Below are 53,325 nucleotides of genomic sequence, written 5' to 3' on the forward strand. Positions count from 1 at the left end.
TCTGCAGAGCCAGTCACGCTCTCCGGCGACATCTACGCGAGCCACCCAGACATAAGCGCCACTATCAGACTATGATCAAACTATTTTAGCGCCTATGGGCGAAAGCCAGGATCCATAACCACCGCACTTGATGATGAGCGGGATCGTGGCCCCAGCATCGCGCAACAACTCTCATTTGGGGTAATGGGTTCTGGCTTTCGCCAGGACGACATGGAATGTGTTGCGCGATCTGTGAGTCAAACTTCCGCATTCTCGCGACATGATTTGCCCGAGCTTTGCTCTTCGTTCCGCCCTGAGTTGCCCGACGGGCCGATCGGTGCCACCGGATAACCTGCGGGTTATGAAAGGCGCGGGCGGTCTTGGTGTGCCATCGCGCCGGAAAGCCTCAGGTGGCGCGGCCGCTGTCGAGCCGCCGAAGTTTGCGATTGACTCATCCATAGCTGGTTGGTTATACGTCAATCCATAACCAATGGGTTATTGATCGCAAATGCCTGACGCTCACGACATCCTGTTTCGAACCCTTGCAGACCCGACCCGCCGGGCCATCTTCGAGCGCCTGTGCCGCGAGGGCGAGCAGACCGTCGGCGCGCTGACGGCCCGCGCCAGGATCTCGCAGCCGGCGGTGTCGAAGCATCTCGGCGTGCTGAAGCAGGCCGGGCTGGTGCGCGACCGCCATGAAGGCAGGCAGACCCATTACAGCGCGCAACTCGGCGCGCTGGCGCCGCTGATCGACTGGACCAGCCAGATGGCGGGCTTCTGGCAGAACCGGTTCGACCACCTCGAAGATCTCCTCAAAAGGATGGACCAATGAACAAGACCACCGCTGAAACGCGTTCCGCGATCGTCGAGCGTGAATTTCCTCATCCGCCGGAAAAGCTCTGGCGCGCGCTGACCCAACCGCATCTGATGGAGGAGTGGCTGATGAAGAACGACTTCAAGCCCGAGGTCGGGCACAGCTTCAACCTGCGCGGCGAGTGGGGCGGCGTGCTGGACTGCAAGGTGCTCGCTGTGGAGCCGCACAGGACGCTGTCCTACACCTGGAATTTCGTGCATGCGGATGCCGCCTACAATCTCGAGAGCGTTGTGGTCTTCACGCTGACGCCGACGGCGACCGGCACCCATCTGCGCGTCGAGCAGTCCGGCTTCCAGCCGCATCAGAAGCAGGCCTATGGCGGCGCTCATGCCGGATGGAAGCAGTTCCTCGAGAATCTCGATCAGCTGATGGCGCGGCAAGGTTGACGGTCTCTCTCTCTCGTCATTGCGAGCCAACGGGTCGGCGCATAGCGCCGCCCGATGACAGGCTCCGCGAAGCAATCCATCGTGCCGCATACACGGATAGATGGATTGCTTCGTCGCTTCAGCGCAAAATTGCTCTGCAATTTGTCGCGAGCTCCCCGCAATGCCGCTGGATCATTCACTCACCAACAGGAGGTCACATTGAACTGGAACAACTGGATCCGGCAATCGCACCGCTGGCTCTCGATCGCCTTCACGGTCGCCGTCATCATCAACATCGTCGCCATGGTCCTGCAGCAGCAGGCGGTCTGGATCGGCTTGCTAGCGCTGTTCCCGCTGATCTTCATGCTGCTCAGCGGCCTTTATCTGTTCGCGTTGCCATATCTGTCGCCGCGGCGTCAGCATGGGGGATCGACGTCCGCGTCCCAAGTGTGATTGCATGACGTGACGACTTGACGTGACGACTTGGGGCGGATGAGGCGCGAGAGACAGCAATGACGGCATCGGAACGTATCGACCGGATGATCGAGGACCTCACCGACTGGCGCGGCAAGACGCTCGCCAGCCTGCGCAAGAGCATCCTCGCCGCCGATCCTGAGATCATCGAGGAGTGGAAGTGGATGGGCAGCCCGGTGTGGTCGCGCGACGGCATCATTGCGGTCGGCAACGCCCACAAGGGCAAGGTCAAGCTGACCTTCATGTATGGCGCGCAGCTGCCCGACCCCGACAAGCTGTTCAACACCGGCTTCGAGGGCAATGCGCGGCGCGCGATCGATCTGTTCGAGGGCGACAAGATCAACGCCCCTGCGCTGAAGACGCTCATTCGTGCTGCGATCGAACTCAACCAGGCCAAATCCAGGAAATCTGCGAAGAAGCCGGCAAAGAAGGCCGCAGGTACCCGCGCGACCGCAAAGAAGAAGGCGTGAGCTGCGCCGCCATGGTGCTCGCGATCCATCCGCGATGATCAAGACCAGGCTCGCCACATTGTCCGATGCGGACGCCATCTCCGCGCTGTTGACGGCCAACAACGGGGAGCACGGTGGCATGCTGCTCGGGCAATGGCCGCGCGACGTGATCGAGACGCGCATTGCAAGCGGGCAATCGATCGTCGTCGCGACCGACGATGAGGGCAGACTGCTCGGCGCGCTCCTGACGTCGGAGAAGGGATATGGCGAGGCGCCGCCGGTGCAGGCCATGCTGAAGGCCTGGCCGGGGCGGGCAGATGCGTATGTTTATGGTCCGGTGTGCGTCTCGCGGGACGCGCGCGGCCTTGGCGTGCTGGATGCGTTGTACGCGAAGCTTCAGGCGACGTTCCCCGGCCGCGAGGCAATCCTGTTCATCAGGGAAGACAACCCGCGTTCGCTCAAGGCGCATCTGCGGCTCGGCATGCGCGAGGTCGCGCGATACGACTTCGGCGGCAAGGTCTTCATTGTCCTGAGCGACAGGCCCGACGCGTGAATGCGGCCGTCGCGCTCCCGCGCAGGCAAGCTAGGCCGAGATGTCGACCGCCTGGCCGGCCTTGCCGGCGTTCTTCTGGAACGCCTGCTCGATCAGCTCCTTGATCTTCTGCTCGACCGCGGCGCGCTGATCCGGCGTCATGTTCTTGAGATCTTCTTCCGACATGCCCATGCTTTTGAGGATGTTCGCGCGCATCCGGTCCATCGGGCTCATCTGCGCATATTTGAGAAACTTCTGCTCGACGGTGTCGCCGAGCGAGCTGCCGCCGGTGGCGTCGGCGGTCAGCGGTTTCTTCAATGTGCCAGTCGTCATGCTGGCGGTGACCGATCCAAGGGCCGAGATCGACGTCATCTGCGCGCGCAGTCCCCATTGCAATGCTGCAATCGTGGAGCAAATGGCGTGCCATCCGTTGCAGCCGTGATTTCAACGGGATCGCGACGCCGCCACGCGCGCACGACGCGCAGCCGGCAGCTTTTGCCGGGCGAAGTTTGCCGGTTGCGGCCTTCAGGCTATGGTATGCACGATCACTGGACCCGCAACCCGGTTGCGGCCGTTATGCCTTGGTATGCACGATCACCGGACCCGCAACCCGGTTGCGGCCGTTATGCCTTGGTATGCACGATCACTGGACCCGCAACCGCGGTGGCCTGGCCGACCAGCAATGGGCCGAGATTGTCATCGATCCAGGCCAGCGCGCGGCGGTTGGCCTCTTCGGCGCCGGCATGGTTGTTGAAGACGCTGATCGCGGTGACGGTATCGTCGCCGGCATAGACCACGTAATAGGCCATGAAGCCTTCAACGTCGCTGATGATCGGGATTGCGCCTTCCTTGATCCGGCGCGCGAGTTCCTCGGCGCTACCAGTCTTCGCCTTGGCGTGACGGATGGCGGCATACATGCGTTCCTCCTTCCGGCTGCATCGATCGGGCTGCGCTTCGCGCATGCGCGATCGTACGCCGGACCGGGTGGCGACGCCATCGGGATTGCGGACGGATTAGCTGAAACGCCTGCTCACGACCGTCGTGCGCCGGCCGGGGAGCTTCGGCAGCCTCGCCACACCCGCGCGTGTTGTCGTGGTCCTTGGGCCGGGGGCGGGCTCCGGCTCCTGTTGCTGCAGAAACAGGGTGGCTTCGAACAGCACGCCGGGGGCCTGCTTGGCCGTGCCCGAGCACACCGCCCGGTTGCCGTTGAACGAGCCGGTCAGCTGCGCCTCGACCTCGTCGCATCCGAACACGGTGGTGAACGGGCCGTCGGCATAGCGGTGCGTCGTCAGCGTCGCCGTGAAGCGGTCCTGATCGAGTTGATAGGTGCCGCCATAAATGAACATGGCGTCGCCGCCCGAGATCCTGCCATTTGCAAGCTGGACTATTCCGGTGCCTTCGCCCCGCGGCGTCCGGAACCACGCCGCATATCGTCCGTCTCTTTGCATGACCGTCATACAAACAGAAAACCCTGCGTTGTCGTCTCCCTACGTTGCAAGCGCCGGGACTTCTACTGCGCGCTGCTGCGAGGGTTAACGAACCGACAAGGCGATGGCGGGACTTTCGTAAAGCGGTATCGGACTGGTGCACGGCGATCGCGCCGGCGCACGCCACCGGTCACAAAAAGCCACGACCCTCGCCAGGGGAGCTAGCGAGGGCCGTGTTGGTACACCGCGCCGCGCCTAGGTTCGCGACGAGATGTGGGAGCTCGTAAAAGTCCTACTCAGGCATGGTCCGTTTCCGAAAACCGGTTTCCACTCTTGGATCATGCCGTTAGAAGGGCAGCAGCACGTCGAGAACCTGCTGTCCGTAGCGCGGCTGTTGCACGTCGGTGATCTGGCCGCGGCCGCCATAGGCGATGCGGGCCTGGGCGATCTTCGAGGAATCGATGGTGTTGTCGCTCTGGATGTCCTCCGGGCGCACGATGCCGGCCACGATCAGCTCGCGGATTTCGAAGTTGACGCGGATCTCCTGCTTGCCTTCGACCACGAGATTGCCGTTCGGCAGCACCTGGGTGACGACCGCGGCGACGTTGGTCTGCAACGCTTCCTGGCGGTTCACCGAGCCCTTGCCGTCGCTGGAGGCGGTGGAGTCGGCGGTCAGGATGCGGCCGGGCAGGATCTTGTTCGGCTGCGTGATGGTCTGCGAGCCCAGGAAGTTGGTGACGCCCGAATCCTCGGAGTTGGTGCGGCTGCGCTGGGTCTCGTTGGCGATCGCGGCCTTGTCGGTGAAGTTCACCGTGATGGTCAGGATGTCGCCGACGCGCGCGGCGCGCTGGTCCTTGAAGAAGGCGCGGGAGCCGCTGCGCCACAGCGAGTTCGGGCTGTAGGAGGCGACCTCGGGCTTCGGCATCGGCATCTGCACCGGCTTGTAGCCGGGCTGGGTGGTCGGATTGTCGATCGACGACAGCTTCGGCTGCTCGCCGATCTGGGAGAGACGGTCGATCGACGAGCAACCGCTGGCGATCGTTCCGAGCGCGAGCAGTGCACCGGTCAGGACGAGGCGGTTGATGCGGTACTGGGACATGAACTTTACTCGGCGTTTGGTGCGACTGAACTCAGCTTGACGGAAGCGGAATTGGATTCGGTGGCGTCGGCGGTCGGCGCCGGGCGCGGGGTCGCGACCGAGATTGAGACCTCGCCGCGGCCGGTGACGACGCCGGAAACGGCGCGCTTCGACTGCATATTCATCACGCTGACGGTGTCGCCCTCGGCGCCGCCATCCATCGCCTTGCCGCGGATCGTCAGGTAGAGGCCGGCGGTGCGATAGATCAGCGTGACGTTCTGGTCGCGGGTGACGAGATCGGGCTTCGCGAGGTCGGCAACGCGCAGCGCCTGGCCGGGGCGGAGCTGGCGGCGGACCTGCATGCCGACGGCGCTGTCGCGCACCGCCGCGTCGTTGCCGATCTCGGCTTTCGGACGGCGCTCGACGATCACGTCGGAGGCCTTCAGCACGTCGCCGCGCTCCACATTGCGCGTCAGCACGGCGGCCTCGATGGTTTCGATCGCGGTTCCGGTGAAGCGCAGCTTCGACGGCGCGGCGCCGGCGTCGTTGCCGATCTCGAAGGTCAGGTCGAAACGCGTCGAGCGCGGGTCGTAGCGCACGGCGATCGGCTGCATCGCGCCGGTATTGGTGGCCTCGAGGCGGATGTCGCCGGGATCGCGGTCGAAGGTCAGCGCGATGTTGCCGGCCCTGCCGAGCCCGTGGCGGCCCTCCAGCGCGCGCGACACCTGCTGCTCGATCTCCTTGCTGTCGATGGTGCGCGCCAGCCGGGTGACGGTGATCTCCTTCAGCTCGCGGGTATCGACGCCGATCACCTGGTGCGAGCGCAACACGTTGAGCACTTGCGCGACCGGCAGCGTGCCTGTCGTGCCGAGGTCCGGCGCGCGGTAGACCGCGACGCTGCCGGCGCTGCCGGCGTTGTCGATGAGGTCGCCGACCCGCACGATGTCGTCGGCGACCGTGATGCTGGCGCGCAGCGTCGGCACCGCGATGGTCTCGCGGCGGCTTTGCGCGGCCGACGGCGCCACGGTGACCGCGAGGAGCGCGGCTGCGATCAGGAGGGAGCGGGCGATCATCGACATCATCCTCAGCGGAACAGGTTGGAGGTCGACTGCATCATCTGATCGGCGGCGGAGACCACCTTCGAGTTCATCTCATAGGCGCGCTGCGCGGCGATCAGGTCGGAGATTTCCGAGACCACCTCGACATTGGCCTGTTCGAGGTTGCTCTGCTGCATGTCGCCATAGCCGTCGGTGTTGGCGGTGCCGTCCTGCGGCTGGCCGGAGGCCGGCGTTTCCTGGAACAGATTGTCGCCGATCGGCATCAGGCCGGCCTTGTTGATGAATCGGGTCAGGCCGATCTGGCCGATGTTGGTCGATGCGGTCTGGCCCGGCAGGGTCACCGAGACCTGGCCTTGCGCATTGATGGTGAGGCCGGACGCGTTCTGCGGGATCGTGATCGTCGGCTGCAGCAAATTGCCCTGCGCATTGACGATGCGGCCCTGATTGTCCATCTGGAACGAGCCGTCGCGGGTGTAGGTGAAGGTGCCGTCCGGCATCAGGATCTTGAAGAAGCCTTCGCCGCGGATCGCGATGTCGAGATCGTTGCCGGTCGGCGACAGCGTGCCCTGGGTCATCATGCGCGGCGTGCCGACGGTCTTGACGCCGCCGCCGAGGTCGATGCCCATCGGCATGATGGTGTTCTGGTCGGAGGCCTGCGCGCCGACCCGGCGCACATGGTCGTAGATCAGGTCCTGGAACGCGGCGCGCTGCTTCTTGTAGCCGGTGGTGCGCAGGTTCGCGATGTTGTTGGAGATCACCTGAACGCTGAGTTCCTGTGCCGCCATTCCGGTCGCAGCTGTATAAAGTGCGCGCATCGGTCAATCCCCTGGATCAGTTCGGCACGTCGGCGAGTTTCTCGATCGCCGATTTGTGCAGGTCGCTCTGCTGCTGCAGCAGCGAGGCGATTTGGGTGTAGGTCCGCGTGATCTCGATCATGCGGCTCATCTCGACGACGGAATTGACGTTCGACTTCTCGATGAAGCCCTGGCGGATCTGGGCCTTGGTGTCCGGCAGCGCCTGCGTGCCTTCGCCCGGCGCGTAGAGGTTGGAGCCTTCCTTCAGCAGGCGCTGGGCCTGCGCGAACGAGACGAGGCGCAGCTTGCCGCGGATCGAGTCGAGACGGGAGGTGCCCTCGAGCACGGTGATGTTGCCGTCGGCGGCGATCGAGACGTCGTGGTCGGTCTGCTGGAAGGTGATCGGGCCGGCGGTGCCGAGCACCTGGTAGCCCGAAGCGGTGACCAACTGGCCGCGATTGTTGATCTGCAGGCTGCCTTCGCGGGTGTAGCGCTCGCCGCCCGGCGTCTGCACCACCAGGAAGGCATTGCCGTCAATCGCGACGTCGAGCGGGTTCTTGGTCTCTTCGGTCGGACCCTGCGCGAAATCGTGGAAGGTCGCGCGGTCCTGCACGAAGGAGACGCGGCGGTCGGAGGAGGCGAAATTGTCCTCATGCGCGTTCGAGGACAGATATTCCTGGAACAGCGACCGGTCGGCCTTGTAGCCGTTGGTGTTCATGTTCGCGATGTTGTTGGAGACGACATCCATCTGCCGTTCCAGCACCATCTGCTTCGATAGGCCGACCAGAAGCGTATTCTGCATCGGTGGTTCTCCCCTGTGAGGCGATCCGAATGCAGGTTCTCCCAAACCTTCACGCCGGACCCGTCGGTAACCATTGGGTTCTCCCAAACCCTCAGGTTACGCCGTCCTCTCAGCGAAAGCCGTGCCAACTTGGAATGGCGTGTTATTTGAACGGCTTAGATGTTTGGCCGTGGCGCGCAAGGGGCGGCAGAAAGGTCTTGTTGACCATGTTTGCCCGGCAGTTTTTTCCTAGTGGATGGTAAATCCTAAGCTTCCGTTAACCATTATGACCCCAGTGTTGCCGGCATTGGGGCGCGTGTGCGCCGGCGGCATTTGTATCGCGTCTTCAGGCCAAGGCTGGGGCAAATCGCGTTCGCATCCTTCAGAGTGAAGCGAGCGGACGATGGCGGACGAGGAAAAGACGGACAGCGGCGAGGGCGCGGCCGCACCGAAGGAGGGCAAGCTCAAGCTGATCATTGCCGTCGTTGGCTTCCTCGTCGTGCTCGGCGCGGGCGCCGGCGGCTGGTTCTTCTTCATGCGCGGCCACGGCGAGGAGCAGCACGCCGAAGCGCCGCCGCCGAAGCCGCCGAGCTTCGTCGACGTGCCGGACATGCTGGTCAACCTGGTCGGCGCGCCCGGCGAGCGCGTGCAATATCTCAAGCTGAAGCTCGTGCTCGAGGTCAAGGAAGAGAAGCAGGTCGAGGCGATCAAGCCGGCGCTGCCGCGCGTCACCGACCTGTTCCAGACCTACATGCGCGAGCTGCGCCCGAGCGACCTCAACGGCTCGGCCGGCCTGTTCCGCCTCAAGGAAGAACTGACCAAGCGCGTCAACCTTGCGCTGGCACCCAACCAGGTCAACGCGGTGCTGTTCAAGGAAGTCGTGATCCAGTGACGGGGTGGATGTAAAGCCATGGCCGGCAACGACCAGATGGACCAGGACGCCATTGCGGCCCAGTGGGAAGCCTCGCTCGATTCCGAGGATCCCGCGGCGGCCACGGCGGAAGCCGCCAAGAACGAGCTCACCGAGAACATGGCGCTGCAATGGGCCGCCATGGTCGAGGACGGCAGCCGCGACTTCGGCAGCAAGAGCACCAATGGCGAGCGCGTGCTGTCGCAGGAGGAGATCGACAATCTCCTCGGCTTCACGGTCGGCGACGTTAGCCTCGACGACCATTCCGGCATCCGCGCCATCATCGATTCCGCGATGGTGTCCTACGAGCGTCTGCCGATGCTCGAAATCGTGTTCGACCGCCTGGTGCGGTTGATGACGACCAGTTTGCGCAATTTCACCTCCGACAACGTCGAGGTCTCGCTCGACCGCATCACCTCGGTGCGCTTCGGCGACTACATGAATTCGATCCCGTTGCCGGCGGTGCTCTCGGTGTTCAAGGCGGAGGAGTGGGAGAACTTCGGGCTCGCTACCGTCGATTCCAGCCTGATCTATTCGATGATCGACGTGCTGCTCGGCGGCCGCCGCGGCCAGACCCAGCTGCGCATCGAGGGCCGGCCCTACACCACGATCGAGACCAACCTCGTCAAGCGCCTGGTCGAGGTGGTGCTGTCGGATGCCGAGCAGGCGTTCCGGCCGCTGTCGCCGGTGACCTTCACGATCGACCGGCTCGAGACCAACCCGCGCTTTGCCGCGATCAGCCGTCCGGCCAATGCCGCGATCCTGGTGCGTCTGCGCATCGACATGGAAGACCGCGGCGGCAATGTCGAATTGCTGCTGCCCTACGCCACCATCGAACCGATCCGCAACGTGCTGTTGCAGATGTTCATGGGCGAAAAATTCGGTCGCGACCCGATCTGGGAAGGCCATTTCGCCACCGAAGTGGCGCAGGCCGAGATCTCGGTCGACGCGGTGCTCTATGAAGCGGACATTCCGCTGAAGGAGCTGATGAAGCTCAAGGTCGGAGACACCCTGCCGCTGGATATCCGCTCCGACGCGCTGGTCTCGGTGCGCTGCGGCAACGTCACCCTGACGGAAGGGCGCATGGGCCGGGTCGGCGACCGTGTCGCGATCCGCGTCACCAAGAATTTGCGTAAACCCCAAACCACCTTCGCGATGTTCGAGAAGGCGGACGAGCGGACCAAGATGATGGAGGCACCATGAGTCATGTGCTTGGACTAGCAATCGAGAGTCTGGTAGCCGTGCTGCTGATGCTGACGATCGGCTATTGCTGGCTGCTCAACAGGCGGCTGCAGCGGCTGAAGGCCGACGAACATTCGCTGAAGGCGACGATCGCCGAACTGATCACCGCGACCGAGATCGCCGAGCGGGCGATCGGCGGGTTGAAGCACGCGGTGCGCGACGTCAACGAGAACCTCGGCAATCAGCTCGATGCGGCGACGCAGATGTCGGCGCTGCTGAAGAATCAGCTGGCGGAGGGTGACCACGTGGTGCGCCGCCTGTCCAAGATCGCGATGGCCGCGCGGCCGTCCGAGCCCGCGCAGGCACCGGTGCAAGCAGCCGCGCCGGTGGCGCCGGCGCCCAGGGTCTCGGCCGCGCACGCGGTTGCCGCGGCGGCTGAAGCCTTCACCGAGCGCAGGAGGGCCGGCGGTCTCGCTGCATGAAGTTGCTTCGTGACATCAGAGTGATGCCCGTGGTGCTGGTCGCGATCTTCGGCCTGATGGTGCTGAAGGTCGCCGGCCTCGTGCTCGATGGCGGTTACGTGTTCGCCGACGATACGCCGCCGGCCGGCCCGGCTGGCCCATCTTGGGCGCAACAGAATTTCAACTTCCCCGGCGCCGGCAAGGCGGTGGTGGACAGCAAGATCAAGGCCGATCCCGGCGACATCACGGGATCGGTCGAGCACAAGGACGCCAAGAAGGACGAGGCGCCGAAGCCGGCCGCACCGGCCGCGGAGCCGTCCAAGCCCGATGGCGTTGTCGTCAACCTGGATGCCCCGGCGCCAGTGTCGGCGTCGGAGCGCGCGATCCTGGAGCGGCTGCAGTCGCGCCGCCAGGAGCTCGAGACGCGCGCGCGCGAGGTCGAGATCCGCGAAAGCCTGCTGAAGGCAGCCGAGAAGCGCATCGAGGCCAAGGTCGAGGAGGCCAAGGCCAATGACGCCAAGACGAATGCCGATGCCGCGGCAAAGGCGGAAGCCGATGCCGCGCGCTTCAAGGGCATCGTCACCATGTACGAGAACATGAAGCCGAAGGACGCCGCGAAGGTGTTCGATCGTCTGGAAATGAACGTGCTCTACCAGATCGCCTCGCAGATCCAGCCGCGCAAGATGTCCGATATCCTCGGCCTGATGCAGCCGGAAGCCGCCGAACGGCTCACGGTCGAACTCGCCCGCCGTGCCGGCGGCGACAAGTCGGCCTCGACCGACGATCTTCCCAAGATCGAAGGCAAGATGCTCACGCCGAAGACGAATTGATGGGAGCTATCTGAGAGTCCGTCAATTGGCGGTGGCCCCTCAGCCGTAAGCCAGATCCGACTTAACACCGGGTTGCCTGCATCGCATCCATATCATCGCGATGAGGGTCGCGCACATGAACGGACCGACGGGCACGAGCGCGACCGGGTAGGTAAACCCCGCCAGGACAAGCACGCCGAACCCGATCCGTAGTTCGGAGCGATTCGAGAGAAGCGCGCCATGTTCGGCCATGGGCGCGTTCATGAGAAAGATGAGCGCGAGAGCCAGTAGCGCCGTATCGTAGATCGCGAAGTAGGGAGAGACGAGCAGGGTCGCGACGAGCAGGCACGCGGCCTTGACGGCGAAGCTGACGTTGCGGCGCCATATGATCAGCGTCCACGTCGCGGCTGCCGCAGCGACCGCGACGTGCAGTGCCATGGCCGATCCATAGCCAAAACCGGCAAACCGAAGCACGCCGTAGACGCTCTGCAGTTTGTACCAAGCCAGCGTGCCGGTGAGATGGAACTGCGTCGTTGCGAAGACGGCGGCCTCACGGAACCCCTCAAAAGTGTCCCAGCCGAAGGTAAGCCCGGTAAGCAGCAAGAGCACCGGTGTCACCAAACTGGCTGTGATGAAGACGGTCCAGCGTCCAGTAGCTATCAAAACGAGCGGAAGCAGGACGCCATATTGCGGCTTGAAGATCAGCAGCGCGATCAGGAAGCCGCTGACGATCGGACGCCGGTCCAGCGTCAGCAGAATCGCGCCGAGCAGCGATGCCGCCAGCAAGGAGCTTTGGCCGACGATGAAATCGTACAGGACGGCCGGCACGGCGAATGCCAGCAGCAGTACGGCGAAGCGCGGCCGGATGGCGGAAACAACGAGCGCCCAGCACAGCAGCTTTGCGGTGCTCCAGATCCAGAACGCGGTCGGAAACGGCAATAGTGCCAGCAGTGCCGCCGCAAAGAGAAAAAACGGCGGGTAGAAAAACGGTATCGGCACCTCGTAAACGGGGAACGGAGCGTCGTTCAAGCTGGGATGTATTTGAATGATCGCTTGCCGCAACCGCGGCCAATCGTAGGCGGTGGCGGCATGGCCATCGAGGGCCATTCTCCCCGCGCTCCAAAAGCACGAAAAGTCGAGCCCGGTCGCGCCGGTACCGTCAACGACTTTCGGTAACACGCAGTACAGGGTAAAGCCCAACACGATGAGGCAGGCGATGGCCAATGCACGGTCGTATCCGCTGCGCTCCGCACGGGCGCGCACCATTCCAAATCCGTTCATGAAACTGCCAGAAACTAAGAATTGCTTGAAATGTAAGCGGTTGTATACCGCAACTGGCGGTGGCGCAAGCGAGTGGCCGATCTCCCTGCGGCGTTGGGTTAATCGCTGGAAGTTCCGCGGATGCCCGGTGGATCGAGGTTAATCCTCTCGTGCAAAGGCCGAAGCCGGCGCCGTCCGGTAGGCGCTGCAGCGCCATGTGCCGGCTGGCAGACGCGGATGTTCGCCGCCTCCGGTGGTGTGGGCTCGACGAGGTCTCCGCGAAGCCAAACGCCTATCGACGCCGAGAAGTGTACGCCGGTTATGGTAGCCTTAAACGGTAGCGTTAAGTTGCAACCGATTTGTCATTCTGGAATTGAAGTCGCTATGTCTCAAGGTGGTGTTTCAGGAATTGCCAATGCTGAAAGACATGCCATGGCTCACCGCGCCGCGCGCCCGATTATACGTGAGTGGCATCGCAATTGTGCTGGTGCTGACCCTTGCGAGGTCGCTTTTGCTGTTTTACCGCGATGGCGGCTATGGCGCGAATAACTTTCTGCTCGGCTCGGACTTTTTGACCTTCTGGGCCGCGTCGCTCCAGGTGTTGGCCGGGCATCCCGCCGAGGTTTATGTGCCCGAATTGCATCTGCTCGCGGAAGCTCCATACCTGCGAGAGGGCTACGAGGCGTTCTTCTATCCGCCGACGATGCTGCTTTTGTGCGTGCCGCTCGCGCTCGCGCCGTATTTCGCCTCGCTGTTCGTGTTCATTGGTATGACGGCGGCGTCGTTCGCCGCGGTGATCTGGCGTATCTTGCGAACGCCTTGGTGCCTGGTCGCGATCCTTGCCTATGCGCCGGTCTATCTTAATGCCGTGGCGGGGCAGAACGCCTTTCTGACGGCATCGATCCTTGGGTGCGGTCTCAACATCATGGACCGGAGGCCGAAGCTCGCGGGCGCGATCCTCGGGCTGATGGTGATCAAGCCGCATTTGGCGCTGGCCGTGCCGATCGCCCTGATCGTCACAGGTCGCTGGCGCACGCTGATCTGGGCAGGCCTGTCGTCGATTTCGCTCGTCGTGCTGTCCGCGCTGCTGTTCGGCCTCGATACATGGCTCAACTTCCTCGACGTCTCTCACTCGGCCCGTCAGGCTCTGGAGAACGGCGACGTCGAGTTTTCATTGCTGCAGAGCGTGTACGCGACAGCGCGCCTGCTCGGCGCCGGCGTCAACACGGCCTTTATCATTCACGGCCTCGTGGCGCTGGGCATGACGTGTGTGCTGGTCTGGATGTTGCGTCAGAAGATCAGTGCTGCGACTGAACGCTCGATCATCGTGCTCACCTGCCTCCCGATTACGCCGTTCTGCCTGTTCTACGACATGCTCATCATGGCGCTGCCGCTGGCCTGGATGCTCAGCGAATGGTTGAGGGTCGGCTTTCCGGCCTGGTCGAAAATGGTCCTTGGCGTGACGTTTCTCGCGCCGATGGTCTTCTACCTACCTGTCCTCTATCAGCTGTCGGTCGTGAAGCCGCTGCCTTTTGGTTCTCCGGTGATCATCTTGTTCTGCTGGTTGCTGGTCCGGGAGAGCATGCAGACGCGGCAAGCGGCGCATGGCGAACGAGAGGTCGCGACGGTCTGAGCTCGGAGTACCTCACTCGGACCTCCGTAACATCGCGGGGAGTGTCCAGCGCTGGGCTGCTGGGCTTTGATCCGGCGGAGCATCCACCGCCGCGATAAATCAGTCGCGTTGCCATTGGCGCGGGAGCAAGGGCGAAGAACAAAGCTGGCGGCGCCAAGGCCATTGCAACCGGGCCATCGCGGACATTGCCAAAGTGCTTGATGCGGGTCTAGCATTGGCGTGAGGAAGGTCAGCGTGACTTCGCTGTTTTGGAGCCTTCCGCGATTGCGATCGCATGGACCGCCGCTTGAGTTGATTGATTGAATGCTCTTGTGCCGGGCGCGAAGCTGCGCCCGATCAGAAATTGAATTTTTCATCACCAAGAAATTTCGAGGAAACCGATATGCGTAGCCTGTTCATGATGCTTGTCGTCATCGCCACCACCAATCTGGCATGGGCCCAATCCGAACTCGTCAAGCGGGGCGATTACCTTGTCAACGGCATTCTGGCTTGCGGCAATTGCCACACGCCCAAGGGACCGAACGGCGATGTTTTGGAGAAGGCGTTCTCGGGCGGGGGATACTGGGACGAGCCGCCGTTCACAGTGCATGCCGCCAACATCACGTAAGACAAGGAAACAGGCATCGGAAGCTGGAGCGACGCCGATATCAAGAAACTGCTGCGCACCGGGCAAACCCCAAAGGGCGTGCATACCGCGATGATCATGCCGACCAGCTTCTATCACATCCTGACGGAAAATGATCTCGACGCGGTCGTCGCATATTTGCGTACGATCACGCCGGTCCACAACAAGGTGCCCGATCCGATCTACAAGGTGCCTCAAGTCGAGAACGTTCCGCCGGGCGGCGAGAACCCATTCGCCGAACCGATGATGAGCGACAAGGTGCAGAAGGGATTCTATCTCGTCACGATCGCGCATTGCATGGCGTGCCATACGCCGATTGGACCGAGGGGACGAGAATACAAGAGCAGTCTTGGCGCGGGTGGCGTCAAATTCTCCGGGCCGTGGGGTATCTCGGTTTCACGCAACATCACGCAGAACAAGACCAATGGGATCGGCGCATGGAGTGACGACGAGATCAAGCGTGCGATCACCGACGGTGTCAGCCGCGACGGCAGCCGTCTCGGTCGACCGATGGGATACCACTACTACGCCCGGATCAGTTCAGATGACCTCGATGCCATCGTGGCGTATTTGCGCACGGTACCCGGCAGCGCGGAGTAAGGCTCGTTGCAAGGCCAATTCCTGTCCGGTCACAGCCGCGCAGCGGGCCCCTGGCTGACTCCAATTCTGCGAGGATAGCGCGCGCCGCTATCTGCGCAGCTAGGCGGCGCTCGGAACAAGCTTCAGCTTCAAACCGAGCGCTTTTGTCGCCTTGTTCAGGGTTTCAATAGTCGGATTGCCGCCGGGCCGGAATGACTTGTAGATCACTTCGCGGCTCAAGCCAGTTTCGCGCGAAAACTGCGATACGCCGCGAGCTCTGGCGATGTCGCCGATAGCTGTCGCGATGAACGAGGGATCGTCCTCTTCCAGCGCCGCTTCGAGATAGGCGATCTGCTGCTCTAGCGTCTTCAGATGATCCTTGATGTCGAACTTGGTGGTCTTGAGCGGCATCTCAAATCTCCTTCACCATCTTCTGGGCCGCCTTGACGTCCTTGCTTTGGGTTCGCTTGTCGCCACCGCAGAGCAGGAGCACGATGGTTTTGCCTCGACGCGTGAAATATACCCGGTAGCCGGGGCCGTAATCGATCCGCATCTCGCTCACGCCTTCGCCCACCGATTTCACATCGCCTGGATTTCCGAGTTCGAGACACCGGATGCGTGCGCCGATCCGGGCGACCGCTTTCATGTCGGCTAGCGAGTTGAGCCAGTGCGCAAAAGTGTCGGTCTGAACGACCTGGATCATGTGTATTATCATACACGACGCGGTCGATTTGTCAACTATAGTACACAGTCATTCCGTGGCAGGGGCCGGTCCGAAACAATCCGTTGACGTTAACAGCTCCTTAACGCCGCCCGATCCAACATCGGGAAGCGTGGGCGAGGGCGCTTCGCGCTTGGTATGGCTGGGGTCCCGAGAAAACGTTTCGAGATGGCGCGAACGGCTGCCGCTGGAACATGGTCGCTAGGCCGCGCCTGGGCGCGGACCGCGCGTCTGTGCCTGCTTGCCACCGCCCTTGCGCTTACAACCCTTACCTATCCGACTGCGGCGCGGGCCGAAGACGCGGTGCCAGGTGAGGCGACATTCTCCGCCGCGAACGGCTATGCCCGGCTGGTGCTGAAGCTGAAGGAGGATGTCGAGTCGGAGGTCACGACCGCCGGCTCGATCATCGTGATCCGCTTCAAACGTCCGGTCGATATCCCCGTCGAGAAACTGCAGGATGCGGTGCCCGATTATGTCGGCGCCGCGCGCCGCGATCCCGACGGCTCGGCGATCCGTCTGTCGCTGGCGCGCCGCGTCTCCGTCAACACCATGACCGCCGGCGAGCGCATCTTCATCGACTTCCTGCCCGACAGCTGGACCGGCCCGCCGCCGTCGCTGCCGCAGGAGGTGATCCGCGAGCTTGCCGAGCGCGCCCGCGCCGCCGAGCGCCTGCTGCGCATGCAGCGTGCCGCCGACGCCGCCAGGAAGAAGCCGCCGGTGCGGGTTCGCGCGCTGGTGCAACCCACCTTCGTCCGTTTCGTGTTCGAGGTGCCCGACGGGGTCAGCGTCTCCTCGGTGCTGAACGAGCAGAAGTTGACACTGTCCTTCAACTCGGTCCTGACCTTCGACCTTGCCGATGCCAAGGTCGCCGCCCCACCGAATGTCGCGTCGATCAGCGCGCGCGCCGACACGGACACGTCGGCAGTCGACGTGTCGCTGATGGGCGATGTCGACGTGCATTCGTTCCGCGACGAGAAGAACTACATCGTCGACGTCGCCTTCCAGCAGAACGAGCAGCAGGCGGCAAAGCCCTCGCTGAGCTCATTGTTGCCGACGCGGGGCAAACCGAAAGGCGCCGCGGCGATCGCGCCGGTGACGTCGGAAAGCATCGCCCAGCAGGCCAAGATCGAGATCAAGCCTGAACAGTCCAAAACCGAACCGCCGAAGTCCGAGCCTGCCAAGTCCGAACCGCCGCGCTCCGAGCCGCTCAAGCCGGAGCAAGCCACGAGCGAGCAACCGGCGGCCGCGCCCGCCAAAACGGAGCAGCCCCGATCGGAACCGTCCGATCCCGAGCTGCCGAAAATCGCGGCGGCAACTGCGGCCAACGCCGAGAACGCTGCTGTGCCGACCCCGCCGCACGAGGGTGGCGCCGGCTCTGTGGCGGAACAGAACGCGGCGCCGTTGACCGATGCGCCGAAGTCGGTGCCCGCTGTCGCCGCCGCGCCGGCGACGGAAGCGCCGAAGGCGGCTGCGGCGCCATCGCCGCCTGCTGCCGAGGCCCGTGCCGGCGGCAAGCCCGCGGTCGAGGCCCAGCGGGATAGCGACGGCTTGCGCGTGACGTTCTCATTCCCCGGCGCGACGCCGGCGGCGCTGTTCCGCCGCGCCGACACGGTTTGGATGGTGTTCGACACGGCTGAGGCAATCGACGTCGATCCGGTCCGCGCCAAGGCCGGCTCGCTGATATCAGATGTCAGCCGGATCGCGCTGGAGAAGGGCCAGGCGGTGCGCTTCCGCCTCAACCGGCCGCAGATGCCGTCGCTCGAAAGCGACGACCGCTCGCGCGGCGTGAGCTGGACGCTGACCTTTGCCGACCGCGTGCAGAAGCCGCCATTGCCGCTCACCGTGGTGCGCAACATCTCGGAGCCCTCGCTCGCCAACGTCAGCGTACCGCTCGCCAATCCCGGCCAGCTGCACAGACTGGTCGATCCCGACGCCGGCGATACGCTCTGGGTGGTGACCGCGCCGCCGCCGACCCGCGGCATCATCAAGCGGCAGGATTTCGTCGAGCTCTCGCTACTGGAGTCGATCCACGGCGTCGTGGTTCATCCGAACGCGGACGACGTCAAGGCCGAGGTCGGCGCCGACAAGGTGATGCTGGGCCGGCCGGGCGGCCTGACGCTGTCATCGGCCGACGTCGCCGCCGAGCGCGCGACCGCGGCGGTGAAGCCGTTGTTCGATCCGGACGAGTGGCGCAAGAACCAGTCAGACACGTTCCTCAAGCAGCTCGACGGTCTGATTGCGGCGACCGCGTCGGCCAATGCCGAGCAGCTGCCGCAGGCGCGGCTCGATCTCGCCGACTTCTACATGGCGCGCGGCATGTACCAGGAAGCCCATGGTGTCGCCAATCTGATCCTGTCCGAGAGCAAGCGCGGCAGCGAGACGGCGTCGGTGGTGATGGTGCACGCGGTCGCCAGCATCCTGATCGGGCACCCGGCGCAGGGCCTCAAGGATCTCGCCAATCCCGTGATCGGCAACGGCTACGATTCCCAATTGTGGAAGGGGCTCGCCTTCGCCCGCGAGGGCAAATGGGCCGAGGCGCGCGAGAAGTTCAAGAACGCCGAATTCGCGGTGGCGACGCTGCCGCCCGATTTGCAGCGCATCGTCACCATGGACTCGATGAAGGCCTCGCTTGAGGTCAAGGACTATGCCGGCGCCGCGCGGCGCAAGAGCGATCTCGACGTGGTCGGCGTTCCCGGCGAGCTGAAGCCCGCGGTTGCGGTGCTGCGCGGCCGGCTCGCCGAGGCCCTCGGCCAGGAGAAGGATGCGCTCGACGCCTATCGCTTCGCCGCCAATTCGGCCGATCGCCAGGCTGCCGCCGAAGGCAGGTTGCTGGAGACGCTGCTCAAGCAGAAGCGCGGCGAGATCGGCCGCGACGATGTGCTGAAGGAGCTCGAGCTGCTGTCGATGCTGTGGCGCGGCGACAATATCGAGCTGAAGACGCTGTATGTGCTGTCGAAGATCTACGCCGAGACGGCGCGCTATGCCGACGCCTTCGCGGTGACGCGTGCCGCGACCCGGCTGCAGCCGAATGCGCCGGAATCGCGCCAGGCGCAGGATGCCGCCTCGGCCTTGTTCGTGCAGCTCTACCTCGGCCCCAGGGGCGACGAGATGTCGCCGATCGATGCGCTCGGCACCTTCTACGAATATCGCGAACTGACGCCGATCGGCCGCCGCGGCGACGAGATGATCCGCCGTCTCGCCGACCGCCTGGTCGGTGTCGATCTGCTCGACCAGGCCGCCGACCTCCTGCAATACCAGGTCGACAAGCGGCTTGAAGGCGCGGCCCGCGCCCAGGTCGCGGCGCGCCTTGCGATGGTCTATCTGATGAACCGCAAGCCCGACCGCGCCATTGCCGCGCTGCGCTCGACCCGGATCGCGGATCTCTCCGGCGAGCTGCGCCAGCAGCGGCTGCTGCTCGAGGCGCGCGCGCAGAGCGACGTCGGCCGGCACGATCTCGCGCTCGACATCATCTCGAACATCACCGGCCGTGAGGCAATCCGGCTGCGCTCCGACATCTATTGGGCGTCGCGGCACTGGCGCGAGGCGTCCGAGCAGATCGAGCTCTATTATGGCGACCGCTGGCGCGACTTCACCCCGCTCAATCCGGGCGAGAAGGCCGATATCATCCGCGCCGTGGTCGGCTACGCGCTTGCCGAGGACGCCATCGGGCTGTCCCGGTTCCGCGAGAAATACGCGCCGCTGATGTCCGGCGATGCCGACAAGCTCGCCTTCGACTCGGCCAGCAAGCCGGTGGCGACGTCCAGCGCCGAATTCGCCCAGATCGCGCGAATGGCCGCCAGCGTCGACACGCTCGACGGCTTCATCCGCGAGATGAAGACCCGCTTCCCCGACGCCACCGCCCGCGCGCCATTGCCCGATCCGGTCGCGACCGGATCGGTGACTGACAAGCCGAAGGTCGCGCCGGTGAGCGCGCTGCCGGCGATCAAGGGCGAGCGCCGCGCCAGCGCGGCGCCGTAGCCGCGCTGGCGCTCACGGCCCGGCAGACACCCACGCGGTCGAAATGATCCCGGTGGCGTCGAGCGCGATCCGCCAATGCGAGGCGCCGTTGGCGTGCCGCACACTGTAGACATCCTCGCCCTGCGCGCCGACGCCGAGGAAGCGGGTGGCTTCGATCGCGCCGAGGTCGGCGAGGAAAGGCTGCAGGTGTGGCAATTGCTCGCGGGTCGCCGCGGCGAGCGCGGGGGCCATGTCCGCATAGTCGGGCTGTCCCGATGCGACCCCCTCGATCAGGCGGCGGAGCGCGGCCTCGGTTCCTGGAGCCGGCGACTGTTTCTTCACACGCTCTGCGGTGCGATCCGCAATCTGTTTCGCGCTTGCAGCGTCAATGCGCGGCATCGGCTTGTCGCCATTTTGATGCAGGATCAGTGACGTCGCCTGACCGTCAGCCGCGATGACAAAGCTGATCTGCGCGTCGACCTCCCTGGCGAAAAACCCGGTCTGGCTCTCCGCAAAGAACGGTACGGCCCGCTGCCCGGTGAGCTGTACAGCCAAGTGGTGATCCTCGCGCATCACACTGAGGACGGCCTGCTCGCTGAGCTGATAGAAGCCGGCATAGCGGTCGAGCACCGCGGCAGCGACTGCGATCTCTTGCCGCACGACGTCCGGCGGCGATCGCGGAGCGGAAGCCGGCACATCGGCGGATCCGCCGGCGGTCTGTATCCGTGCCGCCAGCGTGTTCCAGTCGCGCTGGCCGAACAGTTTGGCGATCAGCTCCAGGCTGTCGCTGTGGGTGAGGGGGATCGATTTGGCGCCGAGCGCTTCGCGCAGCGTCTGCGCCATGGCCTTGGCATCACGAAAGTCGCGCATGGGATCAACCTTTGCATCGACGAACGGAGAGCGTCAGGGGCTTGCGTTGCTGACCCGTTCGTGCGGGCAAAGGAAGCCTGAAACATGGCTTGATACCTTCACCGTCCCCGGGTGGGGTGCAAGCGGCGGGTGGTATCGACCCTGCCAAATGTTCGCCGGGGACGAGCATTTTGTCAATTGCAACTGGTTGTGATCGCACGCGTGCTCTCGACATCCTGCCGTCAAATCGGCAACCATGGCGTCCGTTGCACAGCGCCGGGAGGACGTCGTTACATGAGCAAGCCGATCAAGACCGAAGCCGAACTGATCGCGATGGCGCGGGCAGAGCTGAAGGCCCATGCCGACTGCCCCGACGGCATCGACATCTCCGTGCTGCACGACGGCGACAGCTGGGAGTTTCGCGCCAGCGCCGATGACGCCACGGTGGCGAGGCCCGGCTATCCCGAATGCGTCGCGATGCTGGTGCAGATCGGCGACCATCTCAGCAAGCAGTATGACGTGAAGGAGTAACGGCGACCGCGAAGCGGGGGGATCGATGGACCGCATCGACGCCATGAAGGTCTTCGTTGCGGCGGTCGACGAGGGCAGCCTCGCCGGTGCCGGGCGGAAACTGCGGCGCTCGCCGGCGGCGGTCAGCCGGGCGATCGCTTTCCTTGAGCATCATGTCGGCGCCGAGCTGCTACATCGCACGACGCGCTCGCTGAAGCTGAGCGATGCCGGCCAGCGCTATGCGGCCGCATGCCGTCGTATCCTCGGCGAGCTCGAGGAAGCCGATATCTCGGCGGGCGGCGAGCGGTCAGTGCCGCGCGGCACGCTGACCGTCACCGCGCCCGTCGTGGTCGGCGAGGATTTGCTGCGGCCGGTGCTCGATGCCTTCATGACGGACTACCCGGCGGTGTCGGTGCGGCTCGTGATGCTCGACCGCACCGTCAATCTGATCGACGAGGGGATCGACGTCGCGCTGCGCATCGCCCATCTCGCCGATTCCAGTTTCATCGCGATCAAGCTCGGCGAGGTACGCCGCGTGGTCGCGGCATCGCCCGGCTATCTCGCGCAGCATCCGCTGATCGCCGAGCCGGCTGATCTGGCGAAGCACCAGATCATCGCCATGACGCATTTCGGGCTCGACTCCTGGAGCTTCCCGCCGGCCGCGAAGTCGAAGATCGCGCGCGCGGTCCAGTTCATGCCGCGGCTGGTCGTCAACACCGTGCGCGCGGCGGTGGCCTCCGCCAGCGAAGGACACGGCGTCACCCGGCTGTTCTCGTATCACATCGCCGAGGAAATCCGTGACGGGCGGTTGCAGATCCTGCTCGCCGGCGACGAGCATCCGCCGCTGCCGGTGCATCTTTTGGCGCCGCAGGGTCGCTTCGACGTGCCCAAGGTGCGCGCCTTCGTCGATTTCGCGACGCCGCGGCTGAAACGCTATTTCGAGCGGCTGTCGCGCGAGGCCAGCAGGGCTGGCGCCATTCGTTCGCGTCGCGGAAGAGAGTCTGCCGAATAGCGGGCATTCGCGCGGAAAGCGGATGTAAATAGCTTGCTCTCCATCGAAGCGGCGTTGGGTCGCTTCAGCAACAGATGGAGAGAGATCATGGGTGCAGAGCAGAAGGTTGCCATCGTCACCGGTGCGTCGCAGGGCCTCGGCGAGGCCATCGTCAAGGGCTATCGCGACCGCAACTGGCGCGTCGTCGCCAATTCCCGCAGCATCAAGCCGTCGACCGACAGCGACGTTCTGACCGTCCCCGGCGACATCGGCGATCCCGAAGTTGCCGACCGCATCGTCAAGCAGGCGCTCGGGCGCTTCGGCCGCATCGACACGCTGGTCAACAATGCCGGCATCTTCCTTGCCAAGCCGTTCACCGACTACACCGACCAGGACTACGCGCAGGTGCTCGCGACCAATCTCAACGGCTTCTTCTACATCACCCGCCGCGCCGCCAGGGAGATGGAGAAGCAGGGATCCGGGCACATCGTGCAGATCACGACCAGCCTCGTCGATCACGCCAACAGCAACGTTCCCTCGGTGCTGGCCTCGCTGACCAAGGGCGGCCTGAACGCCGCCACCAAGTCGCTCGCGATCGAATATGCCGCCAAGGGTATCCGCGTGAACGCGGTGGCGCCCGGTGTGATCAAGACCCTGATGCACGCGCCGGCGACGCACGACTTCCTCGCCAAGCTGCATCCGGTCGGACGAATGGGTGAAGCCAAGGACATCGTCGACGCCGTGCTGTTCCTGGAAGGCGCGGGCTTCGTCACCGGCGAGATCCTGCATGTCGACGGCGGCCAGAGCGCCGGTCATTAACGAGCACGATCCGGAGAGTGCCATGCCTATCGTCACCATCCAGGTCACGCGTGAGGGGACGGCGCCGGGGGCGTTGTCTACCACGCCGGAGCAGAAGGCGGCATTGATCAAGGGCGCCAGCGAGCTGCTGCGCGACGTGCTTGGCAAGCCGATGGAGTCGACCTTCGTCATCATCGAAGAAGTCGATACCGATAATTGGGGCTGGGGCGGGCTGCCCGCGCTGGACTATCGCAAGAAGCTCGCTGCCGCTGCGGCGTCCAAATCTTCCCGCTGAAGGCTTTCCCCAAACCGAATGTGCACCTCTCCCGATCGGGAGAGGTGAGCCGTGATCGCTGCGAGCGATTGCTGCGATCGCAACTAATCATTTTTCATGAACGGCCGGAGGGCCTACTGCGATGTCCATGTCAGCCAATGTCGATCATCACAGGCGCCATCATCACGCCGCGCCGGATCGCGATGCGGGCGGGCCGCTGTGGCTGTCCGCGGCCGCGGGGCTCTGCGCCTCGCTGGTCGGGCTCGGACTGGCGCGCTTCGCCTACACACCGTTGATCCCGGCTTTGATCGCCGCAAAGTGGTTCACGCCGGCGGAAGCGGTCTATCTCGGTGCCGCCAACCTTGCCGGCTATCTCGCCGGCGCGCTGCTCGCCCGCGATCTCGGCGCGCGCATCGGCTCGGTGTGGGCGCTGCGCGGCATGATGGTGCTGGCCGCGATCACCTGCTTTGCCTGCGCGGTGCCGATCTCCTTCATCTGGTTCTTCGGTTTTCGCTTTCTCGCCGGCGTCAGTGGCGGCGTGATCATGGTGCTGGCGGCAACGGCGATCCTGCCGCATACCGCACCCAGCAAGCGCGGCCTGATCGGCGGTGTGATCTTCGCCGGTGTTGGCCTCGGCGTCGCCGCGTCCGGAACACTGGTGCCGCTGTTGCTGCAACAGGGCGTCAAGCAGGCCTGGTACGGCCTTGGCGTCCTGTCGGCGGTGCTGACACTGGTCAGCTGGAAGGCGTGGCCCGCCGAAGCTCCCGCCGCACGTGGCGTGGTCGAGCAGCCCGTCGCGTCGCATGGCCTGCGCTCGCCGCTGGTGATCGCGCTCTGCCTGGAATACGGCCTCAACGCGCTGGCGCTGGTGCCGCACATGGTGTTCCTGGTCGATTTCGTCGCCCGCGGGCTTGGGCAGGGGATCGCGGCGGGATCGCATTACTGGGTGCTGTACGGCATTGGCGCCGTGGTCGGACCGTTGCTCACGGGACACCTCGCCGATCGCGCCGGCTTCGCCGCGGCGCTCCGCGCGGCGTTCCTGATCGAGGCGGTTGCGGTGGCGCTGCCGGCCGTGACGACGTCACCGGCAGTGCTGATCGTGTCGAGCCTGATCGTCGGCGGCTTCACGCCCGGCATCGTGCCGCTGGTGATCGGCCGCATCCACGAGCTGATCCCGCATTCCGCGGCGAGCCAGCGTTCAGCCTGGGCGCAGGCCACCACGACCTTCGCACTGTTCCAGGCGGCGGGTGCCTACGGCCTGTCGTATCTGTTCGCGCACAGCGGCGGCGCCTATGCGCTGCTGTTCGTGATCGGCGCGGCCGGAGTGGCCGTCGCGTTAGCGATCGAACTGTTCGGCGTCGTCGGACTGCGGCACAAGTCCGGCTAACCGCGCAGCGCTTTGGTCAAGACCGCGACGAGGCGATCGACATCGGCCTCGTCGTTGAAAACGTGCGGCGAGATCCGCATCCGGCCGAGCCGCAGCGCGACATGGATGTTCTCGGCGGCGAGCCGCGCGATCAGCTCCTTCGGGATGCCGCCGGCCATGCCGAGGCTCAGGATGTGCGGCGCACGTAGGTCGCGCGCCAGCATATCGAGCTTGAGATCACGCACGCCGCCCGCGATCCGCTCGTTGAGCATCGCGAGCCGCGCGCTGACGGCAGCGGCGCCCCATTCCGCCATCATCTCCATGCCGATCGAGGCCATCTCCAGCGTGATGAAATGATCGCGCTCGCCCATGTCGTAACGCGTGGCGTTGTCGACATAGGCGAGATCGCCGAAATAGACCGGATTCTCGGAGTTCACGTTGCGGCGGCCGCTGGAGGTCTGCTCCAGCGGCACGCCGTTCTGGTGGCGTTTTGCAATATAGAGGAAGGCGCGCCCGTAGGGGCCGATCAGCCATTTGTAGGTCGGAAACATCACGGCGTCGGGGTCGAGCCTCGTCACGTCCATCGCCACGACACCCGCACTCTGCGTCGCGTCGATGACGAACATTGCGCCGTGCCGCCGCAGCGCGGCCTGCACCTTGTCGACGTCGATCATGCCGCCGTCCGACCAGTGCACCGAGGAGATCGAGGCGAGGCCGACCGGCGGCGCGCCTGACCGCTCGATCGTTGCCAGCACTGCCGATGTCCAGTCGCCGTCGGCGGGCTGGCGTACGGTGTCGACGACGAACCCCTGCGCCTCGGCGCGGGCGTGCCATTCCAGCACCGGCGAGGAATGGTCGTTCTCCAGCACGATGACGCGTGAGCCGCGCGGAATGCTCAGCGCCTTCGCCACCGACGCGACGCCGTAGCTGATCGCGGGGATCAGCGCGACATCGTCGGGCGCGGCCTTGATCAGGCGGGCGGCCGCGCTACGGGCGCGCTCATGCTGACGGCCGGCAAAGCCTGCATCGATCGTCCAGGGCTGGCCTTTGCGTCCCACCGCCGCGCGGCCGGCCTCGAGCGTCTTCAGCGGCAGCGGGCTGTAGGACGCCGAATTCAGGTAGCAGACCTCGCGTGGAACATCGAACAGATGGCGCTGGGAGGGAAGCATGTCGTCTCGTTTGCTGGAATTTGCGGATCATGACGTGACGCCGAAGAGCGCGCGCTCAGCCGTCATACTGGTCCGGCCCCATCGCCCACGGCGCCTGGTCGTAGCCGTTGGCGAAGGTGCGGTTGGTCTGCGCCGGATTGCGATTGACCAGTGGCCGCAGATACATCGGGTGGGTAGCGCTGCGCACCTCGTGCTCGACGGTGAACAGATGCCGGCCGTCGGCCGGATCGACGATGTCGCAGAAGCGGTACTGGTATTGATTGTCCTCGCGTGAGACCAGATTGCGTTCGCGCAGTCGCCGGTAGGGGCCCGAGAAGTCCGTGATGTAGATCTGGATGTGATGGCCGTCGAATTCGCCCTGCGCAGTGTCGCTCTCGCGGAATTGCAGATACTGATCCTTGCCGACTTTTGCGCGCGCGACGACGTCGTCGCCGTTCACGACGCTGGCGGGGATGCCCATGATCTCAGGATAGAACCGGCTGATCGCCTCAGCCGTGCCGCGCGGCACCTCGAACTCGACATAGGGCATGCCGAGCGCGATGCGCCCGAACCGTTCGGCGTCCGGTTCGAAGCAGCGTAGCCGGTTGCCCCAGGGGCAGGTGGCCTCGACGTGATCGTTGCGCTCGCGATAGCTGAACGCGGTGCCCTCGAGCTTGGGCGCGACCGCGGCGAGCCGCTGCAGCAGGGCCTGCCGCCCGGCGATCACGATGCCGGTGTGGCCGCGCAGCACCTGCTGGCGGCCGCTCGGCAGGTGAAACTGGCTGCGGCCGACATTCACCCACATGTTGCTGTCGGAGACCATCAGATAGGGATCGCGCGTCAGCCCGATGCCGGCGACGTAGAACAGCGTGGCGAGGCGCTGGTCCGGCACCTGCACGTTGACATGTTCGAGATGGATGGCGTTGCCGAGATCTTCTGCGGCGCGGTCGAATGGCTGCTGCACGGCGCGGCTCCCTGGATGCGGTGCCGCGCATGATAGTGCAACGGTGTGGCCGATCCAGCTGACGGGCCATGAATGTTTCGCAGGGCGCTACCCGCCGTAACTCTGCACCAGGCTGCCGGCGACCAGGGCCCAGCCGTCGACCAGCACGAAGAAGATCAGCTTGAACGGCAGCGAGACCACTACCGGCGGCAGCATCATCATGCCCATCGACATCAGGACCGAGGCGACCACGAGGTCGATGATCAAAAACGGCAGGAACAGCAGGAAGCCGATCTCGAAGGCGCGTTTCAGCTCGGAGATCATGAAGGCCGGCACCAGGATGCGCAGCGACATCTCCTCCGGCGTCGCCGGCGGCGGCTCGCCCGAGAGGTCCATGAACAGCTTCAAATCCTTCTCGCGGACGTTCTTCTGCATGAAGCCGCGCAAGGGGACCGAGGCGCGCTGCAACGCGTCCTCAACGCCGATCTGGTTGGCGACCAGCGGCTTGATGCCGTCGTCATAGGATTTCTGCAGCACCGGCCCCATCACGAAGGCGGTGAGGAACATCGCAAGCGCGATCATCACCGAGTTCGGCGGCGCGGTGGCGGTGCCGAGCGCGGTGCGCAGCAGCGACAGCACGACCACGATGCGCGTGAACGACGTCATCATGATCAGGATCGACGGCGCGATCGACAGCACCGTCAGCAGCGCAATCAGCTGGATCGCGCGCTCGGTCACGCCGCCATTGCCGCCGCCGAGATTGATGCTGATATCCTGCGCCACCGCCGGATCAGCGAGGGATCCGGCGGCGATCAGGACAGCGATGAAAAAAACTCTACGCGGGACTGCCCCTGGCCTCACGAAGGATTCTTCGGTCGGCCGAGCAGCGAGGCCATCTCGTCCTCGAGATTTTCGAACCCGCTCTTCTGTCCGCTGGCGGGCGGGGCGGGCGGCTCGCTGCGCTGCGGGCGCGCCGGCGGCGCCTCGGGCGCAACCGGCGGCGCGACGGTCTCGCCGGCGCCGGCCGGGCGGCGCAGCGCCGCTTCGAGCCGTTGCGCCATCTCGGCGAGATTGGCGTCGGCGTTCGATGGAGGCGGCGGAGCCGGAGGCGCCTGCGTTGCAGCCGGCGGCGGTGCCTGGGGAGGCGGTGGCGGCGGCGTCACGGCGCGCTCGGTTGTGCGCAGCGGTGGCGGCGCCTTCGGCGGCTCGGCGGTGCCGCGCGGCGGACGCGGGACGACCGGCTCGGAGCGCGGCGGCAGGCGTGGCGGCATCGGATCGGGCCGCGGCTCGCCGCGTTCGGGCGTGAAGCCCGCGAGCGGATCGCTGCGACGCTCGGCGATCGGCGGCGCGGGCCGGCGCAGCTCGTCGGCGAAGGAGGGCCGTGTCTGACGCGGCGGCAGCTCCGGCTCGGGAAGGTCGAAATTGTCGGAGCGGGCGGCTTCGCTCTCGTTCCAGGCTGCATCCGGAAGCGGCGCCACGCGCGGCGGCGCGGCATCGGCTGCGACCGCGGGGCGGGTCGACATTTGATCGCGCGCGGGCATCGCGCGGACGATATTCGGCTCGACGACGATATCGGTGGGGCCGCCGATCATCAGGAGATGCTCGATGTTGTCGCGGCGGACCAGCACCAGGCGGCGGCGCCCGTCAACGGCGGCAGCGTCGATCACCGCCAGGCGCGGCATGCGCCCGCGGTTGGCGTTGGCCCCGAGGCGGTTTCCGGCGAAGCGGCGGACGAGCCATGCGGTCACGCCGATCAGCGCCAGCACGACAACGAATGCCAAGACGAATGTAATGACCTGCATATTGGAGTCCCCGGCCATCTTGGCCTTCCTCAGCTTTCGCCATCAACGGGCGCGGATTGATAGGTGCGGTTTGCGCAGCGAATCGCGCCCGAGATTCGCCTTATTTCTTAATTCCCAGCGGCTTGCAGCCCACTGTTCTATTAATAAACCAAGAATCGCTTGTCCCAAAACGACTTCTCAGCGCCCCACGCTGTCTTGGTTTGTGCTGGTTAACGCAGCATTCGTGGCGAAAATGCGCTCGCAGGCCGCAGTTGCGGCGTTCTCCACGGATCCGTCCGGCATTTTAACCACCCGTTAACCATACACCGGGCAAATTCTGCCTACCTCGGAAGAGCCCTGAGGTTAACGGAGCCGCGGCGATGGCCATGAACGATCTCCCGATCCTGTCGGCGTTGCGCACCAAGATGCAGTGGCACCAGGAGCGCCAGCGGGTGCTCGCCGAGAACATTTCCAATTCCGACACGCCGAACTTCCGGCCGCGGGACCTGGCCGAGCCGAAGTTCGACCGGGCCGGCGCCACGGTTGGCGGCGGCGTGGGGACGCTGCCGATGATGCAGACCAGCGCTACCCACATGGCGGCGTCCGGCGCGCCCGACAGCTTCGACAACGATCGCGGCAAGAGCGGGTTCCAGACCCGTCCGGCCGGCAACGCGGTCAATCTCGAGGAGCAGATGCTGAAAGTGTCGGCCAACCAGATGGACTATGCGGCCGTCACCTCGCTCTACAGCCGCAGCCTGCATCTGCTGAAGACTGCGATCGGCAAGGGCTAGAGCAAGGGTTAGCCCGCCTGACGGCGGCAGGAGGATCCCATGGCAGATGGAACAAGCGATTTCGCCCGCTCGATGAGCATCGCGACCTCAGGCCTGCGGGCGCAGGCGGGGCGCATGCGGGTGATCTCGGAAAATATCGCCAATGCCGATTCGACGGCGCAGACCGCGGGCGGCGACCCTTACCGCCGCAAGGTGCCGACCTTCTCCTCCACGCTCGATCGCACACTCGACGCCCAGGTCGTGGCGCTGGGCCGGATCCGCCCCGACCAGTCTTCGTTCCGGGTCAAGCACGAGCCGGGCAATCCGGCGGCGGACGCCTCGGGCAACGTCAAATATCCGAACGTCAATGCGATGGTCGAAATGACCGACATGCGCGACGCCCAGCGCTCCTACGAGGCCAACCTCAACATCATCAGCGCGACGCGGCGGATGATCCAGCGCACGCTCGACATCCTCAAGTCCTGACGCAACAAGAACAGGGAACGTAAATCATGGCTTCACCGACAGTCGCCGCCAACGCCTACGCCAATCTCGCCAAGATGATGGAGCGCGGCGGCGCCGAGAAGGCCGGGCAGGCCGTCGCCGGCCCATCCTTCAGCGCGCTGCTGAAGGACTCCGTCGGCAGCGTCCTGGAGGCGGGCAAGAAGTCCGACGCGCAGACCATGGCGATGACCTCGGGCAAGGCGAACGTGATGGATGTGGTGACGGCGGTCGCCGACACCGACGTTGCGGTGTCGACGCTGGTCTCGGTGCGCGACCGCGTGATCCAGGCCTATGAAGACATCATGAAGATGCCGATCTGACGTCGCTTGCGACGTCATCCCGGGGCGATGCGCAGCATCGAGCCTCAGATGTGCAATTGCACATCAAAGATCTCGAGGTTCCGGGTTCGATGCTTTGCATCGCCCCGGAACGACGGTGCAAACAACTGACAGCGAGAACTCAACAATGACCGGCCCCGAAACCCTCGACGTGGCGCGCGATGCGATCTGGACCATCGTGGTGGTGTCGTCGCCCCTGATGGTGGTCGGCCTCGTGGTCGGCGTCGTGGTGTCGCTGTTCCAGGCGCTGACGCAGATCCAGGAGCAGACCCTGATTTTCGTGCCGAAGATCCTCGCGATCTTCGTCACATTGCTGCTGGCGCTGCCGTTCATGGCGGACTCGCTCAGTAGCCACATGATGCGGATTTCATCGCGAATCATCGGCGGTTGATGCACTAATGCCGCAGTCATGCGCATCGATGTCTCCCTGCTGCCGGCGCTGGCCGCGATCTTCGTGCTGGTCTTCGCGCGCGTGGGCGCGATGGTGATGCTGCTGCCCGGTTTCGGCGAGAGCAACATCCCGGCGCGGGTCAAGCTGTCGATCGCGCTATTGCTGACGCTGATCATCCTCCCCCTGCATCGCAACGCCTATCATGTCGACCTGACGTCGATCTCCTCGCTCGGCGTCCTGATGGTGCATGAGCTCATCATCGGCATCGTGCTCGGCGCGACCGCGCGGGTGACGCTGTCGGCGCTCAACGTCGCGGGCTCCGTGATCGCGCAGCAGCTCGGCCTCGGCTTCGTCACCGCGGTCGATCCGACCCAGGGGCAGCAGGGCCAGATTATCGGCAACTTCCTCACCATCCTCGGCCTCACGCTGCTGTTTGCGACCGACAGCCACTATCTCGTCATTGCGGCGCTGAGCGAGAGCTACCGCATTTTCTCGCCGGGCGAGATCATGCCGACCGGCGATGTCGCAGCGCTTGCGACCTCGGCCTTCTCCGCCGCCTTCAAGATCGGCCTGCAGCTGTCCGCGCCGTTCCTGGTGTTCGGCCTGGTCTTCAACATCGGGCTTGGCGTGCTGGCGCGGCTGATGCCGCAGATGCAGGTCTATTTCGTCGGCGTGCCGCTCTCGATCATGGTCGGGTTCCTGATCTTCGGCGTCGTGCTCGCCGCGATGATGAACACCTATCTCGACTATTTCCTCGGCGTCATGCGCCAGCTCGCTCCGATGAATTAGGGGGAGAAGCAGTGGCGGACGATACCGAAGACAAAACAGAAGACCCTACGCAAAAACGTCTCGATGAAGCCCTCGAGAAAGGTGACGTTGCCAAGAGCCAGGAGGTCAATACCTGGTTCGTGATCGCCGGCGGCACCTTGGTGCTGTCGACCTTCTCGGGCTCGATCGGCAGCGGCATCTTGATGCCGCTGCGCAACCTGATCGCTAGTTCATGGATGATCCGCACCGACGGCGCCGGCCTGCTGGCGCTGACCCAGTCGCTCGGCTACGCGGTGGTCGCCGCGATCGGCGTGCCGTTCCTGTTGCTGGCGCTGGCCGCGATCGCGGGCAACATGGTGCAGCATCAGCTGGTGTGGTCGGGCGAGCAGCTGAAGCCGAAATTCTCCAAGATCTCGCCGGCTGCCGGCTTCAAGCGGCTGTTCGGCAAGCAGGCGGTGGCGAATTTCCTGAAGGGCCTGTTCAAGCTGATTGCGCTCGGCGCCGTGATGGTCGCGGTGCTGTGGCCCGACCGGATGCGGATGGAATCCTTCCTGCGGGTCGATCCGGCCGAGCTACTGCCCGCCATCACCGGCATGACGGTGCACCTGTTGGCGGCGGTGGTCGCCATCCTCGCTGCGGTCGCGATCGCCGATTACTTCTTCCAGTACCGGACCTGGTACGAGCGTCACAAGATGTCGCTGCAGGAGATGAAGGAGGAGTTCAAGCAGTCGGAAGGCGACCCGCACGTCAAGGGCAGGATCAAGCAATTGCGGGTCCAGCGCGCCAAGAAGCGCATGATGGCCCAGGTTCCGAAGGCCTCGGTGATCATCACCAACCCGACCCACTATTCGGTGGCGCTGGCCTACGACCGCAGCATGTCGGCGCCGATCTGCGTCGCCAAGGGCGTCGACAATCTTGCCTTCAAGATCCGGGAGATCGCCAAGGAGCACGACATTCCGATCGTGGAGAACGTGGCGCTGGCCCGGGCGCTCTATGCGACGGTCGAGCTCGACCGGGAGATCCCGGTCGAGCACTATCACGCGGTTGCCGAAATCATCGGCTACGTGATGCGGCTGAGGCGCGGCCTGTCCGGCCTGCGGCAGTAAGGGGCGGAAAACCCGCTTGAAATGCGCGTAACTTGCGAAATTGCCGCCTGTTGGACTTGCGTTTTCGGGTCCGATTCAGGCACTCAGGGGCGAGGTGGCCGGCCGGTCGCCTTCGTGATGCAGACGAGCCATGTCTCTCCAGATGACCGCCGATAGCAACGATCCTTCCGTGACCGAGCCTTTCGTGGCCCACGGGCCAGCGCGGCGGAACGGCAGCATCCTGCTGGTGGTCCTGATCGCCGCCGGCATCGTCGCGGTGGCGGTCTGGCTGATGACCATCGGCCGCACCGAGGCGCAGCCCTATATTCTCGGCGTGCTGGCGCTGCTCGCCACCGTCGGGCTGTTCAACCTGTTCGCCCTTGCCGCCGGCATCATCCGCTTCTCCGACCGCGCCACCGATGATCCGGTGATGGCGCGGATCGCCGACCAGGCCCAGGAAGGGCTCGTCGTCACCGACTCCCGCGGCCACGTGGTCTATTCCAACGCCGCCTATCTCACGCTGACCGGCGCGGCCGGGCCGCAGGAGGTCCGTCCGGTCGAGCGCGTCTTCATCGGCAACCCCGACGTCTCCGAGGCCGTGTTCCGCCTTTTGAAGGCTGCGCGCGAGGGCAAGCGGCAGCAGGAGGAGGTCCGCCTCGCCGGTCACGAGGCCGGCCAGGGCCGCTGGCTGCGCCTGCGGGTACGCCCGCTCGGCGAGGGCAAGCGCGATGCGAAATATGCGGTTTGGTCGATCGCCGACGTCACCCGCGACCGCGAGCGCCAGGAAGACGTGTTCCAGGAGCTGCGGCACGCGATCGAATATCTCGATCACGCGCCATGCGGCTTCTTCTCGGTCAATCCGGCCGGCGAGATCGCCTATGTCAACGCCACGCTGGCCAACTGGCTGGACTACGATCTGGCCGAGATCGGCTCGGGCGGCCTGAAACTGACCGACATCGTCTCGGGCGACGGCGCGGCGCTGTTGACCTCGATTGCGGCGGTGCCGGGCGAGGTCAAGACCGAGGTGTTCGACATCGACCTGCGGATGCGCGGCGGCAAGACCGTGCCGGTGCGGCTCTATCACAAGCTCGCTTTCGGCTCCGACGGCGCGGCGGGCGCCTCGCGCACGCTGGTAATTAGCCGCGCCCGCGACGAGCATTCCGATCCGGAGCGCGCCGCCGAGGTGCGCTTCATGCGCTTCTTCGACCATACGCCGATGGCGATCGCGACCGTCGATCGCGGCGGCAATGTGGTCGGCGCCAATGCGCGCTATGCCAAGCTGGCGCAGGGCCTGAACGGCGACGGCGGCGCCGCCAAGTCGATCTTCCGCGCCGTCAATCCGCGCGACCGCGGCCTGCTGATCGCCGCGATCAACCAGGCGGCCGAGGGCCAGGGCGACATCGCGCCGGTCGAGGTGATGCTCGACGGGCCCAAGGAGCGCTTTGCCCAGTTCTTCGTCACCACCGTCGAGAAGGACGAGCGCGACGCCGAGACCGCGATCGTCTACATGCTCGAAACCACCGAGCGGCGCGCGCTGGAAAACCAGATCAACCAGTCGCAGAAGATGGAGATGGTCGGCCAGCTCGCCGGCGGCATCGCGCACGACTTCAACAACGTGCTGTCGGCCATCATGATGGCCAACGACTTCCTGCTGAACGCGCACAAGCCGACCGACCCGTCGTTCCAGGACATCATGCAGATCAAGCAGAACGCCACCCGCGCCGCGACGCTGGTGCGGCAGCTGCTTGCATTCTCGCGCCGCCAGACGCTGCGGCCGCAGGTGCTCGATCTCGGCGATGCATTGAGCGACCTCACCATGCTGCTGCGCCGGCTGATCGGCGAGAAGGTCAAGCTCGACCTCGTGCATGGCCGCGACCTGTGGCCGGTGAAGGTCGACGTCTCGCAGTTCGAGCAGGTGGTGGTCAATCTCGCGGTCAACGCGCGCGATGCGATGCCCGACGGCGGCAAGCTGATCATCCGCACCGCCAATGTACCGACCGAGGAGGCCGCCCAGCTCGCCAACAAGGGCATGCCGGCGGCGGACTATGTGAAGATCGAGATCGCCGACACCGGCACCGGCATTCCGGCCGAGATCATCGACAAGATCTTCGAGCCGTTCTTCTCGACCAAGGAAGTCGGCAAGGGCACCGGCCTCGGCCTGTCCACGGTCTACGGCATCGTCAAGCAGACCGGCGGCTTCGTCTATGTCGATTCCGTGCCGGCCGGCGGCACCACGTTCCGGATCTATTTGCCGCGGCATCGCCAGGAGCAGGAGGTCGCACCTGAGGCCCAGGCCGGCAACGGTGCGGCCATGGAAACCGCCGCCGCCACGGAAGCCGCCAAGCCGAAGCCGGATCTGACCGGGCAGGGCACCATCCTGCTGGTCGAGGACGAGGACGGCCTGCGCTCGCTCAATGCGCGCGGCCTGCGTTCGCGCGGCTACAGCGTGATCGAGGCGGCGAACGGCGTCGAGGCGCTGGAAGCGTTCGAGGAGAAGAACGGCGCTGTCGATCTCGTCGTCTCCGACGTCGTGATGCCGGAGATGGACGGCCCGACGCTGCTGAAGGAAATGCGCAGCCGCAACGCGGAGCTGAAGATCATCTTCGTCTCAGGCTATGCCGAGGACGCCTTCGAGAAGAGCCTGCCGGAGAACCAGCAGTTCGCGTTCCTGCCGAAACCCTTCACGTTGACGCAGCTGGTCGCCGCGGTGAAGGAAACCATGACGGCGAACTAGCCGGTTGCCGCGGCAACCGGCTTTACTTCTCGCAAGTGCGAGGCGAAATTCCGCGGTAACTGTGGTTGAAACCGGGCCTCATCCCGCGGTAGGACGCGCCGTCGCATCCATAAGGACCATAGTGTCACATCTCCGCGACCGAGGGCCGCAGCCGCGGTTCCCGTTTCCCGCTTCACTTTTAACCGTCCCTGCCCATCTTAGGGGCGTTTCCCCATGCCGGGGAATCCTTTGAGGAAACCAACATGAATTTCTCGCAACGCACGCGTGGAATTGTTCGGGCGATCGCCGTCGCGATGGCACTGGCGCTGCCCGTGATGATGACCGTTTCGGCGGCCGACGCCCGCGTTGGCGGCGGCGGCTCGCGCGGCTCGCGGACATTCTCCGCGCCGCCCTCGACCAACACGGCGCCGGGCTCGGTTGCGCCGATGAACCGCACCTTCAGCCAGCCCGGTAGCCCGAACATGGGCTCGCCGGCGGCGGCAAATTCCGGCGGCCTGTTTGGTCGCGGCGGAATGGGCCGCGGCCTGCTCGGCGGCCTGGCCGCGGGCTTCCTTGGCGCCGGCCTGTTCGGCATGCTGTTCGGTGGCGGGTTGTTCTCGGGTCTCGGCGGCTTGTCGTCGATGCTCGGCCTCTTGCTGCAGATCGGTCTGATCGTGCTCGTGGTTCGCCTTGCGATGTCGTGGTGGCAGCGCCGCAACACGCCGGCGGCCGCCTATGCCGGTGGCCCCGACGTCGGCCCCGGTCCGCAGGCGAACGCCCGCTCGGGCTTCGGCTTCGGCCTTGGCGGCGGATCGAATGCGCCGGTCGAGATCGCGCCTGGCGACTATGAGACGTTCGAACGGCTGCTCGGCGACATCCAGACCGCGTGGTCGAACGAGGACATCGCGAAGCTGCACACGCTCGCGACGCCGGAGATGGTGTCGTACTTCTCGAAGGATCTCGAGGAGAACAAGGCGCGCAACGTCACCAACAAGGTGACCAATGTGAAGCTGCTGCAGGGCGATCTGGCGGAAGCCTGGCGCGAAGGCGACAGCGAGTATGCGACGGTCGCGATGCGCTACTCGCTGGTCGACACCACGCTCGAGCGCGGCACCGGCCGTCAGGTCGGCGGCAGCACGCAGCCGGAGGAGGTCACTGAGGTCTGGACCTTCGTACGCCAGCGCGGCGGCAATTGGGAGCTTTCGGCGATCCAGCAGACCAACTGATCGGTTGCCGGAGAATGACAGATACAAGGCGCCGCGGCCTCGTCCGCGGCGCCTTTGTTTTGTGCCTTCATTCACATGTCGCGGCGCCGGAATATCCGGAGGGCCTGCGGGTTGATCTCAGCGGACCATAACAACCATCGGGAGGATTGAGATGAAGATCGTTGCGCAGATCGCGGTTCCGGCCTGTCTTGCGTTCGTCGTCGTGGCGGCGCCGCCGGCGGCGGCGCAGACCGCCGACACCAGCTTCTTCCTGACCAGCAACGGCATCGGCAACGGCGGCAATCTCGGCGGGCTCGCCGGCGCCGACAATCATTGCCAGACGCTGGCGCAGGCCGCCGGCTTCGGCGCGCCGAAGACCTGGCGCGCCTATCTCTCGACTCAGGCGGCCGATGGCAAGGCAGCGGAGAATGCGCGCGATCGTATCGGCAAGGGACCTTGGAAGAATGTAAAGGGGGTCGTGGTCGCCAAGGACGTCGCCGACCTGCACAGCGCCGGCAACAATCTCACCAAGCAGACCGCGCTGTCCGAGAAGGGCGAGGTCGTCAACGGTGCCGGCGACACGCCGAACCGCCACGACGTGCTGACGGGCTCGCAAGCAGACGGTACGGCATTTGCGGCCGGCGAGGACCGCACCTGCAAGAACTGGACAAGCAGCACACAAGGCGCCGCCATGCTCGGGCATTTCGACCGCAAGGGCCTGCGCGACGACGAGCCCTCAAAATCCTGGAACACGTCGCATCCCTCGCGCGGTCCCGACGGCGGTTGCTCCCAGGCTGACCTGAAGAGCACCGGCGGCGACGGCCTGCTGTACTGCTTCGCGGCGAACTGAGAGAGCGCATCTGCTTCGTCATTGCGAGCGCACCGACGCAATCCATCCTGCCGTACGCACGGAGCGATGGATTGCTTCGTCGCCTCGCGCCTCGCAATGACGGGATAGTGCGATCGCGCTCAGCTCTTCCTGCGCTTGACGGTCTTCTTTGCGGTCTTCTTCGCAGCCTTCTTTTTCTTCGCGGTTTTTTTCTTGGCCGCGAAATAGGCTTCGACCTTCTTCGAGGAATGTCCGACGGCTGCGACCGCGGTCTTGAGCCGGGCAGGGGTCACCTTGAACTTCTTCGACCAGTAGCGGACCTCGTAGGGCTCGCTGATCGCGATCCGCGCGCGGTCGGCGGCCTTGTGGCGCTGCTCCTTGAAATAGGCTTCCATCTTCTTGGCCGAATGCCCGACCTTCTTGACGGCAGCTTTCAGCTTCGCCGGCGTGACCTTGAACTTCTTGGACCAGTACGCAACTTCGTAGGACTCGCTCAACGCGATCAGAGCGCGATCTGCCGCGCCCCGCTTCTTCTTGCTGTCCGCCATAAGATGATCCCTCATCGAAAGATTCGACGTTGGAACCTTAGCAGCCTCGGTGCGGTTCGCACAGGCAGCGATGCGCGATGGACGATCTGACCGCGGCGTGGCTACGATCGAGGTGAAGCGAACCGATGCGGCGAAGTTTTCGGAGGTAAGTGCATGCACTATCAGCTTTACTACTGGCCGATGATCCAGGGCCGCGGCGAGTATGTCCGCCTCGCGCTCGAGGATGCGGGCGCCGGCTACACCGATGTCGCGCGCGCCAAGGGCGGCATGGGTGCCATGACGAAGATGATGGAGGCACACAAGGGCGCGCCGCCCTTCGCGCCGCCGTTCCTCAAGGCCGGCAGTCTCACGATCGGGCAGACCGCCAATATCCTGCTCTATCTCGGCGCGCGCCACGGCCTGGCGCCGAAGGCGGAGGGCGGAAAGCTCTGGGTGCACCAGCTGCAGCTGACGATCGCGGACTTCGTGGTGGAGATCCACGATACCCATCATCCGCTCGGGCCATCGCTGTATTACGAAGACCAGAAGGCTCCGGCGAAGAAGCGCGCCGAGGAGTTCTGGGATTCGCGGGTGCCGAAATATCTCGGCTATTTCGAGGATCTCGTGCAGGCCAACCGCGGTGCGTTCGTCACCGGCCGTCGGCTGACCTACGCCGACCTGTCGCTGTTCCAGATCGTGGACGGCCTGCGCTACGCGTTTCCGAAGCGGATGGCGACGTTCGAGAAAAAGATCCCGCGGCTGATCGCGCTGCGCGATCGCGTCGCCGAGCGGCCGAACATCCAGACGTATCTGGCCAGCGAGCGGCGGATTCCTTTCAACGAAGAGGGCATTTTCCGGCGCTACAAGGCGCTGGATTTGTGATCGCCGTCATTCCGGGGCGCGAAGCGAACCCGGAATCTCGCGCCACAATCTCTGGATTCCGGGTTCACGCTCCGCGTGCCCCGGAATGACGGCGTGGAAGGCTACCGGCTCCGCCCATCCACCGGCGTCATCGCGATCTTCGACAGATCGATGCCATCGATGCAGCTGACATTCAGCGCCACGATGTCGGTGCCGTCGGGCTTCTTGCCGCGCGCGAACACGTCGACGCCGCAATCGACGCAAAGTTGATGGCGGATCGCATGGCGGTTGAAGAGATATTCCTTGAGGTTCTCGGCGCCGGCGCGAAGCTGGAAGCTCGACGGCGGCATGAACACGAAGTGCAGGCCCTTCTTGGTGCAGATCGAGCAGTTGCAGGCCGTCACCATGGCCATATCGGTGGTGCATTCGAAGCGGACCTGTCCGCAATGGCAACCGCCGGTGTAGGTCTTCTCCGCCATGATGATCCCTCACCACAGCCCGGGCACGAGGCGGTAGCGCACCCGTGCCGTATAATCGGCGTAGCCTGACAATCCCGTCACCAGCGTGCGCTCCTCAATCCGGGTGCGGATCGCAAACATCACGAAGAACACCGGCACGAAGGCGAGGCCCCACCAGGAGCCGAGCGTCAGCGGCACGCCGATGAAGAACAGCATCACGCTCGTATACATCGGATGGCGGACCAGCGCGTAGGGACCGGTCGAGATGACGTGATGGTCGCGCTCGGTCTGCACCTTCACGACTGGCGCGGCGAACGAGTTGGTGCGGAACACCCACAGGATCGCCACGGTCGAGACCAGATACAGCACAAGGCCGAGCACGATCAGCGGCACGCCGTCATTGACGCCGCCAAAGCGCCGCTCGAGCCCCATCGCGACGAACCACAGCACGGCAACGACCAGGAACACCAGCATGAACCGCTTGTCCTCGGTGGGCTGGCCTTCACGCGCGGTGAGGCGCATGCGCTCGGCCAGCAGCCCGGGATCGACCTTGGCGAGCCAGAGCCCGCAGGCCGGGCCGATCACGGCCGAGGCGATCAGATAGACCCACGCGCCGGGCCAGTGCAGCGTACCTGCGAAGGCAAACAGCAGCACGGCCATGGTGATGACGAAGAAGGTATTCTGCAGAAGGAGCTTTGCGATCATGAGCGGCTCCGCGCGATTCCAGTCGTTATTATCGCACCCTTTTCCCGGCAAACATGCGACCGCAGCGATCAACTTTCGGAGCAGGCGAGACGTTCCAGCGTCGCGACTGTATTGACAATCATATAAGCAATTGCTTATATATTTTCATGCCCGCCGCCACGCAGCTGACCGATGTGTTGAAGACCCTCGCGGACCCGACGCGGCGGGCAGTGTTCGAGCGGATTGCGCGGGAAGGCGAGATCGCCGCGACCGGCCTGGTGCAGGGTTCAAAGGTGTCGCAGCCGGCGGTGTCGCAACATCTGCGCGCGCTGCGCGATGCCGGGCTGGTCGCCGAGCGGCGCGAGGGCCGGCATATCCATTATCGCATCGCGCCGAAGGGGCTCGGTCCGCTGATCGACTGGCTCGGCCACTACGAGACGTTCTGGGTCGAGCGCTTCGCAAATCTGGAACGGCTGTTGAAGGAGAGTGAGTGATGGGTGAGACGCACGCGATCACGGTCGAGAAGGTGCTGCCCTACGCGGCCGAGAAGATCTGGCGAACGCTGACGACGAGCGATCGGATCGCGAAATGGCTGATGCCGAACGATTTCGTGCCGGCCGTTGGCCATCGCTTCAATTTCCACACCAAGCCGATGGGCGACTGGGACGGTGTCGTGCATTGCGAGGTGCTGGATTGCGATCCGCCGCGCCTGTTGCGCTACTCCTGGAAGGGCGGTGCTGATACCAATCCGGAATACGGCTCGAAGCTCGACACGATCGTCACCTGGACGCTGACGCCGGTCGAGGGCGGCACCCATCTGCGGATGGTGCATGACGGCTTCGTGCTGCCGGGCAACCGCTTCGCCTTCGACATGATGAGCCCGGGATGGGGCCGGGTGCTCGACGCCATCGCGCGCATCACCAGCGAAGGCTGATCACTCGTTGTTGCCGCGGCGAACCGTGATCGAAGCGTCGGTCTTGTTGCGGGTGCATTCGAGGTTGAGGCGGCGATAGCGCATCGTGATGGTGTTGCCGCGCAAGATGCCCATGCGCTTCAGGCAGCGCGAGGTGCCGGTGACGGCGTCGTCCTTCGGCACGGTGAAGATCAGCGCGGTGGCGGAGCCGACCAGGTTGAAGAACTCCGGCTTCATCTTGCGATCGGTCTTGGCGTAGAGCTCGATCGAATAATCCTTGCCGCGGCAGCCGAGCGACAATTCCTTTGCCGCCGGATGCGTGAGGTAGGTGATGTTGGCGGCGCTGAAATTGACCTTCAGTCCGTCGATCTGGCCGGCGAGCTGCTTGGCGATATCAACGCAGGGATCGGCATGCGCGGTCGCTGCGACGAAAACCGTCGCCAGCGCGATCAGCGCGGCCGGCAGAGTGGAGCGGATGCTCAAAGGCAAGCGTCGGCGCAACGATGCTGTCACGAAATACCCCCCGCGGTATGAAAGTACGCGAAGCTACATGCAGGCTCCCGCGGAGCGCGTCAATATGGCCACGTCAGGACGCGCACCTGCCGTCCTGCGCTTTGGAAGCCCCGGCGGCCCGGCGCTCGCAATCATTGCCATAGGTCTTGCCGTCGCAGCCGCATACGGGCTTGAAGATCTTGTTGCAGATCGTCGGGCGGAACGCGCAGGTGCCGGTCTGGTCGAAGCGGCCGCAGGTCCCGGGCTTGAACTGGCAGAACTGGCCGCGACTGCCGCATTGCAGTCCGGCAAGGCCGCCGCAGGGCCTGCCGAGGCGGGCGGCATCGGCGCCGGTCGGGATCGCGATCAACAAGGCCAGCGCCGCGAACCAGACGAAAAGCGCTGTCTTCATGAAGGTCTCCTGATGGCTTCCTGATGGTTTCCTTGGCCGTTCCGCGGCTTGCCGGCGTTGTGGCAACTTGGGATTACGATGGCATGAAACATAGCACGTGGATTGCCGGTCCCGCGCATGGCTGGAAGGCGGCCCGCTTCCCTTTCCTTTGTCGGAAAAAGGCTTAGAACGGCTCTACATTGCCGGCGGCCTCGCGGCCGGCACCGGCCTTTCGAAACCGACGAGCAGCTCATGAACGCCCCCTCAGCTTTTCCCGACCAGCAGAAGCCCGTTCCGCCCTACAAGCACACGCCTCTGTTCCCGCTTGGTGCCGACACCACGCCCTACAAGAAGGTCACGAGCGAGGGCGTCCGGGTCGAGAAGGTGTTGGGCAAGGACATGCTTGTGGTGTCGCGGGAGGCGCTGCGGGCGCTTTCCGAGGCCGCCTTCGGCGACATCAACCACTATCTGCGGCCGGGCCACCTGAAGCAGCTCCGCTCGATCCTCGAGGACAAGGAAGCCAGCGACAACGACAAGTTCGTCGCCTTCGACTTCCTGAAGAATGCCAACATCGCGGCCGGCGGCGTGCTGCCGATGTGCCAGGACACCGGCACCGCGATCATCATGGGCAAGAAGGGATGCAACGTCATCACCGACGGCGACGACGAGGCCGCGCTGTCCGAAGGCGCGCGCGATGCCTATCTGCGCCGCAATCTGCGCTACTCGCAGGTAGCTCCCTTGTCGATGTATGAGGAGAAGAACACCGCCAACAACATGCCGGCGCAGTGCGAGATTTACGCCGAGGGCGATGATGCCTACAAGTTCATGTTCATGGCCAAGGGCGGCGGAAGCGCCAACAAGAGCTTCCTGTTCCAGGCGACGCCCTCGGTGCTGACCAAGGACCGGCTGCTGGCCTTCCTGAAGGAGAAGGTGCTGACGCTCGGCACCGCGGCGTGTCCCCCGTACCACCTTGCGATCGTGATCGGCGGCACCTCGGCCGAGCTCTGCATGAAGACCGTGAAGCTCGCCTCGGCGCGCTATCTCGACGCGCTGCCGACCCACGGCTCGGCCGACGGCAATGCGTTCCGCGATCTCGAGATGGAGCAGGAAATCCTCAAGATGACGCAGTCGCTCGGCGTCGGCGCGCAGTTCGGCGGCAAGTATTTCTGCCATGACGTGCGCGTGATCCGGATGCCGCGTCACGGCGCCTCGCTGCCGATTGGGCTTGGCGTGTCCTGTTCGGCGGACCGCCAGGTGCTCGGCAAGATCACCAGGGACGGCGTCTATCTCGAGGAGCTCGAGCACAACCCGGCGCAGTATCTGCCCGCGGTGGAGCAGTCGCTCGGCGGTGAGGTCGTCAAGATCGACCTCAACAAGCCGATGAAGGAGATCCTCGCAACGCTGTCGCAATATCCGATCAAGACCCGCGTCTCGATGACCGGCACCATGATCGTGGCGCGCGACTCGGCGCACGCCAAGCTGCGCGAGCGGCTGGAGAAGGGCGAGCCGTTGCCGGATTATTTCAAGAACCATCCGGTCTATTACGCCGGTCCCGCCAAGACGCCCGATGGCTACGCCTCCGGTGCGTTCGGCCCGACCACGGCGGGACGCATGGACTCCTTCGTCGACCAGTTCCAGGCGGCCGGCGGCTCGATGGTGATGGTTGCCAAGGGCAACCGCGCGGTCGCTGTGCGCGAGGCTTGCAAGAAGCATGGCGGCTTCTACCTCGGCTCGATCGGCGGCGCCGCGGCGAACCTCGCCGAGCACTGCATCAAGAAGGTCGAGGTGGTCGAGTATCCCGAGCTCGGCATGGAAGCGATCTGGCGCATCGAAGTGGTCGACTTCCCGGCCTTCATCATCATCGACGACAAGGGCAACGACTTCTTCAAGGAATTGAATCTCGGTTGAGGATCGGGGTTGATTGCGGTCGGCCTCGACGGGTTCTCCAAGGGCTGGGTCGCCGTCACCATCGACGGCGACCAGCGTACGATTTCCTTTCACAGCGACATTGCGGACGCGCTTTCGCGTCCGTTCGATCGCGCCGGGATCGATATCCCGATCGGTCTGACCGATGACGGCGAGCGCGATTGCGACCTTCTCGCGCGCGTAAGATTGCGCCCGCACAGCTCGCGCGTCTTCACCGGCGCGCGGCGCTGGCTGTGGCAGGAGTTTGATGATCCGGATGCGGCGAACGAGGAAGCGCGGCGCCGCGGCCAGACCCGTGTGTCGCGCCAGCTCTGGCACATTGGGCCGAAGATCATGGAGGTCGATGCGTTCGTGCGCGCGAACGCCACGCGCGATATCCGCGAGGTGCATCCCGAACTGGTGTTCCTGCGGCTGAACGGCGATGCGTCTCTGCCGCGCAAGAAGTCGGAGGAGGGCGATGCGCTCCGACGCAGGCTGCTGAAGCGATCAGGCTTCCGCGAGATCGATCGCTGGCTGACGGAAGTTCGGACCGGCACCGGCGCGAAGCGCGACGATGTGCTGGATGCATGTGCAGTGGCGCTGGCTGCGCGCGAACCATGCGGAAGCGTTCCCGAAGCGCCGCAGCGAGACGCGTACGATCTGCCGATGCAGATCTGGTTCTAGCTGCAGTTCGTCACCTGGTTGGAGCACAGGCTGCGCCACCAGCCGCGCACGCCGTCATGGCTCTCCACCAGCGCCCAGTGCCCGCTGCAGGCGAGGATGCGTTTCGGACCATCGTCGGTATCGAACTCACCGCCGAGCTTGCGCAGCGCCGGCGTCCACTTGGCGTCGACGAAGGGGGCCTGGAACAGCCCGCCCATGCGGGTGTAGCCGTTGGCGTAGCTCGCGCCGACCTTGTTGGCGGCAACCCATCCGCGCCCGGCATAAGGCTTTGGCGCGTTGCGCGGATAGCGCTTGTCATCTTCATAGGCCTTGCCCGGCGGCATCGCGCCTTCGATCAGAAACCAGCCGTCCTTGAAGCCGATGATACGAAACTCGGTGAGCCAGCCGCCCTCCGGCGTGTTCTCAGCCCCGCCCATCTTGAGATGGTAGGGTGGCGGCAGCTTGCCGAGCACGCGTGCCTTCACCGACGGCTCGGCGCGCACGTTGAGGCCTGCGAGGTCCTTGTCCTCCGACCAGGCGCCGAGGTCGCATGGCTCGGTGCCAGCGGGCAGTGCGTTTCGGTTCGCGTCAAGCTCGGCCTGGCGCGCGGCAAAGTCATTGTCCGCCCCGTCGGCATTTCCGGTCGCGATGTCGCTCGGACCGCGCGGCTTCAGTTCAGCCGACAGCGCGCGCGTGCCGTCCTTGCTTAGCGTCACGACCATCATCTGACGCGGCGCGAAGACGCTTGCCGGCGTCTTCGGGTCGTCCGCGCTCGCGGCATAGACCGCGAGGTAGCCGGTGGTACCGGCGGTATCCGTGGTGGAAGAGGTGCCCGCAACATATCCGGTCGGCACCAGCGCGACCGCGCTCGCGCGCCACGCCGGTTCGGCTTCGCTTGCCTGCTGCGCGGAAGCCGTCGTGGCTGATAACGCCATGATGGCAACGGATGCCAGGATGCGCATGCGTGTGCGTGTGCCGCGGTTATGCCCGCGTGCCGGTGAAAGGGAAGCTGCCCATTGGGCCGATGCCCATCTCGCCGGAGATGCCGTCGCCGGAGACCTTGCCGGTGAATTCGAGCGTCAGCGGCATCGGATTGGTGATGGAAACCTTCCAGGCGACGTCGTCGCCGTTCACGGTGCCGTCGAAGATTTCGGTGGAATTGCCCTCGGCGCCCTGCGTGCCGGTGAGCGTGCCGCCGGAGCTTGCCAGCGACAGCGTCGCCTTGCGCTCGCCCATCGGCGTCGTCATCGTGAGATTCCAGTTTCCGTCCACCGCCATTGATGTCTCCCCTCCAGGTAAGGCGCTTTCAAGCGAGATGGCTACCGTTCGCGCGAAGAAAACGCGTGCGCGGGTATAGCCCATCTTGCCTTGCGCGCCTAGTTCGCGGCTGCGGCGATCAGGCGCGGGCGGCGGCGCGCAGCCGGCTTCCGACCAGGACGCGGAAGGCGACATACTGGATCGCGAAGGCGGCGATCTTGGCGCCGACCAGCACCACCGACACGTAGAATGCCCACAGCTTCATGTCGCCGGTCGCCGCGATCGCAATGGTGCCGGCGGCGAGGATGAACATCAGCCCGGCCCAAGCGTAGCCGGCGAGGGTGGCGTATTCCGGAATCGTCTCGGTCACGATCGGCGGCAGATAGCGCAGCATCCAGCCGCGCTTGAGCATGATCGCGCCAATCGCGATGTGGCCGATGGCCGGCTTCGCCAGCACGAAGCGCGGATCGTTGGTGAAAAGCGTCGCGCCGCCGAGCACGATCACCAGCCCAAGGCTCGCCCAGGTCATGTAGCCGAGCGCCTGTCCCTTGACGCGCGCATAGACCACTTGGGCGATCGCGCCCGCGATCGCAACGCCGGTGGCGATCAGGACATTGTCGGTGGCGAAATAGACCACCAGGAAGACGATGGTGGAGAGGAAGTCGCTCGCAAGCCTGGCAAATACGCTCTTCATCGTGGTTTCCGTTTCCTCGGGATAATGGTTGTGATGATGGCAGCGTCTAGCGTGAGGGCAGCGCGCCGGCCGGCGGCGTCGCGTCCTTGACCGCGCGATAGTGCGGATACCAGTGGGTAAAGCCGACCGCGGCATTGCGTGCGGCGAAGGCGATCAAGAGGCCGGTCCACAGCGGCAGCGCCGGCACGTATAGCACCGCAACGTTGCCGATCAGCATGAGCAGCATCGCGACGGTCCAGGCTCCGGTGATAAGGTAGTTGGCATGGAGGAAGCCGGGCAGCTTCGCGGTCTCGGCATCGACCTGCTCCAGCGCATATTGCCGCGTGAAGGGACGGCCGATCATGATCGAGCCGAGCGACACCAGCAGGATGCCGGCATCGACTGCGATCTTCACCGCGGTGTTGCTCAGCGTCGCATCGACGAAGGTGAGGTAGGAGCCGATCGCGGCGAAGATGACGACCGAACCGACGCCGAGGATCTTGATGCTGCGGCCGCGCGCGACATCGAACGCGATGGCAGCGAGGCAGATCAGGGCGGCACTGAGCAGGCTCACCGTGGCCGAGGTCACCAGCATCAGCATGGCGAAGGCGCCGTAGGGAGCGAGGATCAGGAAGATCGTCATGGTGAGCCTCATCGGCTTTATCTTTACAGTGTAAAGATATACTAATGGTGGGCAACGGAGGCGTCAAGCGAAATCTTTACAGTGTCAAAATCGTGAGGTGGCAGAAAAATCCAAGATTTGCCAATAACATAAAGTGGCGACCGCTCGTTTTCGGTCAGCGGCGACAAAGACGTGGATGCCCGGGACAAGCCCGGGCATGACGCGTGGAGAGGCTGGCGCACTGACGTCCGGAGTGGTCGTTGGCTACTCCGCCCCCACCCAATTGCCGTGGAATCCATCCGGCACGCGGTGGCCGAGATGGACCAGCGCGGTCGGGCCCGCTTCGACATCTTGCGCGTTGAACACGGCGAGGTCGCTGCGGTTTTCGCGGGCGCGCCAGACCACCGCGAGCAGCCAGCCGTCGCCTTCTGCGGCGTCAGCGCTGCGCTCGACGAACACAGGCTCGGAGATCGTATCGCCGGCGGGCAGCAGATAGTGGCCGAGCCGCTTGCCACGGCCGTCGACATGTACGATGCCCGACAGCGCGCCGAACATCGGCAGATCGGGGTTGGCGCAGGCGTACCAGCCGTGATTGCTGGCAAATCCGGCGCGGCGATCGTCGACGCGGGGGAATTCGCCGGTGAGGTCGTCGAGATAGGTTTGCGTGAAGCGGTCGGTGTTGCCGGAGAGGTCGAAGGTCCAGCGGCAATAGCGCGCGCGGTTCTTCTGCGGATCGGTCGGCGAGCCGTCGGGATGATTGAACAGCGGCGCTTCCTCGAACTGCATCACGTCGGCGATGATGCGGTTGCCGTCTTCCCACGCGTTCATCACGTGGAAAACGTAGCAGGTCTCGGCGCGGAACCAGACGATGTCCTTTGACGCGCCGCTGCGCCTCATGACGCCGACATAGGCGCCTTTCTCCGGCTCCCAGGCGTAGGGCGCCTGTCCGCGCATCGCGCGCTGCATGCTGCCGGTGATCGGCAGGATCGGAAACAGCACATGATTCTCGGTGACGATGAAGTCGTGCACCATGCTGGCATAGGGCGCCTCGAAGCGTTCGAACCGCGTCACCACGCCGGACGAGCTCACCGCGCCGAACGACAGCGCCGGCGTCAGCGGACCCGCGGCGTTGTAGCCGAAGAACACCATTTCGCCGGTCGCCGGATCGATCTTCGGATGGGCGGTGAAGGGGCCTGTGATCGCGCCCTTGTAGTCGCAATAGCCGAGGCGATTGAGCGTGCCGGGTTCGATCTCGGTCGGCAGATGGCCTTCCTCGAGCGCGAGCAGGCGGCCGCCATGGAAGATGATGTTGGTGTTGGCGACGCCGCCGTCCGTCGTTGTGGTGGCCGGCGCATCCGGCATCTTGCGGCCGAAGCCGCCGAACAGCGCGCGACCGGCATCGTGCTCGGCCTGCCATTTCGGCGTACGGACCCAGCGGTTGCGGTAGCTGGCGCGGCCGTTCTCGAGATGGAAGGCGTGCAGCATGCCGTCGCCGACGAACCAGTGCGCACCCGGCGCCTCGAACTGCGGATTGGGGCCGTTGCGATAGAGCGTGCCGTTCAGCTCGCGCGGCAATTCGCCCGAGATCTTCAGGAACGGCGCGTCGGCTTCGAATGGGATGGGCGCCAGATTGGTGCGCGCCGCGTTGGATGTGACCTGGTCGAGCATTCCGCATCTCCCTGCATTATGATCTTTACATCGTAAAGATATCAGTAAGGATGACGCCGCCGATCGTCAAGCAAAATCTTTACAGTGTAAAAATTGCGACCTATAAGGCCGCATGGCAAGAATCTCCAAAGAAAACAAGGCGACTCCGGCACAGGCTCCGACCCGCCGGGTTGCGCGGACTACGGCAGCTCGTCCGGTCCAACGGCGCCGCGCCAACGACACGCCGTATCATCACGGCGATCTGCATGAGGCACTGTTGAAGGCCGCCGAGCGCGTGCTCGAGCGTGATGGATTGGCGGGGCTGACATTGCGTGCGGTGGCGCGCGAGGCCGGCGTATCGCACGCCGCCCCGACGCATCATTTCGGCGATCTAACCGGTTTGCTCAGCGAACTCGCGGCGATCGGTTTCCGGCAATTCGGCCTGGCAATGGCGGCTGCGGACGCTTCGGCGGCCACGACGCCCGAGAAGGGCGTGGCGAGCGCCAAGGCTTATGTTGCCTATGCCCAGGCACATCCCGGCATGTACGGGCTGATGTTCCGCAGCGAGCGGCTTGATCACTCGCGCCCGTCGCTGCACGAGGCGTCCGAGGCTTCGTTCGCAGGGCTGACCCGCGGCGTCGGCGCTAGCCGGCACGAGCAGATTTCCAAGGAGCAGCTTACGCTGGATCAGGCCGCCGCGATCGCGTCGGCCTGGTCGCTGGTGCATGGTTTCACCATGCTGCTGCTCGACGGACGCCTCAAGACGATTCTGGATCGGTCGCCCGAGGGCACATCCGCGGAAACGCTATTGACCGCGATGCTGCGATTGTCCGCGGGCCGCTCGGCGCGGCAATAACCAGTGCTGCCCCTGGGCTAGTGTCCCGAATCCGAAGTTCGCATCATTTGCCGTACCTTCGGAGCGAACTTCGGATTCGATAAGGACACTAGCAAACTTATGATTCTAGTGTGCTTTATGAATGCGAAGTTCGTGAAAGTGGCTGCCGCGAAATCGCACGAACTTCGCATTCAGCACACTAGCGCCTCACAAGCGACGTGGTCCGGCCGCTCTGTCCGATCGTCTTCACCGTATCCGTGCCGCATTTGAAATCGCGGGCGAAATCATCGGCAGCCTGCCGCGCCAACTCGTTGGCGTTGGGATTGGCCGCGACGTCGACATAGGCGACATGACAGACATCGCCCGGCGGCAGCCGGGTCACGGCGAGCATTGCCCGCGAGACAGGACCGCCGCGCTTGTCCAGTTCGCTGTTGTCGGCGATCTGCCAGCGCTGATGATCGCAAACGGTTTGCCGCCGGCTGCACGCCATTCGACCCTGTCGCCGGTCGAACTGAACGGGCCGAACCAGGCCCGCGCGGCCGGTTCCCTGGCTGCTGCCTCGCGGTTTCGGCCGACCGAGACCACTTCGCGCAGGTCGCCCTCGTTGATCAGCACCACAAGCCCGGATTTTCCCGGACAGACCCTGGTGGTGCTGCCGTCCTCTTCGCTGGGCTTGCCGATCATGCGGCAGGCCTTCGGCGCGGTCGATGAGTAGCTGCTGCTGATCGCCACAGAGCCGGCATGGCCGGGACTTGCGCCGGCAGCCGTCATAAAGACTGTTGCAAAAGCAAGGTATTTCATCGGGGGAAACCTGCGATCCGGACGTTACTTTGTCTCTGACATATGCAATCTGGGGAAGGTTCAATAGACATGCGGGAAACACCTGACAGGCGCGCGGAATCGTCCTAGAAGGGCGGCTTCGCAACTTCTGTCGCGTGCACCTGCGTGCCGTAACCTCGATCGTCATGCCCACGATATCATCCAACAAGCCCTATCGCGTCGGCCGTTCCCGTACCGGTCTTGGCCTTTTCGCCACCAAGCCGATCAAGAAAGGCACCAAGATCATCCGTTATTTCGGGCCGTTGCTCGACTCGAAGAAGAAGGATGAGGACGCGATCGAGAACAAATATCTGTTCGAGCTCACCAACCGCTGGACCATCGACGGCTCGATCCGCGAAAACGTCGCCCGCTACATCAACCATGCCTGCAGGCCGAACGCGGAATCCGACGTTCGCCCACGCAAGCGCAAGGTGTTCATCCGCGCCATCAAGGACATCGAGCCGGGCGACGAAATCAATTACGACTACGGAACCGACTATTTCAAAGCCTATCTGAAGCCGATCGGCTGCAAGTGCGATGCCTGCGAGAAGAAGCGCAAGAAGAAGCGCGCGGAGGCGAGGGCGGAGCGGGTGCGGCTGAAGGAAAGAGCCGAGCGGAAGGCACAGCGCAAGGCCGAGAAGCTCGCCGAGGAGCGGGCCAGACAGCGGAAGGCGAAGAAGGCTGCCAAAGCAATCGGCAAGCTCGCCAACGGCACGGCGCTGAACGGCAGTCACCTCAATGGCCATAGCCTGATCAACACGGCGGGCAAGAAGGCTGCCTCGTCGAAGCGCGGCACCGCTCGGGCGCTGAACGCCTGATATCCGGGACGAGGTCTCTCTAGCCGCTCGGCCGGTGCGCCGCGCGTGGCAACGGGGAATTGCCGAAATCCAGCGTCGAGCGCTGGATGATCGTGCCGTGCTCGTCGATAACGAGACGGAAACGCTTGCTCCCCGAGAAGAATGTGAGGCGATGGCGCCCCTGATCGGCGTCGAGCCCGCGCTCCGAGCGCGTCGTGATTGCGCCCGAGCGCATCCCGGCCTGCAGCAGCGGAACCGCGATGCCGAGGCCTTCGGCGACGATGTTGGCGTCGACCTCGAACGCGCCGTCCGAGAATGTGATCGTCGTCATGATGCCCTCGCGGGATGGCGGACGGGACGCGGCAGGTAGGCGCATTCGGCGAGCGTCGTACCGTCGAGCTCGCGCATGAAGGCCTCTCGCGCCGCCGCGAGCTTCGCCTTCAGCCGGCAGCGCGGCAGCAGCAGGCAATCTCCGCCATCATCCCTGAAACATTCGACCAGCGCGCTGTCGCCTTCCAGCGCACGCACCACCTGGCCGAGAGTGATGGTCTCCGCCGGCCGCGCCAGCGAGAACCCGCCGCCCGCGCCGCGCTGGGTGGCAATGAAGCCGGCGTCGGCAAGGTCGCGCACCACCTTGGCAAGGTGATTGCGGGAAATGTCGAACTCGGCCGCGATCTCGCTGGTCGCAAACGATCGGTCCGGCTCGCCGGCCAGCCGCATCAGGGCGCGGAGCGCAAAATCCGTGAACGATGTCAGGCGCATGGAAGCCCTTCGAAATCAGCACTTGGCGGATCAGCTATAGCAGGCTAAATAGGCATTTGAAATGCCTATTTAGGGTGTATGCCATGACAGCAGCAGAGCGCCGCGAGCAGATCACCGCCGGGATTGTCGCGCGGACCGGGATCACCGAGGCCATGATCGAGCAGCTGGTGCATGCCTTCTACGCCAAGGTCCGCAAGGACCCGATGATCGGACCGGTGTTCGAGACCAGGATCAGCAATTGGGAGCCGCATCTGGCGCAGATGTGCGCGTTCTGGTCTTCGGTTGCGCTGATGACCGGGCGCTATCACGGCACGCCGATGGTCAAGCATATGCCGCTGCCGATCGACGCCGCGCATTTCGACCGCTGGCTCGAACTGTTCGAGGCGACCGCGGCCGAGCTGTGCCCGCCTGACGCGGCGGCGCATTTCATCGATCGCGCGCGGCGCATCGCCTCGAGCCTCGAGATGGGCGTCGCCGGCGGACAGGGCGTGATGCTGGCGGTCGGCGAGCGTTACAGGCGAAGCGAAGCAGGAGCAGTGCAATGAGGAACAGAGCGAAAGCGATCGCGCGTGCCATCGACGGCGCGTGGTTTCATCAGGATCAGGCCGATCCGTTTGCCGGCAGCAGTCTGGTGCCGATGCTGATCATCGGCCTGGCGCTGACCTTTGCCGGTATGATCGTCGCGGTCGTGCTGAGCTGACGGAAACGGCCGCCGCGTTTGCCGCGACGGCCGCTCGTCACATCCGGCATTCGATTTACGCCGCGACCGTCTCGCCGCTGCGGCGCAGCCCGACATATTGCAGCTCGGCGAACACGCCGGTGGCGATCGCCTGGGCCAGGATCACGAGGGTCCCGAAGAGGTTCGGCGACACCGCGCCCGACAGCAGCAGCGCGATGCTGGCGAGCGTCCAGGCCGCGTTGCCGACGACCACCAGCATCACCAGCAGCTTCGGCACCGACATGCGCGTGCCGAGCCAGCCGACCAGCGCGGTATAGGCGATCAGGAACAGCCCGGTCTCGCGCAGCAGCGCTTCCGGCAGGCCGAGCAGCGATGCCAGCGCGCCGGCGTCGAGCACCATGGCTATGGCGGATACGCCGCTGAAGACGGCGTCGGCAAGCAAGGCGTGGCGCAGCAGCTGGGACGAATGGATCATGGCAGTGTCTCCTCGGGTTGGGATGGGGTGGTCAGCGGAACAGCGACTGCAGCTGACGCCACAGCCGGAGCGGACACAGCGCCTTGCCGACCCTCATCTCGGCCGCATAGACGTGCGCGAACACGAACACGCCGGTCGCGTGCACGAGCGGCTGCGGCATGTTGAGCGAGCGCGCCAGCAGCCAGGTGGCCAGATGGACCAGCCACGGCAGCAGGACGGCGAGGGCGCGGACAAGGGATAGCATCAGCATGGTCATCTCCTGTGCCGTGGAGGATGAGCCGGCCAGCGCGCCAATTCGATTACCTCAGGCGTAATGGAACGGGCGAATTCCGCATGGTAGGTTTCGCATCATGAACGCACATGCATCCATGGCGCGGGCCGAGCCCGCAAAACCCGTTCCGATCGGCGAACACCTGCGCGAGTGGCGGCAGCGCCGTCATCTCAGCCAGCTCGACCTTGCCGTCGATGCCGAGATCTCGGCGCGGCATTTGAGCTTCGTCGAGACCGGCCGCTCGGCACCGTCGCGTGACATGGTCCTCAAACTGGCGGAGCGCCTCGACGTGCCCCTACGCGAACGCAACGTGCTGCTGGTCGCCGCGGGTTTCGCGCCCGCATTCCCGCAACGCTCGCTGGATGATCCGGCGCTGAAATCGG

66 protein-coding genes and 1 pseudogene (1 of these 67 only partly in view) are annotated in these 53,325 nt (G+C 64.8%); 37 read left to right on the plus strand and 30 right to left on the minus strand.

Going from position 1 to position 53,325, the window contains the following annotated elements:
- The first annotated feature begins 487 nt into the window (after positions 1-487).
- The 5 genes from ACZBJS_RS32805 (at position 488) to ACZBJS_RS32825 (ending at position 2,694) form a co-directional block, all read left to right on the plus strand.
- Positions 488-811, plus strand: a complete 324-nt coding sequence (locus ACZBJS_RS32805) for an ArsR/SmtB family transcription factor (protein WP_016846748.1) — start codon at positions 488-490, stop codon at positions 809-811.
- Positions 808-1,239: an SRPBCC family protein gene (locus tag ACZBJS_RS32810; protein ID WP_057018633.1), complete on the plus strand. Its 432-nt coding sequence runs from the start codon at positions 808-810 to the stop codon at positions 1,237-1,239. Before ACZBJS_RS32805 ends, ACZBJS_RS32810 begins: the two co-directional genes overlap by 4 nt.
- A 198-nt stretch (positions 1,240-1,437) precedes the next feature.
- Positions 1,438-1,671, plus strand: coding sequence for a hypothetical protein (locus ACZBJS_RS32815; RefSeq protein WP_076825666.1), 234 nt, complete (start codon positions 1,438-1,440; stop codon positions 1,669-1,671).
- A 59-nt stretch (positions 1,672-1,730) separates the two neighbouring features.
- A complete protein-coding gene (locus tag ACZBJS_RS32820; RefSeq protein ID WP_076825664.1) occupies positions 1,731-2,162 on the plus strand; it encodes a DUF1801 domain-containing protein in 432 nt (143 codons plus the stop codon).
- 34 nt (positions 2,163-2,196) lie between these two features.
- Entirely contained in the window at positions 2,197-2,694 is a 498-nt protein-coding gene (locus ACZBJS_RS32825) for a GNAT family N-acetyltransferase (RefSeq protein WP_076825662.1), read from the plus strand.
- A gap of 30 nt (positions 2,695-2,724) precedes the next feature.
- Here ACZBJS_RS32825 and ACZBJS_RS32830 read toward each other — a convergent pair whose 3' ends face one another.
- The 7 genes from ACZBJS_RS32830 to flgF all read right to left on the minus strand — a co-directional run bounded on the left by ACZBJS_RS32830 (position 2,725) and on the right by flgF (position 7,832).
- Entirely contained in the window at positions 2,725-3,069 is a 345-nt protein-coding gene (locus ACZBJS_RS32830; protein ID WP_229160906.1) for a hypothetical protein, read from the minus strand.
- 227 nt (positions 3,070-3,296) lie between these two features.
- Positions 3,297-3,590 carry a hypothetical protein gene (locus tag ACZBJS_RS32835; protein ID WP_028337177.1) on the minus strand — a complete coding sequence of 98 codons (294 nt, stop codon included), beginning with the start codon at positions 3,588-3,590 and terminating at the stop codon, positions 3,297-3,299.
- A gap of 96 nt (positions 3,591-3,686) precedes the next feature.
- Positions 3,687-4,019 (minus strand): hypothetical protein, encoded by a 333-nt coding sequence (locus ACZBJS_RS32840; protein WP_375166679.1) that lies wholly within the window; start codon positions 4,017-4,019, stop codon positions 3,687-3,689.
- A 427-nt stretch (positions 4,020-4,446) separates the two neighbouring features.
- Positions 4,447-5,199: a flagellar basal body L-ring protein FlgH gene (gene flgH, locus ACZBJS_RS32845; protein WP_028337175.1), complete on the minus strand. Its 753-nt coding sequence runs from the start codon at positions 5,197-5,199 to the stop codon at positions 4,447-4,449.
- A gap of 5 nt (positions 5,200-5,204) precedes the next feature.
- Entirely contained in the window at positions 5,205-6,260 is a 1,056-nt protein-coding gene (gene flgA / locus ACZBJS_RS32850) for a flagellar basal body P-ring formation chaperone FlgA (RefSeq protein ID WP_316397395.1), read from the minus strand.
- A 2-nt stretch (positions 6,261-6,262) separates the two neighbouring features.
- Positions 6,263-7,051 (minus strand): flagellar basal-body rod protein FlgG, encoded by a 789-nt coding sequence (gene flgG, locus ACZBJS_RS32855; RefSeq protein ID WP_028337173.1) that lies wholly within the window; start codon positions 7,049-7,051, stop codon positions 6,263-6,265.
- A 16-nt stretch (positions 7,052-7,067) separates the two neighbouring features.
- Positions 7,068-7,832, minus strand: a complete 765-nt coding sequence (gene flgF, locus ACZBJS_RS32860; protein ID WP_057018627.1) for a flagellar basal-body rod protein FlgF — start codon at positions 7,830-7,832, stop codon at positions 7,068-7,070.
- A gap of 382 nt (positions 7,833-8,214) precedes the next feature.
- Here flgF and fliL point away from each other — a divergent pair, with 382 nt between their 5' ends.
- From fliL to ACZBJS_RS32880, 4 genes are read left to right on the plus strand one after another with little or no spacing between them, the layout of a single operon-like run.
- The gene (gene fliL, locus ACZBJS_RS32865; protein WP_316397394.1) at positions 8,215-8,703 is read left to right on the plus strand and encodes a flagellar basal body-associated protein FliL; all 489 of its coding nucleotides are present in this window, start codon (positions 8,215-8,217) and stop codon (positions 8,701-8,703) included.
- An 18-nt stretch (positions 8,704-8,721) separates the two neighbouring features.
- The gene (fliM, locus tag ACZBJS_RS32870) at positions 8,722-9,924 is read left to right on the plus strand and encodes a flagellar motor switch protein FliM (protein ID WP_316397393.1); all 1,203 of its coding nucleotides are present in this window, start codon (positions 8,722-8,724) and stop codon (positions 9,922-9,924) included.
- Positions 9,921-10,385, plus strand: coding sequence for a DUF6468 domain-containing protein (locus ACZBJS_RS32875; RefSeq protein WP_316397392.1), 465 nt, complete (start codon positions 9,921-9,923; stop codon positions 10,383-10,385). Before fliM ends, ACZBJS_RS32875 begins: the two co-directional genes overlap by 4 nt.
- A complete protein-coding gene (locus ACZBJS_RS32880) occupies positions 10,382-11,194 on the plus strand; it encodes a MotE family protein (protein WP_316397391.1) in 813 nt (270 codons plus the stop codon). The genes ACZBJS_RS32875 and ACZBJS_RS32880 overlap by 4 nt, the downstream gene beginning before the upstream one ends.
- A gap of 39 nt (positions 11,195-11,233) precedes the next feature.
- On the opposite strand, the gene ACZBJS_RS32885 is transcribed toward ACZBJS_RS32880, so the two are convergent.
- Positions 11,234-12,454 carry a glycosyltransferase family 87 protein gene (locus ACZBJS_RS32885; protein ID WP_316397390.1) on the minus strand — a complete coding sequence of 407 codons (1,221 nt, stop codon included), beginning with the start codon at positions 12,452-12,454 and terminating at the stop codon, positions 11,234-11,236.
- A gap of 394 nt (positions 12,455-12,848) precedes the next feature.
- Between ACZBJS_RS32885 and ACZBJS_RS32890 the strand changes: the two genes are divergently transcribed.
- The 3 genes from ACZBJS_RS32890 (at position 12,849) to ACZBJS_RS32900 (ending at position 15,291) form a co-directional block, all read left to right on the plus strand.
- On the plus strand, positions 12,849-14,066 hold the full coding sequence (locus tag ACZBJS_RS32890; protein WP_463439787.1) for a glycosyltransferase family 87 protein: 1,218 nt from the start codon (positions 12,849-12,851) through the stop codon (positions 14,064-14,066).
- A gap of 382 nt (positions 14,067-14,448) precedes the next feature.
- The gene (locus ACZBJS_RS32895) at positions 14,449-14,673 is read left to right on the plus strand and encodes a hypothetical protein (RefSeq protein WP_316397388.1); all 225 of its coding nucleotides are present in this window, start codon (positions 14,449-14,451) and stop codon (positions 14,671-14,673) included.
- 90 nt (positions 14,674-14,763) lie between these two features.
- On the plus strand, positions 14,764-15,291 hold the full coding sequence (locus tag ACZBJS_RS32900) for a c-type cytochrome (protein WP_463439788.1): 528 nt from the start codon (positions 14,764-14,766) through the stop codon (positions 15,289-15,291).
- Positions 15,292-15,390: 99 nt separating this feature from the next.
- Here the strand turns inward: ACZBJS_RS32900 and ACZBJS_RS32905 are convergent, their stop codons facing one another.
- Both ACZBJS_RS32905 and ACZBJS_RS32910 read right to left on the minus strand, forming a co-directional pair.
- A complete protein-coding gene (locus ACZBJS_RS32905; protein WP_028339801.1) occupies positions 15,391-15,681 on the minus strand; it encodes an addiction module antidote protein in 291 nt (96 codons plus the stop codon).
- 1 nt (position 15,682) lies between these two features.
- Positions 15,683-15,973, minus strand: coding sequence for a type II toxin-antitoxin system RelE/ParE family toxin (locus ACZBJS_RS32910; RefSeq protein ID WP_316397386.1), 291 nt, complete (start codon positions 15,971-15,973; stop codon positions 15,683-15,685).
- 186 nt (positions 15,974-16,159) lie between these two features.
- Between ACZBJS_RS32910 and ACZBJS_RS32915 the strand changes: the two genes are divergently transcribed.
- Positions 16,160-19,969, plus strand: coding sequence for a tetratricopeptide repeat protein (locus tag ACZBJS_RS32915; RefSeq protein ID WP_316397385.1), 3,810 nt, complete (start codon positions 16,160-16,162; stop codon positions 19,967-19,969).
- Between the two features lie 12 nt (positions 19,970-19,981).
- Here ACZBJS_RS32915 and ACZBJS_RS32920 read toward each other — a convergent pair whose 3' ends face one another.
- On the minus strand, positions 19,982-20,791 hold the full coding sequence (locus tag ACZBJS_RS32920) for a glyoxalase superfamily protein (RefSeq protein ID WP_410469760.1): 810 nt from the start codon (positions 20,789-20,791) through the stop codon (positions 19,982-19,984).
- 300 nt (positions 20,792-21,091) lie between these two features.
- Here ACZBJS_RS32920 and ACZBJS_RS32925 point away from each other — a divergent pair, with 300 nt between their 5' ends.
- From ACZBJS_RS32925 to ACZBJS_RS32945, 5 genes are all read left to right on the plus strand, one after another.
- Entirely contained in the window at positions 21,092-21,328 is a 237-nt protein-coding gene (locus tag ACZBJS_RS32925; protein WP_316397383.1) for a hypothetical protein, read from the plus strand.
- Positions 21,329-21,353: 25 nt separating this feature from the next.
- Positions 21,354-22,319: a LysR family transcriptional regulator gene (locus ACZBJS_RS32930; protein WP_316397382.1), complete on the plus strand. Its 966-nt coding sequence runs from the start codon at positions 21,354-21,356 to the stop codon at positions 22,317-22,319.
- Between the two features lie 87 nt (positions 22,320-22,406).
- Positions 22,407-23,117, plus strand: coding sequence for an SDR family NAD(P)-dependent oxidoreductase (locus tag ACZBJS_RS32935; protein WP_316397381.1), 711 nt, complete (start codon positions 22,407-22,409; stop codon positions 23,115-23,117).
- 22 nt (positions 23,118-23,139) lie between these two features.
- On the plus strand, positions 23,140-23,391 hold the full coding sequence (locus ACZBJS_RS32940) for a tautomerase family protein (protein WP_316397380.1): 252 nt from the start codon (positions 23,140-23,142) through the stop codon (positions 23,389-23,391).
- Positions 23,392-23,512: 121 nt separating this feature from the next.
- Positions 23,513-24,757, plus strand: coding sequence for a YbfB/YjiJ family MFS transporter (locus tag ACZBJS_RS32945; protein ID WP_316397379.1), 1,245 nt, complete (start codon positions 23,513-23,515; stop codon positions 24,755-24,757).
- On the opposite strand, the gene ACZBJS_RS32950 is transcribed toward ACZBJS_RS32945, so the two are convergent.
- The 4 genes from ACZBJS_RS32950 to ACZBJS_RS32965 all read right to left on the minus strand — a co-directional run bounded on the left by ACZBJS_RS32950 (position 24,754) and on the right by ACZBJS_RS32965 (position 28,629).
- Positions 24,754-25,905, minus strand: coding sequence for an aminotransferase class V-fold PLP-dependent enzyme (locus tag ACZBJS_RS32950; protein ID WP_316397378.1), 1,152 nt, complete (start codon positions 25,903-25,905; stop codon positions 24,754-24,756). The genes ACZBJS_RS32945 and ACZBJS_RS32950 overlap by 4 nt on opposite strands.
- Positions 25,906-25,960: 55 nt before the next feature.
- Positions 25,961-26,848: a hypothetical protein gene (locus tag ACZBJS_RS32955; RefSeq protein ID WP_316397377.1), complete on the minus strand. Its 888-nt coding sequence runs from the start codon at positions 26,846-26,848 to the stop codon at positions 25,961-25,963.
- Positions 26,849-26,935: 87 nt separating this feature from the next.
- The gene (gene fliP, locus ACZBJS_RS32960; RefSeq protein ID WP_253607883.1) at positions 26,936-27,688 is read right to left on the minus strand and encodes a flagellar type III secretion system pore protein FliP; all 753 of its coding nucleotides are present in this window, start codon (positions 27,686-27,688) and stop codon (positions 26,936-26,938) included.
- Complete coding sequence (locus ACZBJS_RS32965; RefSeq protein ID WP_316397376.1) at positions 27,685-28,629, minus strand: flagellar biosynthetic protein FliO; 945 nt, start codon at positions 28,627-28,629, stop codon at positions 27,685-27,687. Before ACZBJS_RS32965 ends, fliP begins: the two co-directional genes overlap by 4 nt.
- 359 nt (positions 28,630-28,988) lie before the next feature.
- Here ACZBJS_RS32965 and flgB point away from each other — a divergent pair, with 359 nt between their 5' ends.
- From flgB to ACZBJS_RS33010, 9 genes are all read left to right on the plus strand, one after another.
- Complete coding sequence (flgB, locus tag ACZBJS_RS32970; protein WP_076825629.1) at positions 28,989-29,399, plus strand: flagellar basal body rod protein FlgB; 411 nt, start codon at positions 28,989-28,991, stop codon at positions 29,397-29,399.
- Positions 29,400-29,438: 39 nt separating this feature from the next.
- Positions 29,439-29,864, plus strand: coding sequence for a flagellar basal body rod protein FlgC (gene flgC, locus ACZBJS_RS32975; RefSeq protein ID WP_018272466.1), 426 nt, complete (start codon positions 29,439-29,441; stop codon positions 29,862-29,864).
- A gap of 26 nt (positions 29,865-29,890) precedes the next feature.
- The gene (gene fliE / locus ACZBJS_RS32980) at positions 29,891-30,202 is read left to right on the plus strand and encodes a flagellar hook-basal body complex protein FliE (RefSeq protein WP_057018333.1); all 312 of its coding nucleotides are present in this window, start codon (positions 29,891-29,893) and stop codon (positions 30,200-30,202) included.
- A 145-nt stretch (positions 30,203-30,347) separates the two neighbouring features.
- Complete coding sequence (gene fliQ / locus ACZBJS_RS32985) at positions 30,348-30,611, plus strand: flagellar biosynthesis protein FliQ (RefSeq protein WP_016844766.1); 264 nt, start codon at positions 30,348-30,350, stop codon at positions 30,609-30,611.
- Positions 30,612-30,629: 18 nt separating this feature from the next.
- Positions 30,630-31,400 (plus strand): flagellar biosynthetic protein FliR, encoded by a 771-nt coding sequence (gene fliR / locus ACZBJS_RS32990; RefSeq protein WP_016844767.1) that lies wholly within the window; start codon positions 30,630-30,632, stop codon positions 31,398-31,400.
- A gap of 11 nt (positions 31,401-31,411) precedes the next feature.
- Positions 31,412-32,485, plus strand: coding sequence for a flagellar biosynthesis protein FlhB (gene flhB, locus ACZBJS_RS32995; protein WP_316397375.1), 1,074 nt, complete (start codon positions 31,412-31,414; stop codon positions 32,483-32,485).
- A gap of 142 nt (positions 32,486-32,627) precedes the next feature.
- Entirely contained in the window at positions 32,628-35,198 is a 2,571-nt protein-coding gene (cckA, locus tag ACZBJS_RS33000; protein ID WP_316397434.1) for a cell cycle histidine kinase CckA, read from the plus strand.
- Between the two features lie 242 nt (positions 35,199-35,440).
- Positions 35,441-36,403: a Tim44 domain-containing protein gene (locus tag ACZBJS_RS33005; protein WP_057018337.1), complete on the plus strand. Its 963-nt coding sequence runs from the start codon at positions 35,441-35,443 to the stop codon at positions 36,401-36,403.
- Between the two features lie 151 nt (positions 36,404-36,554).
- Entirely contained in the window at positions 36,555-37,232 is a 678-nt protein-coding gene (locus ACZBJS_RS33010; RefSeq protein WP_018272461.1) for a hypothetical protein, read from the plus strand.
- A gap of 119 nt (positions 37,233-37,351) precedes the next feature.
- Here ACZBJS_RS33010 and ACZBJS_RS33015 read toward each other — a convergent pair whose 3' ends face one another.
- Positions 37,352-37,759, minus strand: a complete 408-nt coding sequence (locus ACZBJS_RS33015; protein ID WP_229191792.1) for a DUF3606 domain-containing protein — start codon at positions 37,757-37,759, stop codon at positions 37,352-37,354.
- A 153-nt stretch (positions 37,760-37,912) separates the two neighbouring features.
- Here ACZBJS_RS33015 and ACZBJS_RS33020 point away from each other — a divergent pair, with 153 nt between their 5' ends.
- Positions 37,913-38,620 carry a glutathione S-transferase gene (locus ACZBJS_RS33020; RefSeq protein ID WP_316397374.1) on the plus strand — a complete coding sequence of 236 codons (708 nt, stop codon included), beginning with the start codon at positions 37,913-37,915 and terminating at the stop codon, positions 38,618-38,620.
- 101 nt (positions 38,621-38,721) lie between these two features.
- On the opposite strand, the gene ACZBJS_RS33025 is transcribed toward ACZBJS_RS33020, so the two are convergent.
- Both ACZBJS_RS33025 and ACZBJS_RS33030 read right to left on the minus strand, forming a co-directional pair.
- A complete protein-coding gene (locus ACZBJS_RS33025; RefSeq protein ID WP_057018339.1) occupies positions 38,722-39,078 on the minus strand; it encodes a GFA family protein in 357 nt (118 codons plus the stop codon).
- 9 nt (positions 39,079-39,087) lie between these two features.
- Positions 39,088-39,762, minus strand: coding sequence for a methyltransferase family protein (locus tag ACZBJS_RS33030; RefSeq protein ID WP_057018340.1), 675 nt, complete (start codon positions 39,760-39,762; stop codon positions 39,088-39,090).
- 146 nt (positions 39,763-39,908) lie between these two features.
- Between ACZBJS_RS33030 and ACZBJS_RS33035 the strand changes: the two genes are divergently transcribed.
- On the plus strand, positions 39,909-40,235 hold the full coding sequence (locus tag ACZBJS_RS33035) for an ArsR/SmtB family transcription factor (RefSeq protein ID WP_316397373.1): 327 nt from the start codon (positions 39,909-39,911) through the stop codon (positions 40,233-40,235).
- The gene (locus ACZBJS_RS33040; RefSeq protein WP_057018341.1) at positions 40,235-40,675 is read left to right on the plus strand and encodes an SRPBCC family protein; all 441 of its coding nucleotides are present in this window, start codon (positions 40,235-40,237) and stop codon (positions 40,673-40,675) included. The genes ACZBJS_RS33035 and ACZBJS_RS33040 overlap by 1 nt, the downstream gene beginning before the upstream one ends.
- Here the strand turns inward: ACZBJS_RS33040 and ACZBJS_RS33045 are convergent, their stop codons facing one another.
- Complete coding sequence (locus ACZBJS_RS33045; RefSeq protein ID WP_371852106.1) at positions 40,676-41,131, minus strand: hypothetical protein; 456 nt, start codon at positions 41,129-41,131, stop codon at positions 40,676-40,678.
- 109 nt (positions 41,132-41,240) lie between these two features.
- Positions 41,241-41,558, minus strand: a complete 318-nt coding sequence (locus ACZBJS_RS33050; RefSeq protein ID WP_057018342.1) for a Kazal-type serine protease inhibitor family protein — start codon at positions 41,556-41,558, stop codon at positions 41,241-41,243.
- Positions 41,559-41,789: 231 nt separating this feature from the next.
- On the opposite strand from ACZBJS_RS33050, the gene ACZBJS_RS33055 reads away from it, so the two are divergent.
- Positions 41,790-43,445, plus strand: coding sequence for a fumarate hydratase (locus tag ACZBJS_RS33055; protein WP_038386003.1), 1,656 nt, complete (start codon positions 41,790-41,792; stop codon positions 43,443-43,445).
- A gap of 9 nt (positions 43,446-43,454) precedes the next feature.
- Positions 43,455-44,126 carry a DUF429 domain-containing protein gene (locus ACZBJS_RS33060; RefSeq protein ID WP_316397372.1) on the plus strand — a complete coding sequence of 224 codons (672 nt, stop codon included), beginning with the start codon at positions 43,455-43,457 and terminating at the stop codon, positions 44,124-44,126.
- Here the strand turns inward: ACZBJS_RS33060 and ACZBJS_RS33065 are convergent.
- The 5 genes from ACZBJS_RS33065 to ACZBJS_RS33085 form a co-directional block, all read right to left on the minus strand.
- Entirely contained in the window at positions 44,123-45,067 is a 945-nt protein-coding gene (locus tag ACZBJS_RS33065) for a hypothetical protein (RefSeq protein WP_057018344.1), read from the minus strand. The two genes, ACZBJS_RS33060 and ACZBJS_RS33065, sit on opposite strands and share 4 nt — an antisense overlap.
- A 19-nt stretch (positions 45,068-45,086) precedes the next feature.
- Positions 45,087-45,383, minus strand: a complete 297-nt coding sequence (locus tag ACZBJS_RS33070) for a hypothetical protein (protein WP_028337138.1) — start codon at positions 45,381-45,383, stop codon at positions 45,087-45,089.
- 118 nt (positions 45,384-45,501) lie between these two features.
- Complete coding sequence (locus ACZBJS_RS33075; protein WP_316397371.1) at positions 45,502-46,056, minus strand: inner membrane-spanning protein YciB; 555 nt, start codon at positions 46,054-46,056, stop codon at positions 45,502-45,504.
- 46 nt (positions 46,057-46,102) lie between these two features.
- On the minus strand, positions 46,103-46,678 hold the full coding sequence (locus ACZBJS_RS33080; RefSeq protein WP_176936999.1) for a hypothetical protein: 576 nt from the start codon (positions 46,676-46,678) through the stop codon (positions 46,103-46,105).
- A 243-nt stretch (positions 46,679-46,921) separates the two neighbouring features.
- Positions 46,922-48,325 (minus strand): carotenoid oxygenase family protein, encoded by a 1,404-nt coding sequence (locus ACZBJS_RS33085; RefSeq protein WP_092085002.1) that lies wholly within the window; start codon positions 48,323-48,325, stop codon positions 46,922-46,924.
- A 112-nt stretch (positions 48,326-48,437) separates the two neighbouring features.
- On the opposite strand from ACZBJS_RS33085, the gene ACZBJS_RS33090 reads away from it, so the two are divergent.
- Complete coding sequence (locus ACZBJS_RS33090) at positions 48,438-49,160, plus strand: TetR/AcrR family transcriptional regulator (protein ID WP_316397370.1); 723 nt, start codon at positions 48,438-48,440, stop codon at positions 49,158-49,160.
- A gap of 178 nt (positions 49,161-49,338) precedes the next feature.
- On the opposite strand, the pseudogene ACZBJS_RS33095 reads toward ACZBJS_RS33090, so the two are convergent.
- A pseudogene (locus ACZBJS_RS33095) lies at positions 49,339-49,910 on the minus strand (hypothetical protein).
- A 194-nt stretch (positions 49,911-50,104) separates the two neighbouring features.
- Between ACZBJS_RS33095 and ACZBJS_RS33100 the strand changes: the two are divergent.
- On the plus strand, positions 50,105-50,776 hold the full coding sequence (locus ACZBJS_RS33100; protein WP_057018454.1) for an SET domain-containing protein: 672 nt from the start codon (positions 50,105-50,107) through the stop codon (positions 50,774-50,776).
- Between the two features lie 19 nt (positions 50,777-50,795).
- Here ACZBJS_RS33100 and ACZBJS_RS33105 read toward each other — a convergent pair whose 3' ends face one another.
- Together ACZBJS_RS33105 and ACZBJS_RS33110 are read right to left on the minus strand one after the other, a co-directional pair.
- Complete coding sequence (locus ACZBJS_RS33105) at positions 50,796-51,086, minus strand: DUF6522 family protein (protein ID WP_057018349.1); 291 nt, start codon at positions 51,084-51,086, stop codon at positions 50,796-50,798.
- Entirely contained in the window at positions 51,083-51,517 is a 435-nt protein-coding gene (locus tag ACZBJS_RS33110; protein ID WP_057018350.1) for an RrF2 family transcriptional regulator, read from the minus strand. The genes ACZBJS_RS33105 and ACZBJS_RS33110 overlap by 4 nt, the downstream gene beginning before the upstream one ends.
- Before the next feature lie 83 nt (positions 51,518-51,600).
- On the opposite strand from ACZBJS_RS33110, the gene ACZBJS_RS33115 reads away from it, so the two are divergent.
- Positions 51,601-52,062 (plus strand): group III truncated hemoglobin, encoded by a 462-nt coding sequence (locus ACZBJS_RS33115; protein ID WP_283070352.1) that lies wholly within the window; start codon positions 51,601-51,603, stop codon positions 52,060-52,062.
- Positions 52,059-52,217 (plus strand): hypothetical protein, encoded by a 159-nt coding sequence (locus tag ACZBJS_RS33120; protein WP_194295321.1) that lies wholly within the window; start codon positions 52,059-52,061, stop codon positions 52,215-52,217. The genes ACZBJS_RS33115 and ACZBJS_RS33120 overlap by 4 nt, the downstream gene beginning before the upstream one ends.
- Positions 52,218-52,272: 55 nt before the next feature.
- Here ACZBJS_RS33120 and ACZBJS_RS33125 read toward each other — a convergent pair whose 3' ends face one another.
- Entirely contained in the window at positions 52,273-52,671 is a 399-nt protein-coding gene (locus ACZBJS_RS33125) for a hypothetical protein (protein WP_316397369.1), read from the minus strand.
- 31 nt (positions 52,672-52,702) lie between these two features.
- Positions 52,703-52,927, minus strand: a complete 225-nt coding sequence (locus ACZBJS_RS33130) for a hypothetical protein (protein WP_076825597.1) — start codon at positions 52,925-52,927, stop codon at positions 52,703-52,705.
- A gap of 94 nt (positions 52,928-53,021) precedes the next feature.
- On the opposite strand from ACZBJS_RS33130, the gene ACZBJS_RS33135 reads away from it, so the two are divergent.
- A protein-coding gene (locus ACZBJS_RS33135) for a helix-turn-helix domain-containing protein (protein ID WP_038385984.1) crosses the window boundary here: on the plus strand, positions 53,022-53,325 show its beginning. The gene runs 521 nt beyond the window's last position; 304 of the gene's 825 nt are visible here — the first part of the coding sequence; it begins with the start codon at positions 53,022-53,024; its stop codon lies beyond the right edge, outside the window.

It is taken from the genome of Bradyrhizobium sp. KZN70725 (assembly GCF_055264925.1).

Coding starts and splice junctions, on each gene's coding strand:
- ACZBJS_RS32805 (WP_016846748.1), top strand. CDS start 488: ATGCCTGACGCTCACGACATCCTGTTTCGAACCCTTGCAGACCCGACC.
- ACZBJS_RS32810 (WP_057018633.1), top strand. CDS start 808: ATGAACAAGACCACCGCTGAAACGCGTTCCGCGATCGTCGAGCGTGAA.
- ACZBJS_RS32820 (WP_076825664.1), top strand. CDS start 1,731: ATGACGGCATCGGAACGTATCGACCGGATGATCGAGGACCTCACCGAC.
- ACZBJS_RS32825 (WP_076825662.1), top strand. CDS start 2,197: ATGATCAAGACCAGGCTCGCCACATTGTCCGATGCGGACGCCATCTCC.
- ACZBJS_RS32835 (WP_028337177.1), bottom strand. CDS start 3,590: ATGTATGCCGCCATCCGTCACGCCAAGGCGAAGACTGGTAGCGCCGAG.
- ACZBJS_RS32840 (WP_375166679.1), bottom strand. CDS start 4,019: ATGTTCATTTATGGCGGCACCTATCAACTCGATCAGGACCGCTTCACG.
- flgH (WP_028337175.1), bottom strand. CDS start 5,199: ATGTCCCAGTACCGCATCAACCGCCTCGTCCTGACCGGTGCACTGCTC.
- flgA (WP_316397395.1), bottom strand. CDS start 6,260: ATGATGTCGATGATCGCCCGCTCCCTCCTGATCGCAGCCGCGCTCCTC.
- flgG (WP_028337173.1), bottom strand. CDS start 7,051: ATGCGCGCACTTTATACAGCTGCGACCGGAATGGCGGCACAGGAACTC.
- flgF (WP_057018627.1), bottom strand. CDS start 7,832: ATGCAGAATACGCTTCTGGTCGGCCTATCGAAGCAGATGGTGCTGGAA.
- fliL (WP_316397394.1), top strand. CDS start 8,215: ATGGCGGACGAGGAAAAGACGGACAGCGGCGAGGGCGCGGCCGCACCG.
- fliM (WP_316397393.1), top strand. CDS start 8,722: ATGGCCGGCAACGACCAGATGGACCAGGACGCCATTGCGGCCCAGTGG.
- ACZBJS_RS32875 (WP_316397392.1), top strand. CDS start 9,921: ATGAGTCATGTGCTTGGACTAGCAATCGAGAGTCTGGTAGCCGTGCTG.
- ACZBJS_RS32880 (WP_316397391.1), top strand. CDS start 10,382: ATGAAGTTGCTTCGTGACATCAGAGTGATGCCCGTGGTGCTGGTCGCG.
- ACZBJS_RS32885 (WP_316397390.1), bottom strand. CDS start 12,454: ATGAACGGATTTGGAATGGTGCGCGCCCGTGCGGAGCGCAGCGGATAC.
- ACZBJS_RS32890 (WP_463439787.1), top strand. CDS start 12,849: ATGCTGAAAGACATGCCATGGCTCACCGCGCCGCGCGCCCGATTATAC.
- ACZBJS_RS32895 (WP_316397388.1), top strand. CDS start 14,449: ATGCGTAGCCTGTTCATGATGCTTGTCGTCATCGCCACCACCAATCTG.
- ACZBJS_RS32900 (WP_463439788.1), top strand. CDS start 14,764: ATGATCATGCCGACCAGCTTCTATCACATCCTGACGGAAAATGATCTC.
- ACZBJS_RS32905 (WP_028339801.1), bottom strand. CDS start 15,681: ATGCCGCTCAAGACCACCAAGTTCGACATCAAGGATCATCTGAAGACG.
- ACZBJS_RS32910 (WP_316397386.1), bottom strand. CDS start 15,973: ATGATCCAGGTCGTTCAGACCGACACTTTTGCGCACTGGCTCAACTCG.
- ACZBJS_RS32915 (WP_316397385.1), top strand. CDS start 16,160: ATGGCGCGAACGGCTGCCGCTGGAACATGGTCGCTAGGCCGCGCCTGG.
- ACZBJS_RS32920 (WP_410469760.1), bottom strand. CDS start 20,791: ATGGCGCAGACGCTGCGCGAAGCGCTCGGCGCCAAATCGATCCCCCTC.
- ACZBJS_RS32925 (WP_316397383.1), top strand. CDS start 21,092: ATGAGCAAGCCGATCAAGACCGAAGCCGAACTGATCGCGATGGCGCGG.
- ACZBJS_RS32930 (WP_316397382.1), top strand. CDS start 21,354: ATGGACCGCATCGACGCCATGAAGGTCTTCGTTGCGGCGGTCGACGAG.
- ACZBJS_RS32935 (WP_316397381.1), top strand. CDS start 22,407: ATGGGTGCAGAGCAGAAGGTTGCCATCGTCACCGGTGCGTCGCAGGGC.
- ACZBJS_RS32940 (WP_316397380.1), top strand. CDS start 23,140: ATGCCTATCGTCACCATCCAGGTCACGCGTGAGGGGACGGCGCCGGGG.
- ACZBJS_RS32945 (WP_316397379.1), top strand. CDS start 23,513: ATGTCCATGTCAGCCAATGTCGATCATCACAGGCGCCATCATCACGCC.
- ACZBJS_RS32950 (WP_316397378.1), bottom strand. CDS start 25,905: ATGCTTCCCTCCCAGCGCCATCTGTTCGATGTTCCACGCGAGGTCTGC.
- ACZBJS_RS32965 (WP_316397376.1), bottom strand. CDS start 28,629: ATGCAGGTCATTACATTCGTCTTGGCATTCGTTGTCGTGCTGGCGCTG.
- flgB (WP_076825629.1), top strand. CDS start 28,989: ATGGCCATGAACGATCTCCCGATCCTGTCGGCGTTGCGCACCAAGATG.
- flgC (WP_018272466.1), top strand. CDS start 29,439: ATGGCAGATGGAACAAGCGATTTCGCCCGCTCGATGAGCATCGCGACC.
- fliE (WP_057018333.1), top strand. CDS start 29,891: ATGGCTTCACCGACAGTCGCCGCCAACGCCTACGCCAATCTCGCCAAG.
- fliQ (WP_016844766.1), top strand. CDS start 30,348: ATGACCGGCCCCGAAACCCTCGACGTGGCGCGCGATGCGATCTGGACC.
- fliR (WP_016844767.1), top strand. CDS start 30,630: ATGCGCATCGATGTCTCCCTGCTGCCGGCGCTGGCCGCGATCTTCGTG.
- cckA (WP_316397434.1), top strand. CDS start 32,628: ATGACCGCCGATAGCAACGATCCTTCCGTGACCGAGCCTTTCGTGGCC.
- ACZBJS_RS33005 (WP_057018337.1), top strand. CDS start 35,441: ATGAATTTCTCGCAACGCACGCGTGGAATTGTTCGGGCGATCGCCGTC.
- ACZBJS_RS33010 (WP_018272461.1), top strand. CDS start 36,555: ATGAAGATCGTTGCGCAGATCGCGGTTCCGGCCTGTCTTGCGTTCGTC.
- ACZBJS_RS33015 (WP_229191792.1), bottom strand. CDS start 37,759: ATGGCGGACAGCAAGAAGAAGCGGGGCGCGGCAGATCGCGCTCTGATC.
- ACZBJS_RS33020 (WP_316397374.1), top strand. CDS start 37,913: ATGCACTATCAGCTTTACTACTGGCCGATGATCCAGGGCCGCGGCGAG.
- ACZBJS_RS33025 (WP_057018339.1), bottom strand. CDS start 39,078: ATGGCGGAGAAGACCTACACCGGCGGTTGCCATTGCGGACAGGTCCGC.
- ACZBJS_RS33030 (WP_057018340.1), bottom strand. CDS start 39,762: ATGATCGCAAAGCTCCTTCTGCAGAATACCTTCTTCGTCATCACCATG.
- ACZBJS_RS33035 (WP_316397373.1), top strand. CDS start 39,909: ATGCCCGCCGCCACGCAGCTGACCGATGTGTTGAAGACCCTCGCGGAC.
- ACZBJS_RS33040 (WP_057018341.1), top strand. CDS start 40,235: ATGGGTGAGACGCACGCGATCACGGTCGAGAAGGTGCTGCCCTACGCG.
- ACZBJS_RS33050 (WP_057018342.1), bottom strand. CDS start 41,558: ATGAAGACAGCGCTTTTCGTCTGGTTCGCGGCGCTGGCCTTGTTGATC.
- ACZBJS_RS33055 (WP_038386003.1), top strand. CDS start 41,790: ATGAACGCCCCCTCAGCTTTTCCCGACCAGCAGAAGCCCGTTCCGCCC.
- ACZBJS_RS33065 (WP_057018344.1), bottom strand. CDS start 45,067: ATGCGCATCCTGGCATCCGTTGCCATCATGGCGTTATCAGCCACGACG.
- ACZBJS_RS33070 (WP_028337138.1), bottom strand. CDS start 45,383: ATGGCGGTGGACGGAAACTGGAATCTCACGATGACGACGCCGATGGGC.
- ACZBJS_RS33075 (WP_316397371.1), bottom strand. CDS start 46,056: ATGAAGAGCGTATTTGCCAGGCTTGCGAGCGACTTCCTCTCCACCATC.
- ACZBJS_RS33080 (WP_176936999.1), bottom strand. CDS start 46,678: ATGACGATCTTCCTGATCCTCGCTCCCTACGGCGCCTTCGCCATGCTG.
- ACZBJS_RS33085 (WP_092085002.1), bottom strand. CDS start 48,325: ATGCTCGACCAGGTCACATCCAACGCGGCGCGCACCAATCTGGCGCCC.
- ACZBJS_RS33090 (WP_316397370.1), top strand. CDS start 48,438: ATGGCAAGAATCTCCAAAGAAAACAAGGCGACTCCGGCACAGGCTCCG.
- ACZBJS_RS33100 (WP_057018454.1), top strand. CDS start 50,105: ATGCCCACGATATCATCCAACAAGCCCTATCGCGTCGGCCGTTCCCGT.
- ACZBJS_RS33105 (WP_057018349.1), bottom strand. CDS start 51,086: ATGACGACGATCACATTCTCGGACGGCGCGTTCGAGGTCGACGCCAAC.
- ACZBJS_RS33110 (WP_057018350.1), bottom strand. CDS start 51,517: ATGCGCCTGACATCGTTCACGGATTTTGCGCTCCGCGCCCTGATGCGG.
- ACZBJS_RS33115 (WP_283070352.1), top strand. CDS start 51,601: ATGACAGCAGCAGAGCGCCGCGAGCAGATCACCGCCGGGATTGTCGCG.
- ACZBJS_RS33120 (WP_194295321.1), top strand. CDS start 52,059: ATGAGGAACAGAGCGAAAGCGATCGCGCGTGCCATCGACGGCGCGTGG.
- ACZBJS_RS33125 (WP_316397369.1), bottom strand. CDS start 52,671: ATGATCCATTCGTCCCAGCTGCTGCGCCACGCCTTGCTTGCCGACGCC.
- ACZBJS_RS33130 (WP_076825597.1), bottom strand. CDS start 52,927: ATGACCATGCTGATGCTATCCCTTGTCCGCGCCCTCGCCGTCCTGCTG.